This window comes from Aquirufa lenticrescens (assembly GCF_019916085.1).
In the GTDB taxonomy this organism is placed as follows: Bacteria; Bacteroidota; Bacteroidia; order Cytophagales; family Spirosomataceae; genus Aquirufa; species Aquirufa lenticrescens.
On sequence record NZ_CP049834.1, the window covers coordinates 852,501 to 909,479 of the forward strand.

Annotated in this window: 58 protein-coding genes and 1 tRNA gene (2 of these 59 running past the window's edge); 35 read left to right on the plus strand and 24 right to left on the minus strand. The window is 43.2% G+C overall.

Annotated elements, in window-relative coordinates; all coding sequences use genetic code 11:
• A protein-coding gene (locus G9X62_RS03930; RefSeq protein ID WP_223131496.1) for an RluA family pseudouridine synthase crosses the window boundary here: on the plus strand, positions 1 to 292 show its end. The gene continues 434 nt to the left of window position 1, outside the view; the window shows 292 of its 726 coding nt (coding positions 435-726); the start codon falls outside the window, past its left edge; the stop codon is at positions 290 to 292.
• A 10-nt stretch (positions 293 to 302) separates the two neighbouring features.
• Here G9X62_RS03930 and G9X62_RS03935 read toward each other — a convergent pair whose 3' ends face one another.
• From G9X62_RS03935 to G9X62_RS03955, 5 genes are all read right to left on the minus strand, one after another.
• Positions 303 to 710, minus strand: a complete 408-nt coding sequence (locus G9X62_RS03935; RefSeq protein WP_130895317.1) for an RrF2 family transcriptional regulator — start codon at positions 708 to 710, stop codon at positions 303 to 305.
• Between the two features lie 131 nt (positions 711 to 841).
• On the minus strand, positions 842 to 1,309 hold the full coding sequence (gene rpsG, locus G9X62_RS03940; RefSeq protein WP_130895318.1) for a 30S ribosomal protein S7: 468 nt from the start codon (positions 1,307 to 1,309) through the stop codon (positions 842 to 844).
• Between the two features lie 70 nt (positions 1,310 to 1,379).
• Positions 1,380 to 1,784 carry a 30S ribosomal protein S12 gene (gene rpsL / locus G9X62_RS03945; RefSeq protein WP_127805424.1) on the minus strand — a complete coding sequence of 135 codons (405 nt, stop codon included), beginning with the start codon at positions 1,782 to 1,784 and terminating at the stop codon, positions 1,380 to 1,382.
• 140 nt (positions 1,785 to 1,924) lie between these two features.
• The gene (gene uxuA, locus G9X62_RS03950) at positions 1,925 to 3,115 is read right to left on the minus strand and encodes a mannonate dehydratase (RefSeq protein ID WP_223131497.1); all 1,191 of its coding nucleotides are present in this window, start codon (positions 3,113 to 3,115) and stop codon (positions 1,925 to 1,927) included.
• A 184-nt stretch (positions 3,116 to 3,299) separates the two neighbouring features.
• Positions 3,300 to 4,763: a DUF4301 family protein gene (locus G9X62_RS03955; protein ID WP_223131498.1), complete on the minus strand. Its 1,464-nt coding sequence runs from the start codon at positions 4,761 to 4,763 to the stop codon at positions 3,300 to 3,302.
• 99 nt (positions 4,764 to 4,862) lie between these two features.
• On the opposite strand from G9X62_RS03955, the gene G9X62_RS03960 reads away from it, so the two are divergent.
• A complete protein-coding gene (locus tag G9X62_RS03960; protein ID WP_223131499.1) occupies positions 4,863 to 6,785 on the plus strand; it encodes a RecQ family ATP-dependent DNA helicase in 1,923 nt (640 codons plus the stop codon).
• On the opposite strand, the gene lon is transcribed toward G9X62_RS03960, so the two are convergent.
• The 7 genes from lon to G9X62_RS03995 all read right to left on the minus strand — a co-directional run bounded on the left by lon (position 6,746) and on the right by G9X62_RS03995 (position 15,181).
• Positions 6,746 to 9,241: an endopeptidase La gene (gene lon, locus G9X62_RS03965; RefSeq protein ID WP_223131500.1), complete on the minus strand. Its 2,496-nt coding sequence runs from the start codon at positions 9,239 to 9,241 to the stop codon at positions 6,746 to 6,748. The two genes, G9X62_RS03960 and lon, sit on opposite strands and share 40 nt — an antisense overlap.
• 79 nt (positions 9,242 to 9,320) lie before the next feature.
• Complete coding sequence (locus G9X62_RS03970) at positions 9,321 to 9,800, minus strand: DUF6702 family protein (RefSeq protein ID WP_223131501.1); 480 nt, start codon at positions 9,798 to 9,800, stop codon at positions 9,321 to 9,323.
• On the minus strand, positions 9,801 to 11,192 hold the full coding sequence (gene rseP, locus G9X62_RS03975) for an RIP metalloprotease RseP (protein WP_223131502.1): 1,392 nt from the start codon (positions 11,190 to 11,192) through the stop codon (positions 9,801 to 9,803).
• 6 nt (positions 11,193 to 11,198) lie between these two features.
• Positions 11,199 to 12,359, minus strand: a complete 1,161-nt coding sequence (locus G9X62_RS03980; protein WP_223131503.1) for a 1-deoxy-D-xylulose-5-phosphate reductoisomerase — start codon at positions 12,357 to 12,359, stop codon at positions 11,199 to 11,201.
• Entirely contained in the window at positions 12,356 to 12,970 is a 615-nt protein-coding gene (locus G9X62_RS03985; protein WP_223131504.1) for a rhomboid family intramembrane serine protease, read from the minus strand. Before G9X62_RS03985 ends, G9X62_RS03980 begins: the two co-directional genes overlap by 4 nt.
• A gap of 17 nt (positions 12,971 to 12,987) precedes the next feature.
• Complete coding sequence (locus G9X62_RS03990) at positions 12,988 to 13,965, minus strand: polyprenyl synthetase family protein (RefSeq protein WP_223131505.1); 978 nt, start codon at positions 13,963 to 13,965, stop codon at positions 12,988 to 12,990.
• Position 13,966: 1 nt separating this feature from the next.
• Positions 13,967 to 15,181 carry an NADH-quinone oxidoreductase subunit D gene (locus G9X62_RS03995; protein ID WP_223131506.1) on the minus strand — a complete coding sequence of 405 codons (1,215 nt, stop codon included), beginning with the start codon at positions 15,179 to 15,181 and terminating at the stop codon, positions 13,967 to 13,969.
• A 134-nt stretch (positions 15,182 to 15,315) separates the two neighbouring features.
• Here G9X62_RS03995 and rpmG point away from each other — a divergent pair, with 134 nt between their 5' ends.
• From rpmG to ftsY, 3 genes are all read left to right on the plus strand, one after another.
• Positions 15,316 to 15,498 (plus strand): 50S ribosomal protein L33, encoded by a 183-nt coding sequence (gene rpmG / locus G9X62_RS04000; protein WP_223131507.1) that lies wholly within the window; start codon positions 15,316 to 15,318, stop codon positions 15,496 to 15,498.
• Between the two features lie 8 nt (positions 15,499 to 15,506).
• Positions 15,507 to 15,659, plus strand: coding sequence for a DUF4295 domain-containing protein (locus G9X62_RS04005; protein ID WP_109324168.1), 153 nt, complete (start codon positions 15,507 to 15,509; stop codon positions 15,657 to 15,659).
• A 100-nt stretch (positions 15,660 to 15,759) separates the two neighbouring features.
• A complete protein-coding gene (gene ftsY, locus G9X62_RS04010; RefSeq protein WP_223131508.1) occupies positions 15,760 to 16,737 on the plus strand; it encodes a signal recognition particle-docking protein FtsY in 978 nt (325 codons plus the stop codon).
• Here the strand turns inward: ftsY and G9X62_RS04015 are convergent, their stop codons facing one another.
• A complete protein-coding gene (locus tag G9X62_RS04015; RefSeq protein ID WP_223131509.1) occupies positions 16,738 to 18,408 on the minus strand; it encodes a glutamine--tRNA ligase/YqeY domain fusion protein in 1,671 nt (556 codons plus the stop codon).
• A 94-nt stretch (positions 18,409 to 18,502) separates the two neighbouring features.
• Here G9X62_RS04015 and G9X62_RS04020 point away from each other — a divergent pair, with 94 nt between their 5' ends.
• Entirely contained in the window at positions 18,503 to 19,540 is a 1,038-nt protein-coding gene (locus G9X62_RS04020) for a WD40/YVTN/BNR-like repeat-containing protein (protein ID WP_223131510.1), read from the plus strand.
• On the opposite strand, the gene der is transcribed toward G9X62_RS04020, so the two are convergent.
• Positions 19,520 to 20,842: a ribosome biogenesis GTPase Der gene (gene der / locus G9X62_RS04025; protein WP_223131511.1), complete on the minus strand. Its 1,323-nt coding sequence runs from the start codon at positions 20,840 to 20,842 to the stop codon at positions 19,520 to 19,522. The genes G9X62_RS04020 and der overlap by 21 nt on opposite strands.
• An 11-nt stretch (positions 20,843 to 20,853) precedes the next feature.
• A complete protein-coding gene (gene era, locus G9X62_RS04030) occupies positions 20,854 to 21,756 on the minus strand; it encodes a GTPase Era (protein ID WP_223131512.1) in 903 nt (300 codons plus the stop codon).
• 105 nt (positions 21,757 to 21,861) lie between these two features.
• Here era and G9X62_RS04035 point away from each other — a divergent pair.
• Both G9X62_RS04035 and G9X62_RS04040 read left to right on the plus strand, forming a co-directional pair.
• Positions 21,862 to 21,934, plus strand: a tRNA-Met gene (locus G9X62_RS04035).
• Between the two features lie 151 nt (positions 21,935 to 22,085).
• Positions 22,086 to 22,400: a LytR/AlgR family response regulator transcription factor gene (locus G9X62_RS04040; RefSeq protein WP_223131513.1), complete on the plus strand. Its 315-nt coding sequence runs from the start codon at positions 22,086 to 22,088 to the stop codon at positions 22,398 to 22,400.
• A 63-nt stretch (positions 22,401 to 22,463) separates the two neighbouring features.
• Here the strand turns inward: G9X62_RS04040 and G9X62_RS04045 are convergent, their stop codons facing one another.
• From G9X62_RS04045 to atpD, 5 genes are all read right to left on the minus strand, one after another.
• Positions 22,464 to 23,363: an OmpA family protein gene (locus tag G9X62_RS04045; protein WP_223131514.1), complete on the minus strand. Its 900-nt coding sequence runs from the start codon at positions 23,361 to 23,363 to the stop codon at positions 22,464 to 22,466.
• Between the two features lie 75 nt (positions 23,364 to 23,438).
• Positions 23,439 to 23,885 carry a MarR family winged helix-turn-helix transcriptional regulator gene (locus G9X62_RS04050; protein ID WP_223131515.1) on the minus strand — a complete coding sequence of 149 codons (447 nt, stop codon included), beginning with the start codon at positions 23,883 to 23,885 and terminating at the stop codon, positions 23,439 to 23,441.
• 115 nt (positions 23,886 to 24,000) lie between these two features.
• Complete coding sequence (locus tag G9X62_RS04055) at positions 24,001 to 24,573, minus strand: hypothetical protein (RefSeq protein WP_223131516.1); 573 nt, start codon at positions 24,571 to 24,573, stop codon at positions 24,001 to 24,003.
• Positions 24,574 to 24,580: 7 nt separating this feature from the next.
• On the minus strand, positions 24,581 to 24,811 hold the full coding sequence (locus G9X62_RS04060) for a F0F1 ATP synthase subunit epsilon (protein WP_223131517.1): 231 nt from the start codon (positions 24,809 to 24,811) through the stop codon (positions 24,581 to 24,583).
• A gap of 8 nt (positions 24,812 to 24,819) precedes the next feature.
• Positions 24,820 to 26,337, minus strand: coding sequence for a F0F1 ATP synthase subunit beta (gene atpD, locus G9X62_RS04065; RefSeq protein WP_223131518.1), 1,518 nt, complete (start codon positions 26,335 to 26,337; stop codon positions 24,820 to 24,822).
• Positions 26,338 to 26,543: 206 nt separating this feature from the next.
• Here atpD and G9X62_RS04070 point away from each other — a divergent pair, with 206 nt between their 5' ends.
• The 8 genes from G9X62_RS04070 (at position 26,544) to G9X62_RS04105 (ending at position 33,429) form a co-directional block, all read left to right on the plus strand.
• Positions 26,544 to 28,646: a tetratricopeptide repeat protein gene (locus G9X62_RS04070; protein WP_223131519.1), complete on the plus strand. Its 2,103-nt coding sequence runs from the start codon at positions 26,544 to 26,546 to the stop codon at positions 28,644 to 28,646.
• A gap of 105 nt (positions 28,647 to 28,751) precedes the next feature.
• Positions 28,752 to 29,057 carry a 30S ribosomal protein S10 gene (gene rpsJ, locus G9X62_RS04075; protein ID WP_130895342.1) on the plus strand — a complete coding sequence of 102 codons (306 nt, stop codon included), beginning with the start codon at positions 28,752 to 28,754 and terminating at the stop codon, positions 29,055 to 29,057.
• Between the two features lie 107 nt (positions 29,058 to 29,164).
• On the plus strand, positions 29,165 to 29,320 hold the full coding sequence (gene rpmH / locus G9X62_RS04080) for a 50S ribosomal protein L34 (RefSeq protein ID WP_130895343.1): 156 nt from the start codon (positions 29,165 to 29,167) through the stop codon (positions 29,318 to 29,320).
• A 62-nt stretch (positions 29,321 to 29,382) separates the two neighbouring features.
• Complete coding sequence (locus tag G9X62_RS04085) at positions 29,383 to 29,787, plus strand: ribonuclease P protein component (protein WP_223131520.1); 405 nt, start codon at positions 29,383 to 29,385, stop codon at positions 29,785 to 29,787.
• On the plus strand, positions 29,771 to 31,348 hold the full coding sequence (locus tag G9X62_RS04090) for a S41 family peptidase (RefSeq protein ID WP_223131521.1): 1,578 nt from the start codon (positions 29,771 to 29,773) through the stop codon (positions 31,346 to 31,348). The genes G9X62_RS04085 and G9X62_RS04090 overlap by 17 nt, the downstream gene beginning before the upstream one ends.
• Positions 31,345 to 32,019, plus strand: coding sequence for a tRNA (adenosine(37)-N6)-threonylcarbamoyltransferase complex dimerization subunit type 1 TsaB (gene tsaB, locus G9X62_RS04095; protein ID WP_223131522.1), 675 nt, complete (start codon positions 31,345 to 31,347; stop codon positions 32,017 to 32,019). Before G9X62_RS04090 ends, tsaB begins: the two co-directional genes overlap by 4 nt.
• Before the next feature lies 1 nt (position 32,020).
• Entirely contained in the window at positions 32,021 to 32,527 is a 507-nt protein-coding gene (locus G9X62_RS04100) for a DUF2480 family protein (RefSeq protein WP_223131523.1), read from the plus strand.
• Between the two features lie 14 nt (positions 32,528 to 32,541).
• Positions 32,542 to 33,429 (plus strand): fructosamine kinase family protein, encoded by an 888-nt coding sequence (locus G9X62_RS04105; RefSeq protein WP_223131524.1) that lies wholly within the window; start codon positions 32,542 to 32,544, stop codon positions 33,427 to 33,429.
• On the opposite strand, the gene G9X62_RS04110 is transcribed toward G9X62_RS04105, so the two are convergent.
• Complete coding sequence (locus tag G9X62_RS04110; RefSeq protein ID WP_261345548.1) at positions 33,404 to 34,705, minus strand: 4-hydroxy-3-methylbut-2-enyl diphosphate reductase; 1,302 nt, start codon at positions 34,703 to 34,705, stop codon at positions 33,404 to 33,406. The two genes, G9X62_RS04105 and G9X62_RS04110, sit on opposite strands and share 26 nt — an antisense overlap.
• Positions 34,706 to 34,808: 103 nt before the next feature.
• Between G9X62_RS04110 and G9X62_RS04115 the strand changes: the two genes are divergently transcribed.
• From G9X62_RS04115 to G9X62_RS04130, 4 genes are read left to right on the plus strand one after another with little or no spacing between them, the layout of a single operon-like run.
• Positions 34,809 to 35,174 carry a hypothetical protein gene (locus G9X62_RS04115; RefSeq protein ID WP_223131526.1) on the plus strand — a complete coding sequence of 122 codons (366 nt, stop codon included), beginning with the start codon at positions 34,809 to 34,811 and terminating at the stop codon, positions 35,172 to 35,174.
• On the plus strand, positions 35,161 to 35,925 hold the full coding sequence (locus G9X62_RS04120) for an exodeoxyribonuclease III (RefSeq protein WP_223131527.1): 765 nt from the start codon (positions 35,161 to 35,163) through the stop codon (positions 35,923 to 35,925). Before G9X62_RS04115 ends, G9X62_RS04120 begins: the two co-directional genes overlap by 14 nt.
• A 4-nt stretch (positions 35,926 to 35,929) precedes the next feature.
• Positions 35,930 to 36,232, plus strand: coding sequence for a (2Fe-2S) ferredoxin domain-containing protein (locus tag G9X62_RS04125; protein WP_223131528.1), 303 nt, complete (start codon positions 35,930 to 35,932; stop codon positions 36,230 to 36,232).
• 8 nt (positions 36,233 to 36,240) lie between these two features.
• Entirely contained in the window at positions 36,241 to 36,864 is a 624-nt protein-coding gene (locus G9X62_RS04130; RefSeq protein ID WP_130895353.1) for a hypothetical protein, read from the plus strand.
• Here the strand turns inward: G9X62_RS04130 and G9X62_RS04135 are convergent.
• The gene (locus tag G9X62_RS04135; protein ID WP_223131529.1) at positions 36,847 to 37,530 is read right to left on the minus strand and encodes a YjjG family noncanonical pyrimidine nucleotidase; all 684 of its coding nucleotides are present in this window, start codon (positions 37,528 to 37,530) and stop codon (positions 36,847 to 36,849) included. The two genes, G9X62_RS04130 and G9X62_RS04135, sit on opposite strands and share 18 nt — an antisense overlap.
• Before the next feature lie 53 nt (positions 37,531 to 37,583).
• On the opposite strand from G9X62_RS04135, the gene G9X62_RS04140 reads away from it, so the two are divergent.
• The 11 genes from G9X62_RS04140 to G9X62_RS04190 all read left to right on the plus strand — a co-directional run bounded on the left by G9X62_RS04140 (position 37,584) and on the right by G9X62_RS04190 (position 50,705).
• Positions 37,584 to 38,393 (plus strand): 3'-5' exonuclease, encoded by an 810-nt coding sequence (locus tag G9X62_RS04140; protein WP_223131530.1) that lies wholly within the window; start codon positions 37,584 to 37,586, stop codon positions 38,391 to 38,393.
• Positions 38,394 to 38,498: 105 nt separating this feature from the next.
• Positions 38,499 to 38,828 (plus strand): NADH-quinone oxidoreductase subunit NuoK, encoded by a 330-nt coding sequence (gene nuoK, locus G9X62_RS04145; protein ID WP_223131531.1) that lies wholly within the window; start codon positions 38,499 to 38,501, stop codon positions 38,826 to 38,828.
• Positions 38,829 to 38,855: 27 nt separating this feature from the next.
• Positions 38,856 to 40,739 carry an NADH-quinone oxidoreductase subunit L gene (nuoL, locus tag G9X62_RS04150; RefSeq protein ID WP_390654398.1) on the plus strand — a complete coding sequence of 628 codons (1,884 nt, stop codon included), beginning with the start codon at positions 38,856 to 38,858 and terminating at the stop codon, positions 40,737 to 40,739.
• A gap of 18 nt (positions 40,740 to 40,757) precedes the next feature.
• Positions 40,758 to 42,203 carry a complex I subunit 4 family protein gene (locus G9X62_RS04155; RefSeq protein WP_223131532.1) on the plus strand — a complete coding sequence of 482 codons (1,446 nt, stop codon included), beginning with the start codon at positions 40,758 to 40,760 and terminating at the stop codon, positions 42,201 to 42,203.
• Between the two features lie 19 nt (positions 42,204 to 42,222).
• Positions 42,223 to 43,620 carry an NADH-quinone oxidoreductase subunit N gene (locus tag G9X62_RS04160; RefSeq protein WP_223131533.1) on the plus strand — a complete coding sequence of 466 codons (1,398 nt, stop codon included), beginning with the start codon at positions 42,223 to 42,225 and terminating at the stop codon, positions 43,618 to 43,620.
• Between the two features lie 9 nt (positions 43,621 to 43,629).
• Positions 43,630 to 44,124 carry a GtrA family protein gene (locus G9X62_RS04165; protein ID WP_223131534.1) on the plus strand — a complete coding sequence of 165 codons (495 nt, stop codon included), beginning with the start codon at positions 43,630 to 43,632 and terminating at the stop codon, positions 44,122 to 44,124.
• 191 nt (positions 44,125 to 44,315) lie between these two features.
• Positions 44,316 to 44,492: a hypothetical protein gene (locus G9X62_RS04170; RefSeq protein WP_161566409.1), complete on the plus strand. Its 177-nt coding sequence runs from the start codon at positions 44,316 to 44,318 to the stop codon at positions 44,490 to 44,492.
• Between the two features lie 66 nt (positions 44,493 to 44,558).
• The gene (locus G9X62_RS04175) at positions 44,559 to 45,173 is read left to right on the plus strand and encodes a SprT-like domain-containing protein (RefSeq protein WP_223131535.1); all 615 of its coding nucleotides are present in this window, start codon (positions 44,559 to 44,561) and stop codon (positions 45,171 to 45,173) included.
• Entirely contained in the window at positions 45,160 to 48,282 is a 3,123-nt protein-coding gene (gene porU / locus G9X62_RS04180) for a type IX secretion system sortase PorU (RefSeq protein WP_223131536.1), read from the plus strand. The genes G9X62_RS04175 and porU overlap by 14 nt, the downstream gene beginning before the upstream one ends.
• A gap of 3 nt (positions 48,283 to 48,285) precedes the next feature.
• Complete coding sequence (porV, locus tag G9X62_RS04185) at positions 48,286 to 49,437, plus strand: type IX secretion system outer membrane channel protein PorV (RefSeq protein WP_223131537.1); 1,152 nt, start codon at positions 48,286 to 48,288, stop codon at positions 49,435 to 49,437.
• Positions 49,438 to 49,439: 2 nt separating this feature from the next.
• The gene (locus tag G9X62_RS04190) at positions 49,440 to 50,705 is read left to right on the plus strand and encodes a M16 family metallopeptidase (RefSeq protein WP_223131538.1); all 1,266 of its coding nucleotides are present in this window, start codon (positions 49,440 to 49,442) and stop codon (positions 50,703 to 50,705) included.
• Positions 50,706 to 50,708: 3 nt separating this feature from the next.
• Here G9X62_RS04190 and G9X62_RS04195 read toward each other — a convergent pair whose 3' ends face one another.
• Together G9X62_RS04195 and G9X62_RS04200 are read right to left on the minus strand one after the other, a co-directional pair.
• Positions 50,709 to 51,617 (minus strand): PfkB family carbohydrate kinase, encoded by a 909-nt coding sequence (locus G9X62_RS04195; protein ID WP_223131539.1) that lies wholly within the window; start codon positions 51,615 to 51,617, stop codon positions 50,709 to 50,711.
• Between the two features lie 10 nt (positions 51,618 to 51,627).
• A complete protein-coding gene (locus G9X62_RS04200) occupies positions 51,628 to 52,803 on the minus strand; it encodes a hypothetical protein (RefSeq protein ID WP_223131540.1) in 1,176 nt (391 codons plus the stop codon).
• A 128-nt stretch (positions 52,804 to 52,931) separates the two neighbouring features.
• Between G9X62_RS04200 and cysS the strand changes: the two genes are divergently transcribed.
• The 4 genes in view from cysS to dxs are tightly spaced (at most 58 nt apart) and all read left to right on the plus strand, a layout consistent with a single transcriptional unit that may run on beyond the window.
• Positions 52,932 to 54,422 carry a cysteine--tRNA ligase gene (gene cysS, locus G9X62_RS04205; protein ID WP_223131541.1) on the plus strand — a complete coding sequence of 497 codons (1,491 nt, stop codon included), beginning with the start codon at positions 52,932 to 52,934 and terminating at the stop codon, positions 54,420 to 54,422.
• 4 nt (positions 54,423 to 54,426) lie between these two features.
• Positions 54,427 to 55,167, plus strand: a complete 741-nt coding sequence (locus G9X62_RS04210; protein WP_223131542.1) for a rhomboid family intramembrane serine protease — start codon at positions 54,427 to 54,429, stop codon at positions 55,165 to 55,167.
• A 1-nt stretch (position 55,168) separates the two neighbouring features.
• A complete protein-coding gene (locus G9X62_RS04215) occupies positions 55,169 to 56,023 on the plus strand; it encodes a rhomboid family intramembrane serine protease (protein WP_223131543.1) in 855 nt (284 codons plus the stop codon).
• 58 nt (positions 56,024 to 56,081) lie between these two features.
• Positions 56,082 to 56,979: the 5' end (the start) of a 1-deoxy-D-xylulose-5-phosphate synthase gene (gene dxs, locus G9X62_RS04220; protein WP_223131544.1), read on the plus strand. 1,055 nt of this gene lie beyond the right edge of the window; 898 of the gene's 1,953 nt are visible here — the first part of the coding sequence; it begins with the start codon at positions 56,082 to 56,084; the stop codon falls past the right edge of the window.

Sequence of the window (56,979 nt, forward strand, 5' to 3'; positions counted from 1 at the left end):
TCTACATTATTTAGTAGAGGTAGAACCTATCACAGGAAGACCACACCAAATTCGAGTACAATTAGCTTCTTTGAATTGCCCCATTCGTGGCGACATCAAATACGGTTACGATAAACCGAACGTAGATGCAAGCATTAATTTACACGCACGCCGTTTGTATTTCATCCATCCAATTAAGAAAACACCGATTATCTGCAAAGCGTCTGTTCCGGAAAATCCATTCTGGGAAGAGTTTTTGGAATTAGATAACGATGAGTTCAAGATGAAAAACTTGGATCACTTATACGAATAAAAAAAGGAGCTTACATAAGCTCCTCTAGTGTCGTATTTTCTAAAACGGATAAGTTTGCATCCCTCCATTTTGTCAAGACCGTTCTCAGCTGACAGGTTTCCTCGTCAGCGCAGTCATCGCATTTGCCATAGAAGTGAAGTGAAACACACAAAGCTGGTGCGATGGGACCATCCACAATCCGAATGATTTTCGCAAAAGTAACTTCCGCTGGAGGAATGCGCAGGTAGTAACCGCCGCCTTTCCCTTTTTGGGACTGTAAAATTCCGTGATTACGTAACTCTAATAAAATCGCTTCGAGGAATTTCTTAGGTATCTTCTCCGATTCCGCAATATGCGAAATCAATAAGGGGCCTTTCTCATAGGATTGCGCCAATACTTTTAAAGCCTTTAAAGCATATTTTGCCTTCTTCGAAATCATAGTGTTGTTGATTGTGAATCAAAGCTAAACAAAATTCAGGAATACTCCATTAGTCCGCTCGATTAAGTACTGAGTGGCCGCAAAAAAAAAGGCTAACTCGAAAGCTAGCCTTTTTACGTAATTCAAATGAATTAGAAACGGAAGTGAGAGAACGCTTTGTTCGCTTCTGCCATTCTGTGTGTATCATCTTTCTTCTTCACTGCTGCTCCCTCACCTTTCGATGCTGCAATGATTTCGTTCGCTAAGCGATCCATCATTGTTTTGTCACCACGCTTACGCGCGTAACCGATTAACCACTTCATTCCCAATGAAACTTTACGTTCAGCTCGTACTTCTGTTGGTACTTGGAAGTTTGCTCCACCCACGCGACGGCTCTTAACCTCCACTGATGGCATCACATTATTCAATGCTTTTTTCCAAGTTTCTAAACCGTTTTCTTTTGTACGTTCCTCTACTTTGTCTAACGCATCATAAAAGATGGTAAATGCTGTAGATTTCTTTCCATCGTACATTAAGTTGTTTACAAACTTAGTAACTAATACATCCTTAAATTTAGGATCTGGCAATACGTAGCGCTTTTTTGGTTTCGCCTTTCTCATTTTGTTAGTTTTTTAAAATCGACCCAACCTTCTGCTTTAACGAAGCATACTGGATCTTTCTGTTAATAAATTATTTCTTTTTACCTGTTGGAGCTGCTTGACCTGGTTTAGGACGTTTAGCACCATACTTCGAACGAGACTGTAAACGACCAGAAACACCGGCTGTATCTAAAGCTCCACGAATGATGTGATAACGTACACCTGGTAAGTCTTTTACACGACCACCACGGATCAATACGATCGAGTGCTCTTGTAAGTTGTGACCTTCACCTGGAATGTAGGCATTCACCTCTTTTTGGTTTGTTAAGCGAACACGAGCTACTTTACGCATCGCTGAGTTTGGTTTTTTAGGAGTAGTCGTGTATACACGAGTACAAACCCCTCTTCTTTGTGGACAAGAATCCAAAGCTGGTGACTTAGATTTCCAAGTCATTTGCTCACGTCCCTTGCGCACTAATTGCTGAATAGTTGGCATTTTGGAATAATTACCGTTTAAAATTTAAAATTCTTTTAATCCCTTCAAGCGCGTCAAACTCAATAAGATAGAGTTATCCCACACTAATGGGGGTGCAAAGTTAGCAATAAGATATAGAAATCAAAAGGGGAAAATGAAAATTATTTCAAAAACCCGCGGATTCCCATTTCCAAACCACGTAACTCCGCTAAACCGCGCAAACGACCGATGGCCGTGTAGCCAGGATTTGTCTTCTTTCCTTCCTGCAAATCATCTAACATCCGATGGCCGTGATCTGGGCGGAATGGCAAACGGAAATCCCTGCGACCTGATGCAATGCGTTTGTCCTGCTCATTCACTAATCCCTTCATTACTCCGAACATATCCACATCCCCATCTAAATGGTCTGCTTCGTGGAAATTTCCGTATTGATCGCGTCGCGTTGCGCGCAAGTGGATAAAATTAATGCGATGACCCAGGCGCTCAACCATGCCCACTAAATCGTTGTCTTCTCTAACGCCGTAACTTCCCGTGCAGAAACACAATCCATTTACGTTGCTTTCGTAGGCATTTAATAATTGAACCGCATCGCTTTCCGTACTCACCACGCGTGGCAAGCCCAAAATCGGATACGGAGGATCATCCGGGTGAATCGATAAATTGACCCCTGCCTCCTCGGCTGCTGGCGTGATGTCCCGAATGAATTCATATAAATTCTCGCGCAACTCCTTCTCTCCTACTTCGGAATAGGTATCTAACGCTTCTTGGAAAGACTTCAACGTGAAGCTTTCTTCTGAACCCGGTAAACCGGCGATGATATTGCGGATTAATTTCTCTTGTTGCGCGGGAGTGGATGCATCGAACCATTTTTGAGCTCTGGCAATTTGCTCGGCTGTGTAATGTTGTTCTGCTCCTGGACGCTTCAATAAGAACAATTCAAAAGCACAAAATTCTGCCGCATCAAAGCGCAATCCCGTACTTCCGTCTGGAAAACGAAAATCCAAATCCGTTCTTGTCCAGTCCAGAATAGGCATAAAATTATAACATACTAGATCTAAACCCGCCTCGCCTACATTACGTAAAGACGTTTTGTAGTTTTCGATGTACTGCTTGTAGTTCCCTGAACGCGTTTTGATATCCTCGTGCACTGGAATACTTTCGATCACAGACCAGCTCAATCCAGCCGCCTCGATGATGGCCTTGCGTTCCAAAATATCCTGTAACTCCCACACTTTCCCATTTGGAATTTGGTGTAGAGCACTCACAATACCCGTTGCGCCTGCTTGGCGTACGTCAGATAATTTTACCGGATCATTGGGGCCAAACCACCTCCACGTTTGTTCTAAAGCCATAGTTCTTTTGTTTACTACTTAATTAAAGTCCTTTAGCCCATAATTTTACCTATTATATGGCCAAATAAAAAACCTTGCCTGGAAGCCGGGCAAGGTTTTTGTAATCAAGCATTTATATACTTCCTTTAAAATCTCTTTCTTAGGGGCGACAAAAATAGGTAGTTTTTTACAAACAAAAAATAGCCTAGCCGTTTTGGTGTGCGGGCCTAACTAAATCGGTCACCGTTTTCACCGGGTTGAATGTTTCTAATGGCACTTCCACAAAAAGAGTGTTCCAATCTGACATCGCTCCGTTCCAAAGTCCCGGCAACTCCATCGCCTTTAATTCTTTTCCGTCTTTGGTCTTATCTGTGATAAAACCTGTATTCATGTCTCGATAGTTCAATAGATTCAAACCACGGGTAGCGCACACTAAATCTACCGGATTGAAGTGAGAGGCTTGGTGGAATTTCGCTTTTTGGTCTTCGTTCTTCATATCAATTTGAGCAGATTCCACGAGTTGAAGTGTGAAATTCCCATTCGCATCTTGACACCAGAATGGTCCTCCTCCCGGCTCTCCCGTATTTTTTACCACTCCACAAACGCGCGTAGGACGAGCTAAAACTTCCCTGATTTTTACCACTTTTTCCGTTTGCGATAATGCAGCAAAATTTGACGCAGGTACAAAGCCTAAATAGGTGGCCATCTCATCTAATGCCTCTTCGATGGTAGTCTCAGATGGATTTTCTTGCAATTGCTTATCCAGGTGTTCTATACCTTCCAAAATCCACAACAACAACCCTCCTAAGGCCTTCTTGTATTCAATGGTCGGTTGTTTCAAAGCATCTGGAACCACATTATCAATATTTTTAATGAAGATCACATCGGCTTTCAAGTCATTTAAATTCTCTAATAAAGCCCCATGACCAGCTGGTCTAAAGAGCAAGGATCCATCGACCTCACGGAACAGGGTATTGTCCGGATTGACGGCGATTGTATCTGTTGCAGGTTTTTGTTCTGAGAATGTAATCTCGAATTGGATACCGGTTTTCGTTGCCCATTTCGGTACGAGTTTTTTTACTAAATCCTCGAAACCGCTGCGATGTTCTGGGGAGACGGTGAAATGCAAGCGGGCTTTTTGGCCATTCGAAGCATAAGCCTCCGCTTCCACGATGTGTTCCTCTAGCGGAGTTCGTGCACCATCTGTATAAGAGTGGAAAGCGAGAAGACCTTTCGGTTTTTGGCCATAATTCATTCCCGCCGAACCGAGTAATTTATTCAGTATTTCGGCTGAGTCATCATTCGCTTCAATCAACTCTTTCAACTCTGGGTAAAAAGCAAAGTGATCTAGCTCATCGAAAAACTTCGTACATTCCTTGTTTTCCTCCCCTGTCGACAAGCATTCGAACAGTGATTTAAACATCCGCGTCGCCGCACCAGAGGCGGGAACCATCTTCAAAATGGAAAGTGCTGATTTTTGCTGATCAAAGCGTGCAATGAATTCCTGGAGTTGCTCTTCTGAAAACTGAAAAATCCCATTCCCGATCGAGGCAGATTTTTCCAAATTCATCCAAGGGAAGCCAGATTTAAAAAAATCAACTTGTTGATTCATTTCTGCAGGCGTAATTCCGCGTTTCGATAATTGGGCTAAATCCTTCTCTGATAACATATGCGCTTTCTTTTGTGTCTAAAAATTAGCATTTCTTCTCAGGAATTCCTAAAAATCCGGTGGAGGAGTTCATTCTTTTTTGGTAGATTTGTTTAGACGATGGTGGATATTCAGGACATATTACAAAAATACTGGGGGCATTCGGCTTTCAGGCCCCTGCAGGAGGAAATCATTCACTCGGTGCTGGATGGCAAGGATACCCTAGCTTTATTGCCCACCGGTGGTGGAAAGTCCATTTGTTTTCAAGTGCCAGCCCTCGCTTTGCCGGGAATATGTGTCGTCATCACGCCCCTAATTGCCTTGATGCAAGACCAGGTAGCGCAATTAAACCGCCGTGGCATTCCAGCGACCGCCCTATTTTCCGGCCTCCGCAAACGCCAAATCGACATCTTATTAGACAATTGCATTTACGGCAACACGAAATTTCTTTACGTTTCACCTGAGCGTTTAAAAACGGATTTGTTCATTGAACGGGCGAAACAGATGAACATCAGCTTGTTGGTCATCGATGAGGCGCACTGTATTTCGCAATGGGGTCACGATTTCAGACCGCCCTATTTAGAGATTGCTGACTTTCGCGCGTTGATTCCAAGCGTTCCGTGTATCGCTTTGACGGCCTCCGCGAACGAAGAAGTAAAACAAGAAATTCAAGAAAAGCTGCAATTCAAGAACGCAGCCGTATTCCAAAAAAGTTTCAGCCGATCGAACCTCTCCTATTCTGTTCTCTATGAAGCGGATAAGGAGAAGAAACTTTGCTCGATGCTGCAGCGGGTTCCCGGTTCTTCCATTGTCTATGTGCGGAATCGCCGACGAACCCAAGAGATTTCAGATCTGTTATCTAAAGCCGGTTTATCCAGCACTTTTTACCATGCCGGTCTTCCAGGCGAGGTCAGAAGCGCACGCCAAAAAGACTGGATCGAGGGGAAAATCGATTGCATCGTGGCGACCAATGCCTTTGGGATGGGAATCGACAAACCAGATGTTCGGCTGGTGGTGCACCTCGACTTACCCGATACTATCGAGGCTTATTACCAAGAGGCAGGCCGAGCGGGTCGAGACGAGAAAAAGGCCTATGCCGCCATTTTATACGAAGAGAAAGATGTGTTGGATTTAACGGCCCAATGGGAAAAATCATTTCCAACAGCGGAGACAATTAAACGCACCTACCAAGCCGTATCTAATTATCTGCAAGTAGCCGAAGGAAGTGGCGAGCTACAGAGTTACGATTTTGACTGGATGGATTTGTGCAAGCGATTCAATTTACCCAGCTCTCAGACCTATTTTGCCTTAAAGACATTAGAAGCAGAGGGTCTATTATTATTAAACGAGGCCTTTCAAAATCCCTCCAAAATCCGCTTCATCGTCAGCTCCACCGAACTATACGATTTTCAAATCCGAAACGAGAAATTCGAATCCTTCCTAAAAGGGCTGCTACGAATCTATGGGGGCAATTTATATACTCAATTCGTCAGTATCTCCGAAGCGGACTTCGCTCATCAGATAAAGATTCCTCCCGCAGAGGTGGAACGCAATTTAGCCTTGTTGGAGAAGTTCGAATTAATCGAATATGACAAACAAAATGGCCTGCCTAAATTGGTCTTTTTGACGCCTCGGGCGAACATCGAAAACCTACCTATCATCTGGTCTGAATACTTGAAGAAGAAGGAGCGGTCGAAGAAAAAGATAGATGCGATGATTCACTATGTGACACATTCGGAGGCATGTAGAACGCTTTTGATTACCTCGTATTTTGGCGAGTCGTTAAAGACTTCTTGTGGCATCTGCGATCATTGCTTGCAGCGCAAAAAAGAAGCCTCCGGGAAAAATATCCCCGAAGGCCTTGAAGCAGAACGCAAATTGATTCTGACTTATTTGAAAAACGGACCCTTATCCGTTCAAGATCTAGTGGAATGCCTCCGCCCTTTGGCTTCTGCTGAGGCGCTGCGCATCATTCAATTCAGTCTTGAATTAGGCGAAATTCACTATAATGCTGCAGAGGAGCTCGCTATCGGTTCTGCCTGAAAAACAAACTTTACCGGATTCTTCACCTGCTCTTTTAAAAGCGCTAAAGCCAATACTTCTTTCGCGTCGTCTACGTAGTGGAAGCTCAAATCCGAAATATAATGCGCCTCGATTTCTTCCACATCTTTGCGGTTCTTCGAGCACATAATGATTTCTTTTATTCCCGCTCTTTTCGCCGCTAAAATTTTCTCCTTGATTCCACCCACTGGCAAAACTTTGCCACGTAGTGTAATCTCGCCGGTCATCGCTAATTTCGATTTCACCTTGCGCTGCGTTAATGCCGATGCAATCGCCGTTAACATCGTAATACCCGCGGATGGACCATCTTTAGGTACCGCCCCAGCTGGAACGTGAATGTGTAAATTGTATTGATCAAAAATACGGTAATCAATGCCGTATTCATCCGAATGTGCCTTTAAGAAACTCAAAGCGGCCATCGCAGACTCTTTCATCACATCACCTAATTGACCAGAAAGTGTTAAGACGCCTTTCCCGCGGTTCAATAAGGTTTCAATAAATAAGATATCTCCTCCAACGGGTGTCCACGCTAGACCTGTTACGACTCCAGCATATTCATTATTCTCGTAGGTATCCTTATCGAAGTGCTCTTGACCCAATAATTTCACGACATCTGTCGACGTGATTTTGTGTGGATAGTCTTGATCCATCGCAATGGATTTTGTGATCTTGCGCACCACGCGACCGATCTCTTGTTCTAATTTACGAACACCTGATTCGCGGGTATATCCTTCGATGACCTTTTGGATCGCTCCGTCGTTCATCGCAAATTCCGCTTTCTCTAAACCGTGCTCTTTCTTTTGCTTAGGCAATAAGTGTTTTTTCGCGATTTGGACTTTTTCCTCCATCGTGTAACCACTTACCTCGATGATCTCCATACGGTCGCGCAAAGCAGGATGAATCGTATCTAAATTATTTGCGGTAGCGATGAACATCACTCGAGATAGATCGTAATCACATTCGAGGTAATTATCCATGAAGCTGCTGTTTTGTTCCGGGTCTAATACCTCCAACAAAGCAGACGACGGATCCCCACGGTGGTCCGAACCTACTTTATCAATCTCATCTAAAATGAAAACGGGATTAGAAGACCCTGCTTTTTTGATGCTTTGAATCACCTTGCCTGGCATCGCGCCCACATAGGTTTTGCGGTGGCCTCTGATTTCGGCCTCATCACGCAGACCACCTAAGGCCATACGGACGTATTTTCTTCCCAAAGCTTTGGCAATCGAACGCCCCAAAGACGTCTTACCCACACCCGGAGGGCCATAAAGGCACAAGATAGGCGCTTTCATATCACCTTTCATCTTCAATACCGCTAGGTATTCGATGATGCGTTCTTTGACTTTTTCTAATCCGAAATGATCCGCATCCAACACCTTCTTCGCCTTCACCAGATCAAAATTGTCTTTCGTGAATTCTCCCCAAGGTAAATCCGCAATCAATTCCACGTAATTCATCAACATCGGGTATTCGCCAGACATCGAATTCGTGCGTTGAAGTTTGGAGAGTTCTTTTTGGAAGAAATCATTTACTTCTTTCGACCACTTCTTCTTTGCCCCTTTCGCACGCAGACCGTCCAATTCTTGCTCGGGACTTTCCACTCCTAATTCCTCCTGCAAGACTTTAATCTGCTGGCGAATATAATAGTCCCGCTGCTGCTGGTCGATATCACTCGAAGCTTTACTCTGAATCTCGCGCTTCAACTCTAAGTGCTGGATGTCTTTCAACATGTGCTCCAGCAAATGCGTCGCCTGCTCAATCCCATCCAAGGTCTCTAACAAAGCCTGCTTTTCCTTTAATTCCGCATTAATATTCGAAGAAAGGAAATGCACTAAAAACGCAGAGGATTCGATGTTATCCAAGGCGATTTGCGCCTCCCGAGGAATCTCTGGATTCAGGTTTAATATCTTCAAAGCACACTCTTTCAGCGTAGAAACGAGTGCTTTATTTTCCTTATTTAATTTTTTAGGGAACGTGTCCTCGATATAGGAAACACGCGCTAACAGATTCGGCTCCGTTTTGATGTATTCGTTTACTTCAAAACGTTTGCGGCCTTGCACGATGATGGTCGTGTTTCCTCCTGGCAGAACAAACATCTTCACAATGTGCGCAACCGTTCCGATTTTGTACAAATCATCTGGCGTAGGCTCGTCTTTAGAATTATTAGCTTGTACTAAAACACCAATCGTGCGATCGCCTTTGTAGGCTTTCTTCACAAGGCGAACAGATTTTTGGCGAGATACCGTGATTGGAATCACCATACCCGGAAACAAAACGATATTTCGAATGGGAAGGATAGGCAATTGGTCTGACAAAACGCCCATTTTGTCATCATTGTCCATCCCTTCTGACCCGATTGGGATCAATTCTATATTTTCAAAATCAGACATCTCTGAAAGCTGTAAATGCTTAAAAAGGTCATTTGGATTATTCATACCACATTTTTAAATTCTGCTCCACTTGAGCGGACGATATTAATCAATTTTTATGCCAAACGTCAAGATGGCAGTATGATTATCTTGATAATTGTTGTACCTCTTGGCTTTTCCGAAAAAGGTAGGATTTTTTTGCGCCTTGAAAAGACCAGGAAACGAGATTCGTTTGGTCGTCAAATTCGTCTAAAAACAGCGAGTTCTCTAAGTAAGATCCCGCTAAGTCAGCGGTGGTAGGAATTTCTAGATACACCCAAATCGCGTCTTGCTGTTGCTCTGTTCCTAACCACCGATAGGGAGTTGAAAATTGCTTACCAGCACGAAAACCGAAATGCTTACGGACATAGGACTCTAACCCTTTTTCAGATGCCTCATCTCCCGGAATCATTCGAAATTTCTTTCCAGTCGCTGAGCTTAACGTTTGCTCCAAGTCATCTTGAAACAGGCGAATGCTGATTTCCCAGCTTTGGTCTTTCACATTATAACTCATCTCCGTCACCGAACTATGAAATGGGTGCAGATCAGGGAAAAACAGACCAAAAAATAGAACCAGCAGTTTCAACTAGAAAAAGGCTTTGAAAATATCGTTACCAAATGTGTAAGCCATCAAAGCAAGCAAGATGAGCATACCTACCTGCTGCGCTTTTTCCAAGACCTTTTCGGATGCCGGCTTACCCGTAATCATCTCATAAATCAAGAAAATTGCGTGTCCGCCATCTAAAGCTGGAATAGGTAAGATATTCATAAAGGCCAAAGCCATTGATAATAAACCCGTCAGCATCCAGAAACGATTCCAATCCCATACACCACCGAACATTTGGGCGATGCCAATAGGTCCACTCAAGGCTTTCGATGCCGAAACATCACCCGAAGCAATTTTCTTGAACCCTTTGATGTTATCCGAAATCACGGAAAAGGCACGACCCGTTCCGATGCTCGCTGCCTCCGCAAACGAATAATCTTCGTGCGAAACTTGAATCAACATCTCCGGAATAAATCCGATTTGGCCGGAAGCCGTCACCTCCATAGACAAGGTGTCCGCCACGCCTCCGCGTAAAATACCTAAGCGAATAGGCTTACCCGCTTCCTTCGTAATTAATTCTTTTACCTCGTGGTAGAAATGAACCGGACTCGCGTTCACTGAAGTGATTACATCGCCCTTTTTCAATCCCGCCGCATAGGCTGGCAATAATTCCGCTGGCTTCGATGCAGAGAACTTATCAAAGAAACCTGGCTCTTCAGGAGCGGCCACTTCAGCTACTTTAAACGGAGCAATTGGCTCAATGAATCCCGCTTTCTTATCGCTTAATTTTTCGATGAAATTAGAAGGAATTTTGATCTCCAAAGTCTGGTCGCCACGTTGTACTGTATAGGAAGAATTCTCCCCTAATAACACATCAGAAGCGCGCAAATCAGACAATTGCTTGTAATCAGCGCCGTTTACGCGAATGATTTTATCCCCCGTCTTCAGGCCGATTTGTTTGCCTAAATCTAAGGCCACGATTCCATTCTTGTTTAATTCTTCTTTCGAAATAAAGTTGTTTCCGTTCGAATAGGTCAAGCAAACGAAAATCACCACGCCCGTAATGATGTTGACGATTACGCCACCTAACATCACGATCAGACGCTGCCAAGCGGGTTTAGCACGGAATTCCCAAGGTTCAGGGTCTTTCGCTAAAGTCGCTGCATCTTGTGTTTCATCAATCATTCCCGCGATGGAAACGTAGCCACCTAAGGGGAACCAGCCTAAACCATATTCGGTGTCGCCTACTTTCTTTTTAAACAAAGCGAAGTTTAATACCGTAGGAATCGGGAACATAAAGTCGAAGAAAAGGTAGAACTTTTCGACGCGCATCTTGAACCATTTGGCGGTAATAAAGTGCCCAAACTCGTGCAATGTTACTAAAATCGACAATCCTAAAATCAATTGCCCTGCCATCACTAAACCTTCCATAATTCGCTATTTTCTATTTTTATTCACCCATTCCTGAGCCATGATTCTACTTAATTGATCACTTTTAATGTAATCCTCTAATGACGGATTCGCGATAAAAGTTCCCTGATTCATACAATATTCGTTCAAATCAGACATCGCTAAAAATCCAATCTCATCTTCCAAAAAGGCCGCTACCGCCACCTCATTCGCCGCATTCAATAAACACGCCTGATTTCCCCCTTTTTCCAAGGCCTGAAAAGCAAGCCCTAAATTACGGAAAGTCTGTGTATCTGCCTGCTCAAAAGTCAAGGACGGATACTGTCTAAAATCAAAACGAGGGAAACTCGCCTTCATCCGATTCGGGTACCCTAAAGCAAACTGAATAGGCAATTTCATATCCGGCAAACCAAGTTGCGCCTTGATCGATCCATCCTCGAACTGCACTAAAGAGTGAACGATCGACTGTGGATGTACGACCACCTCGATTTCAGAAGGTTTCACGTCAAATAACCAAGCCGCCTCAATCACCTCTAAACCCTTGTTCATCAAACTGGCCGAGTCGATGGTAATCTTCGCGCCCATCGACCAATTCGGGTGTTTCAAAGCTTGAGCCCGCGTTACTTGAGCTAATTGCTCGCGGCTAAAACCTCGAAAAGGTCCACCCGAAGCCGTTAATATCACTTTCTCGATGGGGTTATGTGACTCACCCATCAGGCATTGGAAAATCGCCGAATGCTCTGAATCAACCGGCAAAATGGGCACACCCATTTCCCGCGCTAAAGGCATAATTAAGGCACCAGCCACCACTAAAGTTTCTTTATTCGCTAAGGCGATTGGCTTACCTGCCTTTATCGCTTTCACCGTGGGCAATAAACCAGCGTAACCCACTAAAGCTGTTAACACGATGTCGACAGAATCGAGGGTAACCACTTCTTCTAGGGCTTTTGCCCCTGAATGCACTTGGATTTCAGTTCCGGCTAAAGCTGCTTTCACCTCCGAATATTTCGCTTCATTACCAATGACAACATGAGCCGGTTTCCAGGCTAAAGCTTGGGTGATGAGCAAATCAGCTTGGTTTTGGGCGGTTAAGACCTCAACAGAGAACTCAGAAGGATGCTCCGCAATCACCTCCAAGGCCTGTGTCCCGATGGAACCCGTGCTACCTAAAATCGCTATTCTTTTCATCGAAGCATGGCCGTTATTTGTTCTACAAAACTGATCCATACTTGTGGATACAAAAGCGTCATCGCCACGATACCAAACAAGGCCCCATACAAATGCGCACTGTGATTCACGAAATCACGACTGCGTTTATCCATCTCTACGGAGTACCAGGTAAACAAACCAGCATAAATAAATCCAGGGATTCCAAAGAAGCCAAACAAGTAAATTTTTTCCATAGGGAAGAATAAAATTCCCGCAAAAATCACGGCTGAAACCGCTCCTGATGCCCCTAAAGAGTTATAATTCGGATTATTTTTCTGTTTGAAAAAAGTAGGCAAATCTGCCACCACAATCGCTAACACATAAAAGAGAATGTATAATTCCGATGCGATCGACGGAAATAATTGATTAAAAATCTGTTCTAATTGAACCCCAAAAAAGAAGAAGGAAAACAAATTAAAAAACAGGTGCGTAAAGTCCGCATGGATAAATCCCGAGCTAACAAAACGCCAATATTCGTTTCTGTGTTGAATCCGGTACGGGTTCATGAGCATTTTTCCCATCAAGTCTGGCTTTTGCCAAGCCACCAGGGAAATAATAATCGTCACAGCGATAAGTACAATCGAGACCATATAAGAACAAAACTACGTTAAACTTCGCGATCAACCAACCCGCTCATAAACTTTACCAAGGCTGATTTTTGCTCTTCGGAAATGGCCAGAGATTGAATTTCCATAAAGGCGGCATCGAAATAAGAGGCGATAACCGCTTCGGTTTCAGCCTTCAGATTCAAGGAATCGTAGATCGCCGTGACCGCCTGCACTTTTTCTGTTGCATCGTAGTCGGTGGCAGCCACCCATTTTTCTAGCGAAGCGAGCGTAGAACCCGTTGCTTTTTCAAACGCTTTTATCAGTAAATAGGTTTTTTTATTCGCTAAAATATCTCCGCCGGGCTGCTTCCCAAATTTCTCCGGATCCCCATAAACGTCTAATAAATCATCCTTCAATTGAAATCCCAGACCGATGGTTTCTCCAATGCGATATAAGGAATCAGAAATCTGAGAAGGCGCTGCAGCGAGTAAACCGCCCATTTCCATCGAAAAGCCGATCAAAACCGACGTTTTCAAACGAATCATTTCGACGTATTCTTCCACCGTCACATCGTCACGGCTTTCGAAATTCATATCGAATTGCTGCCCTTCGCACACTTCTGCAGCGATACGGGAAAGGCGCCCCAATAAATGCTGAAAAGCATCAAGGCTTAATCCTTTGACCTTATTCAAGTATTGGTATGCATTCACTAACATCACGTCGCCGGATAATATGGCGATGTTGTCATTCCATTTTTCGTGGACCGTTTGCTTGCCACGGCGTAGAGGCGCTTTATCCATAATGTCGTCGTGCATCAAGGTGAAATTGTGGAAAATTTCGACGGATAAAGCGGCAGGAACTTGTTTTTCCCAGTCGGATTTGAACAAGGAATAGGTCAATAAACAAAGGACAGGGCGAATCCGCTTGCCACCTAAACTCAGGAGGTAATGGATGGGGTCGTAAAGTTCGGTAGGGTTTTGGCCTATATCTAAACGACTGATTTCCTCTTCGAGGGCTGCTAAAAATGCTTTGTTCATCTTATCTATCTACTTCGCCCATCACTAAATCCAAGGATCCGATGATGGCTACTAAATCTGCTAAATACGTTCCTTTCGCCAAATAAGGCAACACGGAGAGGTGGTGGAAAGAGCAAGCGCGCACTTTCAAGCGTTGTGGAATATCCGAGCGACCATCCGTGCGAACATAGAAACCGAGTTCGCCTTTCGGATTTTCGGCCCTCACATAGGCATCCATCGCTTTAGGACGGATTTTTTTAGGGACCAAAGCCTGAGGATCAAACTCCCGCGTCCTTTTCTCATCGCCAAGCAAGGCCACGATACATTGTTCAATAATCCGAAGCGATTCCTCGCATTCGCGAATCCTGACGTGATTTCGATCCCAGCAATCGCCCACCGCACCCATCGCACCCTCTCCTACTGGAATATCAAATTCTAATTCCGGATAGACTGAATAACCATCAATGCGGCGCAGGTCAAAAGGCAAACCAGAACCCCGTAGTACCGGACCGGTACATCCATAATTAATCGCCGCATTCAGGGGTAAAACACCCACATTCGCGGTCCTCTTGATGAATATACTATTATCTTCTACTAATTGTTTTACTTCTTTAATGGTGTTCTTGATGACCGGCACTAATTCCTGCACCTTCTCTTCAAAGCCCAAAGGCAAATCATAGAACAACCCACCAACCCACACATAATTATACAACATCCTAGCACCCGAAAGCCATTCTAACATCCGTTGAATGTCTTCCCGATCCCGCATCAACCATAAAAAAGGGGTATACGCACCAATATCCAAACCATAGGTCCCAATCGCCACAAAGTGCGAGGCAATCCGGTTTAATTCTGCTACGAGGACACGAATGTATTCAATACGTTTGGGCAACTTACCAGTCAAATCCAGCATCTTCTCAACCGCCATTACATAGGCATGCTCTGAGTTCATCGCCGCCATATAGTCCAAGCGATCCACATAAGGGATGATTTGGTTAAAAGGCAAGGCTTCAGCATGCTTCTCAAAACAACGGTGTAAATAACCCAGATGTGGAACGACTTCTTTGATCCATTCGCCGTCCGAAATCACTTCTAAACGAAGGACCCCATGGGTCGAAGGGTGTTGAGGTCCCAACGAAATAATCATTTCTTCTGATTTCAGATCCTCTACCCGAAATTTATTAGGGTCCGAGTTCTCGAAATTTTCTGGAAGAAATTGATACTGGATGGGATTCATTAAGCAAAAATGAGAAATCTAATGGGTAAAAATAAATTTTTCTATCTATTTTTAGCAAAGGCTTTGGGAAAAAAAGAAATTCTTCTACCTTTGCATTCCGTTTCGAGCAGAGGCGGATAAAAGATTTATCTATTATGGCAAAGAAAGGAAATCGCATTCAAGTAATCTTAGAATGCACTGAGCACAAAGAAACTGGTTTACCAGGAATGTCTCGCTACATCACTACGAAAAATCGTAAAAACACAACAGCACGTATTGAGTTGAAAAAATACAACCCTGTTTTGAAAAAAGTTACTTTACATAAAGAAATTAAATAGGTTGACCCATGGCTAAGAAAGTAGTTGCAACTCTGAAGAAAGAAGGCGGCGTTAAGTACGCTAAGATCATTAAGGCGGTTAAGAATCCTACAACAGGAGCTTATACCTTCAAAGAAGAAATCATCCTTCAAGATGAAGTTAACGCTGCATTGAAAAACTAATTTTTCAATACCCGTTTACCTATCTTAAAAAAATTGAAGTCCCTTCTTGAAGGGACTTTTTTTATTTTGCGTACCTTCGCATTGAAATACAACAAACCCCATGGGATTATTCGATTTTTTTAAAAAGAAACCAGAACCACAGCAGCAAGAAGAAATTCAAGCATTAGAGCAAGGTTTAGAGAAAACATCCTCGGGATTATTCTCTAAAATCGGCCGTGCGGTAGTGGGAAAATCGAAAGTAGATGAGGAGGTATTAGACGAATTAGAAGAAATCTTATTGACATCTGATGTGGGTGTAGCCACCACATTGAAGATCATTGAGCGTATTGAGCGTCGTGTAGAACGTGATAAATACGTTTCCACAGAAGAATTAGACAAGGTTTTACGCGAAGAAGTGGCAGCCCTTTTAGAGGAAAACCAATCGTCTTCTTTAGAAAATGCTTTCGCTGAGCCGAAACAAAAACCCTATGTCATCATGGTGGTAGGGGTGAATGGAGTGGGAAAAACTACCACCATCGGTAAATTAGCTTCCCAGTTTCATCAAAATGGATTGAAGGTCGTACTAGGCGCCGCGGATACTTTCCGTGCAGCAGCAGTAGACCAATTGAAGCTATGGGGCGAACGCGTAGGTATTCCCGTGATTGATCACGGAATGAATACGGATCCAGCAGCCGTAGCCTATGATGCCGTAAAACAAGCGGTGGAGATGAATGCGGACATCGTGATTATCGATACCGCAGGACGTTTACATACAAAAGTCAACTTGATGACTGAGCTAGGTAAAATCAAGCGCGTCATCCAAAAATTTATTCCTGAAGCACCGCACGAAGTAATGTTAGTATTGGACGGATCAACAGGACAAAATGCGTTCATCCAAGCCCAAGAGTTCACTAAAGTAACAGAGATTACCTCCTTAGCGATTACAAAGCTAGACGGCACAGCCAAAGGCGGGGTGGTGATCGGTATTTCGGATCAGTTCAAGATTCCGGTCAAATACATTGGAGTGGGAGAAAAAATCTCCGATCTCCAAGTATTCAACAAGACCACGTTCGTGGATTCGCTTTTCGCGAAGAAGTAATTATTTAGCCTTTTCTTTGGCCCAAGTATCTTTCAAGGTAACCGTGCGGTTAAATACGAGCTTATCTGAGGTAGAATCTGCATCTAAGCTATAATAGCCTTTACGGATAAACTGTAACGCTTGACCCTCTTTCGCTTCTTTCAAACCTGGCTCCACATAGACCTTAGGTACAATTTGAAGTGATTCCGGATTGATAAATTTCAAGAAATCGTCGCCTAATTCCGACGCATCTTCTACAATCAGTAAGCGATCGAAGTTACGAACCTCCGCTTCTACTGCGTGAGCGACAGAAACCCAGTGAATCGTTCCTTTCACGGAAATACCACTCGTATCTTGACCTGACTTACTTTCAAGAATGTATTCCGCATGCACTTCCGTCACATTGCCTTCTGCATCTGTTTTGAAATCGGTGCAAGTAACGATGTAAGCTCCTTTCAAACGCACCTGCAATCCTACGCCTAAACGGAAGAATTTCTTAGGCGGATCAATCATAAAATCATCGCGCTCGATGTATAATTCATTGGAGAATGGAACCGAACGCTTCGTGATTACCTCGGCTTCTGGATTATTTTCAATGAGTAAATCTTCTGTTTTATCCGATGGATAATTCGTGATTACTAGTTTAATCGGATCAAGAACTGCCATCACGCGGTCTGCGGACTTGTTTAAATCTTCGCGAATACAGAACTCTAATAAACTCAAGTCAATCAAATTATCACGCTTCGCTACCCCGATACGCTCGCAGAAGTTGCGAATCGAAGCCGGCGTAAAGCCACGTCTGCGTAAACCTGAAATCGTAGGCATGCGGGGATCATCCCAGCCACTGACTACTTTTTCATTCACTAATTGCAATAATTTACGCTTACTCATCACCGTATGGGACAAGTTCAAACGAGCGAATTCATATTGATGAGAAGGGAAAATCCCTAATTTATCTAAGAACCAATCGTATAATGGACGGTGAACGTCGAATTCTAAGGTACAAATAGAGTGGGTGATTTCTTCGATGGAATCACTTTGGCCGTGTGCAAAATCGTACATCGGATAGATGCACCATTTGTCTCCTGAACGGTGGTGTTTCACGTGGCGAATACGGTACATTAACGGATCACGCATGTGCATGTTCGGATGCGCCATGTCGATTTTAGCGCGTAATACTTTTTCGCCATCGGCATATTTTCCCGCTCGCATATCACGGAATAGGGTCAAATTCTCCTCTACACTTCGGTTTCTGAAAGGACTGTGCGTCCCAGGTGTGGTAGGCGTTCCTTTTTGAGCTGCGATCTCTGCTGCCGTAGAATCGTCTACGTAAGCGAAAGAAAGTGTGATTAACTTCTCCGCGAATTGGTATAAATCTTCGAAATAGTCTGACGTATACAATTCGTTCGCCCAGGTAAATCCTAACCAGGAAACGTCCTTCTTAATCGACTCCACATATTCTGTCTCCTCTGTCACTGGGTTCGTATCATCAAAACGCAAATTCGTCCCTCCGCCAAAACGCTGAGCTAACCCAAAATTCAAGCAAATACTCTTCGCGTGACCGATGTGCAAGTAGCCATTCGGCTCAGGTGGAAAACGAGTCAAAATACCTTGTGGATATTTTCCTGACGCGATGCCTTCCTGAACGATTTCTTCTAAGAAATTAAGGGATTTGGGTTTTAATTCTTCCATGTATACTTTTTCGTGTCGACGAATAAATTTGAGCTGTAAGGTTCAAAAATAAACATTATTTGCCAAAATCCGTAATTTGCAGACCGATATACCTATGAGAAAACACATCCTACTCTTCGTCCTTCTATTTTTAGGTGCTTTCCAAAGCTTCAGCCAATGGAATTCCCTCACCCTTGACACCAAAGCCTCGTTTAGAGCCATTCGATCCTTCGGTTCGCACATTTGGATAGGCGGAACACGCGGCACCGTCCTTCACTCGAGCGATGGAGGCGAACACTTCAGCGTTTCACAGATTCCGGGGGCTGATTCCTTGGACTTCCGAGATCTGGCGATACTTGACGAAAATACGATCTTATTGATGAGCGCAGGCCCAGCAGAGAATGGGGCTGCGAAGGTTTTTCGCACAGAGAATGGAGGTAAAAGCTGGGGATTAGCCTTCCAAATCAAGGAGAAGGGCTATTTCTTTGATGCCATTCTTTGGGAGGGCAAACAAGGATTGATTTTATCCGACCCAGCAGGTCCATTCTATGGTTTGATTCGCATCAGCGATAAAGGACGAAACTACGAATTATTGACCCCCACGAACCATCCCGCTTTACAAAAAGGAGAAGCCGCTTTCGCAGCGAGTGGATCTAGCTTACAGAAGACAAAAAAGGGCTATTACATTGTCACCGGAGGAGGTGAAAAGGCGCGGGTCTTATTTAGCGCAGATGTATTGAATTGGGAAAGCAGGTACGCCGAAATTCCAGGCGGCGAGGGAACCGGATTTTTCAGTCTAGGTGTTCGAGACGCGAAGAATTTATGGGTCGCCGGAGGAAATTATTCCCGCATCAAAGAGGGGCCCGTACCTGTTTTAGAAAGCAAGGATGGGGGCACGACATGGTCGCCAGTGGCTGGTGCACCTGGGTATTATGTGGAAAAAATTCTGTGGGCAGCGCCGTATTGGATTTTATCAGGGCCGGCGGAGAGCTCGGCATTTGACCCTAAAACGAAGCGTTGGATTAGCTTAGGCAAAAGTCCTTACCATAACATTTGTCAGGTGGGAGATCGCGTATATGGTGTAGGTGGAAGAGGCCAAATCGGTTACATTAGCCTCTCCCAAATACAGCAACTATTTCTTTCTAAAGAATAAAGAAATAGGCGTTCCTTCTAAATCGAATGCTTTACGCATTTGATTCTCTAAGTAACGCTCGTAACTTTCCTTGATGTACTGCGGTAAATTGCAGAAGAAAATGAAGGTCGGATACGGAGTCGAAACCTGTGTACAATATTTAATCTTGATGTATTTTCCTTTCCAAGCGGGTGGCGGATAACTCGCGATCACATCTAACATCACATCATTTAATTTCGATGTTGAAATCTTCTGTGTACGGTTTTCGTATACTTTAAGCATTAATTCTAACGCTTGGAAGATACGCTTCTTCTCCATGACCGAAGTAAAGATCACTGGCATGTAATTCAACGGCGCCATACGTTCTTTAATCGCTTTCTCTAATTGAATAGCAGTATTCGTGTCTTTCGCCACTAAATCCCACTTATTTATCATCAAGACAATTCCTTTCTTCGCCTTGTCCGCCATGCTGACAATGTTCATATCCTGCGCCTCTAATCCCGTTAATGGATCGATTGTCGTCGCATCAATGATAATAATCGCCACATCGCATTCCTCCAAAGCTTTCATCGAACGCAAAACCGAGTAATACTCGATGTTATCGTCGATACGCGCTTTTCGGCGAATACCGGCTGTATCTGTGATGATAAAATCCTTCCCAAACATGGTATAGTGATTTTGAATTGCATCCCGTGTGGTTCCCGCTTCATCTGTCACAATAGAGCGATCTTTCCCTAGGATTGAATTCAAGAAAGAAGATTTTCCTACGTTAGGACGACCTAAGATCGCCACGCGAGGAATCCCTAATTCTGGATTTTCGATTCCTTCATCCTTGAAATGAGAAACCATCGCATCGAGCATATCACCCGTACCGCTTCCACTTTCAGCCGCAATCGCAAAGGGATCACCTAAACCTAATTCATAAAATTCAGCCGCAGCATAAGCCTTCTCGTGTGTATCGGCTTTATTAGCAATCAAAATAACCGGCTTCTTTGAACGACGTAAAACGTTCGCAAAATCCTTATCTAAATCCGTTAAACCTGTAGAACAATCGACCACAAACAATAAAACTGCCGCTTCTTCAATCGCTAGTTCTACTTGTTCTCTGATGGCTCCCTCAAATTTATCTTCAGATCCATGTACGTATCCTCCCGTATCAATCACGGTGAAGAAACGTCCAATCCATTGACCGTAACCATAATGGCGGTCGCGCGTCACCCCGGACACATTGTCCATGATAGCCTTCTTTTGTTCAATCAAGCGATTGAACAAAGTAGATTTCCCTACATTGGGACGCCCCACAATTGCAATAATATTTGACATTCTATGTTAAATTAATCGAGCGAATACCCGAATGAACGCAGTTTGTCCGTCTTCGCACGCCAATCAGGCTCCACTTTGACAAACTGCTCTAAAAATACTTTTTTACCAAAAAACTTCTCTAAATCCTCTCTCGCTTGGATACCCACTTTCTTGATATTTTCCCCTTTATGCCCAAGGATAATCGCACGCTGCGATACCCTTTCGACATATATCTCCGTAGCGATACGTAAAATGGTAGGTTCCTCTTTAAAGGAAGTCACCACTACCTCGCACGAATAAGGAATCTCTTTTTTATAATTCAAGAAAATCTTCTCTCTAACAATCTCGGAGGCAAAAAACTTTTCCGGCTTATCTGTCAGTTCCTCCTTATCAAAAAAGGGTGGATGAACTGGCAAATGCTCCATGAGGTGGCTAAAGATTTGGTCCAAATGAACCGATTCTAAAGCCGAAATAGGGATAATCGGCTTGCCAGGAAAAATCCCCTGCCAATACGCGACCTTCTCCTCTAACTTTTCCATGGTCACTAAATCGATCTTGTTTAACAAAACAAGAATAGGCGTCTCTGTGAAATCTTTCCAATTGGTCAAAAAGTCCAAATCTTCAAATTCATCAAACACATCCGTCACATACAACACTACATCCGCATCCTCAAGAGAGCTTTTCACGAACTGCATCATGGATTTATGCAATTCATATTTAGGTAACAGAACCCCAGGTGTATCTGAGTAAACAATCTGGTATTCAGTACCCTTATGCTCTCCATTTAACATCCCCAAAATCCGGTGACGCGTCGTCTGCGCCTTCGAACTCACAATCGAAAGTCGCTCCCCTACCAACGCATTCATCAGCGTACTCTTACCCACATTGGGTTTTCCAATAATGCTGATAAAGCCTGCTTTGTGTTCCGGGGTCATAAAATGTAAGTAAATTCTGCCTCAAAAAGGATAGGCAAGAATAATTTCTACAAAGATACTTGTTTTTTCTGAAAGAAACGTGCATCTTTGCACTCCCAATTATATCGCGGGGTGGAGCAGTTGGTAGCTCGTTGGGCTCATAACCCAAAGGTCGTCAGTTCGAGTCTGGCCCCCGCTACATCGAAAAGAGGTCTTGCAAAAGACCTCTTTTTTTATGCCCTGCACCCAAGTGCTTGATGACCGCTAAATAAATACACTAACCGCTAAATAATTCTTTCTCATAGCTTTAATTCAAATACACTAGGTTTACAGGAAGTAAATACGTGCTAATGAGAAAAACTTTGAAAATTCCCGGAATTGATCAGTGTCCAGTAGATGACATTGTCAGCATTGAAGGCAAGGGAAACTACACAACGATTTTTTTAAAGAACGGCCAAAGTATCTTAATGGCCAAGACACTAAAAAAGTTTGAATCGCAATTGCGCTTAGGCACCTTTCTTCGCATCCACAAGTCGTATCTTGTTAACAAGGTGAATGTAACTGGCCACGATTTACTTGAGACTAAGACGGTCAAAACAATCCTGAACCAATCACTCCCTGTTTCTCGCAGAAAATTAGATTTAGTCAGAGGGCAATTAGCCTAAAGTATCCCATAAAAAAAGGGCCTCGATTTTCATCGAGGCCCTTTTCATTTGTCTTCTACTTTTTTATTTCGCTTGTGGCGCCATTAAGCTAAAGAACTGATCTAATTTAGGCGTTACAATGATCTCCGTACGGCGATTTTGCTTACGTCCCTTAGATGTTTTGTTTGCTGATGCTGGCTCATACTCTCCACGGCCACCGGCTGTTAAGCGCTCTGGATCCACATCAAATTTAGTTTGCAATACACGAACCACAGAAGTAGCACGCTTAGCAGATAAATCCCAGTTATCTTGAATACAATCAGTAGAGATAGGCACAGTATCTGTGTGACCTTCTACTAATACATCAAGTTCTTTGTGATCGTTTAACACTTTCGCAACTTTCGCTAATACAGCTACTGCTTTCGCGTTTACAACTGCACTACCTGAAGCAAACATCAAGTTATCAGAGATCGAGATATAAACAACCCCTTTCTTCACTTCTACCGTTACATCTTCATCATTCACATCTGCTAATGAACGCTTCAAGTTCATTACTAATGATAAATTCATTGAATCCTTACGTTGGATAGATGAATTCAAGTCTTTGATGTATTTTCCTTGTTCGTTCAACGCATCTAATGACTTGCGGATACTTTCCGCACCTGATTTGTTGATTACTGAAAGATCAGATAAACGATCTAATAAGTTTGTATTTGTCTTTTTGAAGTAATCTAATTGCTCTTGTAAAGCTTTCAATTGACCATTCTTTGCTTCTAAATCTGTATCTCTCTTTTTCAATTCACCTTGAAGGCTAGCTGTTAAAGATTGGCAATCTGATAAATCTGCTTTTGATTTAGATAAAGCTGAGCTACTAGATGCTTGTAATTGAGTTAATTGTGATTCCAAATCCGCTAATTTCTTCTTTCCTACACAAGAGGTAAATAAGAAGGGCATCATTGCGAATACCAAGAGTAGTTTTTTCATAACGCAGTTTTTGTTTAATTATCGAGCAAAAATAAGGATCTCCTTTAATAAACGTATCCCGAAATACGTTTTTTTCTAGATTGTTTTTAAAATTTCTCCGGCATCTTCCTCCATCACTTGATTTACGGTGGACATCACCTCAAAAAATACGGCTAATTTTTCAGGCTCTACGCGATCGTAGATTAACTTATTGAAGGCAATTACTCCCTTCCGGGCTTGGTCGCGTTTCTTTTTGCCTATTTCTGTTAAAAAGATTTTCACCACCCGCTTATCTTCATAATTCGCAGAACGCTCAATCCACTTCTTTTCTTCCAAGGTTTTTAACATACGGGTTAACGATCTTGCCTCTAATCCGAGTGCCGGGGCAATCTTCGTGGCAGGGGTTCCATCTTTATCAATATGCAAAAGCACATATCCGATGGCCATCGTCATATCAAACTGAGCAGAATAGGTGTTGTACATTCGGCTGATGGCGTACCAACCGGTCTTTATGTGAAAATCAATCGTTTCTTCTGCTTTCATAGGAATCCCGCATTTGTATACTAATAAGGTATGCTACCCTACCTTTGGACAAAAATGAACTAAAAAAAAATAGGATGCAAGCATCCTATTTTCAAATTCCGATAAAACCAACCGATTATTGAACTCGATTACCCTTCATTCTTTTCGAATTAACCTTTAAGCCATTCAAAGAAGATTTCATAATCATCAAACGAACTCTTGGCGTTTTCGTCACCGACTTCGTCAAACCCTCATACTTTTCATTATAAACTAGGTATTTGCTACCTTCAAAGTTCAAACGAGAGATAGATGAGTTTCCTGTTTCATCAACCAACTGATAGAAATACTCTCCGCGTTCCCCTAAAACAGGCGCAAAGATCAAGCTATTCGACTCTTTCGCTGGATTGTCAAAAGAAACATACAATTTGTCTCCTTCTTCCTTTAATAAAGCACCCGGAGTTTGTTTCTCTAAACTAACACGATTAATTGACTTACCGTTTTTGAAAACCAACGCCCCCGCTTTCACGTTAGCATCCGTCGAACTCATTTCTCTTTCTAAAATCAAGCCATTGTCATTGTAGAACTGAATCTTCTGCAACGGAATATTACTTTCCTTCACGGTTGCTAAAATAGATCCTGTTAAAAAGGCCTTCTCCGAGCAGGAGCTAAATAAGACCGTTGCAAACAATAAAATGGCCAGTTTTTTCATGAGAATGTTAGTTAACGCCTTCGGCTAAAACAAGTACTCGATTATTCAAAACTTCAACAACTCCTCCTTCGATTTGGAAGACCTCTTTATCAGCCGTTAATTCTCCTTTAGCTAAAGTAGAAACGATGGCTGCGTGGTCATTTAAAATTTGGAAGGAACCATTAACGCCAGGCAAAGTCACTACAGATGCTTCTGCAGAGAAAACTTTACTATCCGGTGTAATAATTTCTACAAACATAATTTTCTTTATTTAGCAGCCTCAGCTAATAATTTCTCTCCTTTTACCACTGCATCCTCAATAGTACCTACTAAGTTGAAAGCAGCTTCAGGAAGGTGATCGTATTCTCCATCGATGATCGCGTTAAAACCTTTGATCGTATCGTTGATGTCTACTAGAACGCCTTTTAAGCCTGTAAATTGTTCTGCCACGAAGAAAGGTTGTGACAAGAAACGTTGTACACGGCGAGCGCGAGAAACGACTAATTTATCTTCTTCCGATAATTCATCTAAACCTAAGATCGCGATGATATCTTGTAATTCTTTGTAACGTTGTAAGATTTCCTTCACACGTTGCGCTGTATCGTAGTGAGAATCACCTAATACTTCAGCAGATAAGATACGTGAAGAAGAATCCAATGGATCCACCGCTGGGTAGATACCTAATTCAGCTATCTTACGAGATAATACCGTAGTGGCATCTAAGTGGGCAAACGTTGTTGCCGGAGCTGGATCCGTTAAGTCATCGGCAGGTACGTAAACCGCTTGTACCGATGTAATCGAACCACGCTTCGTAGAAGTAATTCGCTCTTGCATCGCACCCATTTCTGTTGCTAAGGTCGGTTGGTAACCTACCGCAGATGGCATACGACCTAATAGGGCAGATACCTCAGAACCCGCTTGTGTAAAACGGAAGATGTTATCAATAAAGAATAGGATATCACGACCTTGACCTTCGCCATCGCCATCACGGAAGTGTTCCGCAACTGTTAATCCTGATAAAGCTACACGAGCACGGGCTCCAGGAGGCTCGTTCATTTGACCGAACACTAACGTTGCTTGAGATTTCGCTAGTTCTGTGTTATCTACTTTAGATAGATCCCACTCACCTGCTTCCATCGCGTGCTTAAATTCCTCACCATACTTAATAACGCCTGATTCGATCATCTCACGTAATAAGTCGTTACCCTCACGAGTACGCTCACCTACACCTGCGAATACCGAAAGGCCTTCGTATGCTTTGGCAATATTATTAATCAACTCCATGATCAATACGGTTTTACCTACACCGGCACCACCGAATAAACCAATTTTACCACCCTTTACATAAGGGGCTAATAAGTCGATTACTTTAATTCCTGTGAATAAAACCTCAGTTGTTGTCGCTAATTCATCAAATTTAGGCGCAGAACGGTGAATCGGCAATCCTTTGTCAGACTTAGGTTGAGCGATACCATCGATGGCATCCCCTACTACGTTGAACAAACGACCTTTAATTCCCTCACCTGTTGGCATCGTCATAGGCGTACCTTTATCGATTACCTCTTGTCCACGTTGAAGACCTTCCGTTCCTTCCATCGCAATCGTTCTTACGCGATCTTCTCCTAAGTGCTGCTGCACCTCAAGAACAAGCGTTTGACCATTTGATTTCGTTACTGAAAGAGCATTCAAGATCGCTGGTAAATGTGATCCTTCTCCTTCGAAGCTCACATCGACAACGGGTCCAATTACTTGCGCAACTTTTCCTTTGTTAACTGCGTTTGCCATTTGAATTTTAATTTGTTAGCTAAAAAACTACGATTTTGTATTAGTTCACGAATGCTAATACATTCGGACTGCAAAATTAGCCTCTTAATTCGAATTTACCAAAACAGAAATTAGTATTTTTCAACTATTTTTTGCCAAAATCAGGCAATTTCTTTGAATGAATCGTAGTTTGTGTGAAATTTAGGAATTCATTTTTGAACCAAAATATGCGCTTGTCTATCCCCGCGTTTTCGAAAGGCCTTTTTTACATGACTGCTGTGGTGCTCGTGGTTATTTGCGGGCTGTGGACATCAGGGGGTATGGCGGCTTTCACGTGGGTCGAAGTTTCGGAAATGATCCCCTATAACAAGGTGGTCGACACACAAGCCGGCCAGGATTTACACACGAACGTCTATTTCATTCGTCAAAACTTTCAAATTCAAGCGGCAGCTCTCAGCGCAACTCCCGAAATTATTGGATTCGTCCTGGCTTTGCTTGGTTTAGGGGTGGCACTGTTTTCATTTTTACCGGTTTGGCAGGCCGTATTGGGTGCCACGCTGTGGCTTGGAATCGTCGCTTTCACTTTGACTGACCCTTCTTTTTCTGCGTTATCGCAGATCATCAGTGGACAGATTTTCAGCTTGAGCCTTTTAGCTCTTGCAGGCCTATCCGTTTTGAGCGCAGCATCGATTCCTTCCTTTCTATTAGGTTTGTCGCATAGTTCTACTACTGCCAGCTCGAAAAAGAATCGCACTATTTTAGGTTTAGTTTGGGGGATCAATTTGCTGTTGACGTTCAGCAATCAGCGCTTTGACGTGGGCTTTCGCACGGCGATTCCGGCTTTTATCTGGGTGATTTTAGCTTTGGGTTTATATGTATACCAAAACAAAGACAACAAACCCCTGCTTGGGATTAGCCTATTAGGCTTTTCATCCCTGATTCCACTCTTGTGGCACGCAAACACGCCGGGAATTCAGGCGATTGAAAGCTGGAATTTGATTAACCAGGTACTGATGGGACTGCTTTTTCCGCTATTTATTTACCGGAATTTTGGCCCTCTTCTAGTACAAAATCTTCCCATACATAAAGTCATACACAAGGCCGTAACGCTTCCGCTACACTTAATTCAGATCGGAGTACTCCTTTTGAGTGTGGGCACCGTCTTTGCATTTAATGCTGGCGCCTATCATCTAGGAATGGCGGCGAAAGAGAATTATGCGGGTGATGTATCTTCTTTAGTGGGGGACAAACAGATGGCAGAAATCCATTACAAGAACGCCACGTTGCACAGTCGCTTAAATACTAAAAGCAACTTGAGTCTTGCTGCCCTCGCGCAGCAAGCGGGAGACACGGAAACCTTTGCTTATTACGTGGCTGCGAGCCAAAGTGTCCATCGTGATCCCGCTCTTTCCGTAGCGCTTGCGAATGTATTCGCCACTGAAAACCGTCCTTTTGATGCGTTATTCACCTTACAAAAAAGTGATCTAACAGATCCACGCATCGCTACACAACTGGCTTTGCAATACGAAAGACTGGCTGTTCCTGATTCAGCGGTGTATTTTTACGATCGCGCTCTTTCTTTAGATTCAGAAAATCCAATTTACATCGCCAATAAGTTATACGCAGAATCCACCTATTTAAAACGAAAACCTGAATTCAACCCGTCAGAAGATTTAGCCATCCAAGCGAATTTAGTAGCTGCAGGAATTCCTACGGCACCGATGAATCCTGCTTTTGTTCCGAGTGCGGATTTGCGCGATTTGGTATACCTATATAATGGGTTGCTGTTTTGGAAAGGGAAAGCACCCCTGTATGACCTGACTGGCTGGCAAAAATCTCTAGGTGAAATGTTCCCTGAATTAGAACTTTTGAAGTCTTGGCAGTCCTTTTATCACGCCAAACCTTTAGTCGCTTTAAACCAATTGAATGTAGCCATCGCGGCGGATACAACGCAGAGATCGGGAATGACAGGGATTTTAGCTTTTTGGAAATATGGGACGGCTTTCCCGGTCAAAACACCTCCAGTTTCACGAGCGAATGCGCTGGGGATGTTAGAAAAATATCCTTTTCAAATTCCGGTTTTGCAACAGGCCCTTCCGCTCGTACCCGCGAAAAAGGGATACGAGGCCGCGCTGGCCGCATTGCAGTGGAACGAACAAAATCCAGCCTACTACCCAATTTATGCTTTGCAAGCACTCAAAATGGGTGAAATAAACTATGCGGATGAGGCGATGGAAAAATTAAGAACACTGAATTCTGCCCTTTACCAAGCTTCGCATGCGAGCTATTTAGCTGAAAAACAACGCGCTCTACAAAAAACTAAATTTTAGGGCTTGTATAATTAAGTGACATTCTGTACTTTTGCAGTCCTAATTAATTTAAGTAGCGGAGTAAATGGTTCTTTCGCTGCTTAATCATTTAAAGAACCATCTTATATGAATCAAAAAATTCGCATTAAGCTGAAGTCATTTGACCACTCATTGGTAGACAAATCAGCAGAGAAAATCGTTAAAGCGGTAAAAGCTACAGGAGCAGTTGTTTCTGGCCCTATCCCTCTTCCAACAAAAATTGAGAAATTCACTGTTTTACGTTCACCACACGTAAACAAGAAAGCACGTGAGCAATTCCAATTATGTACTTACAAGCGCCTAATCGACATCTTCTCTTCTTCTGCTAAAACAGTAGATGCTTTGATGAAATTAGAATTGCCTTCAGGAGTAGACGTAGAAATCAAGGTTTAAGGACCTGTCAGGTGAAGGCCTAAAAGCTGAATCCTTGATGAATAAATATTTTGTTTTACCTTTGCAAGTCCTAATCGATATGATGGGCTGCTTTAACAAATAAAGAAATGAAAAGAACTTTTCAACCCTCTGTACGTAAGAGAAAAAACAAACACGGATTCCGTGAGCGTATGTCTACGGCAAACGGTCGTCGCGTATTGACAAACCGTCGTGCTAAAGGACGTCATAAGTTGACTGTTTCAGACGAAAAAAGAGGCAAATAAGCCATAGATCTTAGAAAAGAAGATTTCTGGTTTGCTATTGTTGTACACTTAGTATTCCTGCTTTGAAATTTACATTTTCTAAATCGGAGCGTCTAACGCACATAAAGATTATTGATTCCTTATTCGAGAAGGATAGCCGAGTCGTTGAAGAACGATTTGTCTATCCTTTTCGTGTTTTATACATCCGCCAGAATCCCTATGAAGCGGATCAGGCGAATCCACAGATTTTAATTTCGGTGCCAAAGCGCAAATTTTCAAAAGCCGTGGACCGAAATACCCTCAAGCGTCGCATCCGCGAGGCCTACCGCCTGAACAAACCTCATTTTCAAGTAGAAGGAAAAGCAAAACTTCCAGATGTATTGGCTTTTGTCTATATTGGTTCTACGATTGAACCCTCAGATAAAATCCATAAGAAAATGGCTGCCATTTTAGACAAATTCACCCAAGCGAATGAAGAAGCTAATTAAAATAAGCCTTTTCGTGTTTTTGGGTATGGGCTTATGGGCTTTTAGTCGAGCGGACCAATTATTTGACCTTGCTAAAAACCTGGATATTTACGCCAGCGTCATCAAAGAACTCAATCAATTCTACGTGGATCCGATCGACCCCAACAAGGTCGTTCAAAACTCCATCGACGGAATGCTGGATCAATTAGACCCTTACACGGTGTATTATCCGGAAGAAGATTTGGACGAATTCACCACCCTCACCACCGGAAAATACGAAGGAATCGGCATTCGAGCCTCTTGGGTGGACAAAGGCTATTACATTACGTATGTAGACGAATCGAGTCTTGCCTTGCAAGCTGGATTGCAAATAGGCGACCAACTGCTTTCCATCAACGGAAATAAGATTACAGAAGATTCAGACCCGGGTTTATTAATCAAAGGACCTAAAGACAGTAAATTAGTCGCTGAAATTAAACGTGGGGATTCGCAGCTGACATTGAGTGTCAACCGGTCCACCGTTCAAATCAAGAATGTAGGCTATGCGGGCATCATCCGTCCGGGCATCGGCTACATCGAATTAGAAGAATTCAATCAATCGGCTACCAAAGAAATGAAGGCGGCCCTCGTTCAATTGAAGAAAGAGGGGATGAAGAAATTGATTTTGGATTTACGCAATAACCCAGGGGGCTTACTTACGCAGGCGGTAGATATTTGCAATCTATTTTTAAATAAAGAAACGCCCATCGTGAGTACGAAAGGCAAATTACAAGAGTGGAACGCGACCTATAAGGCCTTGAATCCGAGCTGGGATACGTCGATGCCTATCATTGTTTTGATCAATCAAAACTCCGCTTCCGCAGCCGAAATTGTGGCGGGAGTTTTACAAGATTATGATCGGGCGACGATTGTGGGGCAACGGAGTTTTGGGAAAGGTCTCGTTCAGGTGACACGTGATTTACCTTACCGCGCGAAAATCAAGATTACCACGGCGAAATATTATATCCCAAGTGGTCGATGCATTCAAGCCATCGAATATTCTGGAAACAAAGACACCACCAAACAGGAATTTAAAACACGCAACGGCAGAAAAGTCAATGCGGGGGGAGGAATTGAACCGGATGTGTTAGTGGGACGTCCACAGGCGAACAGTTTGACGCAGCAATTATTGAAAGAGAAAATCTTCTTCCAATATGCACGCCTATTTAAATTAAAGCACGCTTCGATCGCGACAGCAGCTAACTTCCATTTAACGGAAGCTGAATTCGAGGAATTCGTGCAATGGGTAAAAGCGAGCAAATTCAAATACGAGAGTCCGTTAGAGAAACAGATGCGCGATGTATTAAAGGAAACGCAAAAAGATCCTTTGTATGCGAACTTGACGGCGACGTTGGAGAAGATCAAGCCGGAATGGGATTCTTCGGTCGCGAAGGAAATAACAGCGAACAAAAAAGTGATTTCGGCGTTATTAGAACAAGAAATAGTACACCATTATTACCTGAAAAAAGGGATTAATGAATGGTCTTTTGAACACGATCCTAGCCTTTTGAAAGGTGTGGAATTAATTACCAATTTGAAATGAGTCTGATCCTAAGTCTAGATACTTCGACCCAAAACTGTTCCGTTGCCCTCCACGAAAATGGCCAATTGGTTACGCAGGAATTAGTGGATGAGGAGGGTTCTCATTCCAAATCGCTGACCCTTTTGATTGAAAAAGTACTGAAGACGGCTGGTCGCGCGTTAGCTGAATTATCCGCCGTGGCTGTTTCAAACGGACCCGGATCTTATACTGGCTTACGTATCGGTTTAGCGACGGCGAAAGGAATTTGCTTCGCTTTGGACAAGCCATTGATCTGTTTACCGACCTTGCAGGTGTTAGCCTCCGCAGTCGACGCACCTGAGGGATCGTTGCTTTTACCCATGTTAGACGCGCGTAGAATGGAAGTTTATGCGGCCGTTTTCACATCATCACTTCAGGAAGTGTCTCCACAAGAGGCACACATTCTAAACCAGGAGTCATTTCAAAGTTTTACTCCTGTAGTGGCCTTTGGGAATGGATCTGCGAAATGGCAAGAAAGCTGCACGCATCCATCTATCACATTCCTCGATGGGCCTTTATTACCTGAGGCTCAATTTATGGGGAAATTAGCCCACGAGGCATTTTTGAAACAAACATTCGAGAACCTCGTTACCAAAGAGCCCGACTATTTAAAGGAATATATGGGCACCAAACCGAAACTTAAATCCTTGTAAGATGGCAGAGGAAATCATCAACCGTGTAAACCAAAGTGGACTGACGCAAATCGATTTAGAAGATTTACGCGTTCCGGGTGAGCGTGTTTTCATCGATATCAAAGATCAATTATTCCAAAGCATCGCCTTGCGTGAGAAGGATTTCAGAGAATTTATCGGTGGCCACGATTGGTCGAGCTATGCAGGAAAACACGTGGCGGTGGGTTGTAGTGAGGATGCGATTATTCCTACCTGGGCTTATATGTTATTGGGCGTACAGTTGACTCCATATGCGAAAACACTCGTATTTGGGAATCTAGCAGATCTAGAGAAGACTTTGTTTGAACAGGCTTTAACGAAAATAAAGCCGGAAGATTTTCAGGATGCCAAAATCGTTATCAAAGGTTGCTCGAAAGAATCCGTTCCTACGGAGGCCTATTTGAAAATCACGCAATTATTGCAACCGGTGGCGAAGAGCCTATTTTTTGGAGAACCTTGCAGTACGGTTCCGCTTTTTAAAAGAAAATAAGGTAATTTTGTCCTATGTCCACGGAAACGCAAGCACAATACCAGTTTATTGATAAAATTATCCAGCATCATTTAGGGGAGAACACCGAGGTGAAGGACCTAGAATTTTTCTACGGGGGAAATTTTAACTTGGCAGTGCGTGTGCAATTGAAAAATGCGGACGAATACTTCATCAAATGGAACCAAGGAGATCACCAAGGCCTGTTTGACGCTGAAGCAAAAAACTTAGATTTAATCGGAAATACCTCCTCTATTTCGGTGCCTCGCGTCATCGGCACGGGAACGATGGAAGAGAAAGAATACTTGATGATGGAATGTATTCCATCGGGAGAAAAAGCAGCAAATTACTGGGTGGATTTTGGGGAGAAGCTGGCTCGATTGCACAAAAATACGTCGGATAAGGGTCACGGACTCGATTATACGAATTACATTGGAGCTGCTCCGCAAATCAATACTTGGAATCAAAATGGCATCGCCTTTTTCATCGAACATCGCTTGCGCAACCAATTAGCCAGAGCGATCTATGATCGTAAAATCGATGCTGACTTAGAGGCCAAATTTGAAAACTTGTTTGAAAAATTACCCTCTCTCCTACCGAATGAAAAATCGGCTTTAATCCACGGGGATCTATGGTCTGGAAATGCCATGACGAATCCGCAAGGTTTGATTACGCTAGTGGACCCGGCTTGTTATTTTGGATTCAGAGAGGCAGAACTTGCCTTTACGACGATGTTTGGTGGATTTGATGAGGCCTTTTACGAAGCTTATCATGCTAATTTCCCCATTGAAAAAGGATTCCATGAACGCATTCCTTTGTACAATCTGTATCCACTCTTAGTGCACGTGAATTTATTCGGTGAGGGTTACTTGCCTGCCGTTAAGAAGATTGTAGATTCGTATTAACCACTTCCTCCACGTCTTTCGCTCCCGGGAAAAAGGAAACTAGCTTGCGCAAGATTTCTTCCATCACCGCGTCTGGGCAAGAAGCTCCGCAGGTTAACAAAACCCGAACCTTTTCTTTTGTGGGGATAAACGCCTGTTTAAGCTTTTCTTCTTTGGCCACGTTATCAAAATGCAAGACCTGATCTTCCGAAATTAGCTTTTCAGCATTCTTAATGAAATAAGTCGGCAATTTCTCGACACATAAATCCACTAAGTGGGCTGTATTAGAGGAATTATAACCTCCAGCAACGATGGCGAAATCGGCCTCCTCGGCTAATAAACCATAGGTAGCGCTTTGGTTATCATTCGTGGCGTAACACAGCGTATCGCGCGTATCTGCGAAATAATCTTTGATATTTTCAGGGGATAATTGGAAGTGCAGGCGAATGATTTGACGTAAATAATCCACAATTTCTTGAGTATCCGTCGCTAACATCGTTGTCTGATTGACAACACCAATGCGTTTTAAATCTTTCGCCGGATTAAATCCAGCTGAATATTGTCCTTCAAATTCTACAAAGAATTCTTCCGGTGTTTTTTCTTCTTTAATATAAGCCGCTAAAGCAATCGCTTGCTTGATATCTTTGATAATCAACGTGGGTGTCACGGATTGAGAATGCGAAAACGTCGCTTTCGTCTCCTCATGACTTGGTTTCCCGTGCACAATCACGGTATAATCTTTTTTACCAATGGCGTCTGCACGATTCCACACCTTTTCCACAAAAGGACAGGTCGTATCGTACGCGTAGGGATCAATTCCGCGCGATTGCAAGATGGCCTGCGTCTCTAAAGTCGTCCCAAAAGCTGGCACTATCACCACATCATTCGAGCTCAACTCCGACCAGTCCACTATTTGATTTCCGTGCGTATCTTGAATAAAACGCACCCCACGATCTAATAAATCCGCATTAACCGCTGGATTATGAATCATTTCAGATAACAAGAAAATGCGTTTATCTGGATTTTCATCGATAATCTGATAGGCTGTTTCTACGGCATTTTCAACTCCATAGCAGAATCCAAAATGACGGGACAGCAACACCTCCACTGGGCCAAAATCCAGGTGTGTAGGCGTGAAATCTTTCTTTAATTTATCTTGAACTCGACGAGCCTCTTTAATCCGACCGATCAAATTACTCTTAAATAAAGAGGGGATGGAAAAGGATTTCATTTTTTTAAAGGTTCGTTTAAGGGGAGGTTGAGTAATGAATGTACGCTTATGTACAATTGAATGCATTTTATAAACTAATTTTTTGGTTATTGGTTTTCAAAATTACGACATCTACGGCAATTAATCATTTTTTGTGGCTAATTTGCATCTCATTAAATTCAACCCCTTTATGGAATTCGAGCCGATAGTAGTGAAAGAAGAATGGGAGATGATTCTCGATTTTTTCGAAAACTCGTTTGGTAAGCGTCCCACAGAAATGGAACCGATCTTGTTGATGATTGGGGTACAAGAATTAGGACAAGGACACGCGCATTTTACCAAAGAACAAAAGCAAGATCTCCTACACATCGCCACTTGTAAAGTGTTGAGCTATAGCGATTTTTACCGTTTGGATGGCTTGGATGAAGAAGGTTGGCCACATTGGGAGAATGTACAAGGAATTCCATCGCTTCCTTTAAAAGAGCAAGAAATCCTCTTAAAAGCACACATCATTCATTATTTCAAAACCGAGGTATTCCCGAATGAAGATCATTAGTTATAACGTGAACGGCATTCGTGCCGCGATGACAAAAGGTTTCGTTTCTTGGCTTCAAGAAGAAAATCCAGATATCGTCTGCATTCAAGAATTGAAGGCGGAAGTGGAACAAGTGGATTTAAGCGAAATTTTCGCTTTAGGCTACGAGGTATATTGGCATTCCGCACAGAAAAAAGGCTATTCTGGTGTAGCTATTTTCAGTAAAATTAGGCCAAATAACGTATCAGTGGGTTGCGGTATCGATAAATACGATGCTGAAGGTCGCGTGTTACGTGCTGATTATGACGGATTTTCCGTGATGAGTGTGTATATGCCATCCGGCTCTAGCGGTGATGAAAGACAAGCTTTCAAAATGGATTGGTTAAGCGATTTCCAAAACTACATCAATGCCCTGAAGATTGAATTCCCGAATTTAGTCATCGCAGGCGATTACAATATTTGCCATAAAGCGATTGACATTCATAACCCGAAAGGCAACGCGAATAGTTCTGGTTTCCTACCGGAAGAACGCGAATGGATGGACGGATTTGTGAGCCGCGGATTTGTAGATTCATTTAGAGCCATTAATTCCGAACCACACCACTACAGTTGGTGGTCCTACCGCGCGGGAGCTCGAGGGAAGAATTTGGGCTGGCGAATAGATTACCAGATGGTGTCTGAGGCTTTGGCAGAAAAAATCCAACACGCCTCTATCCTTCCGGATGTCAAACATTCCGATCATTGCCCTATTGTACTACTTTTAAATAGCTAAATCTATGCACTTCGAAAAACACGTATTTATCTGCGCTAACGACAAAGATGCCCCTAAAAAATGTTGCGGTTCTGGTCACGGAACGGAATTAGTCGACGCTTTCCGCGCGAGCTATGCCGCTCAAGGCGGAACAGCAAAAATACGCGTCCAAAAATCAGGCTGCCTTGATTTCTGCGGAAAAGGCCCCACCATGGTCGTTTATCCAGAGGGCGTTTTCTACGGTAATGTACAAGTGGAAGATGTAGCAGAGATCACTAAATTGCATTTAATCGAAGACGAAATTGTGACTCGCCTCCAAATTCAATAAATTGCGTTATGATTTACCGCTTATATCCTACGCTTTTAAATTCCTTTAACCTTTATGTGAGCCAATCCCGTGATGGAAATGGCAAAATCATCGTGGATGAAATCGAGCTAATCGATCGCATCAACCGCGTGCGTAAACCTACGACGAATGCGCAACAAAAAGGGATTGATTTTGAACGAGCGGTAACTTTGGGTGAAAACGAAGAAGCATTTGCGGAGGGAATCATCGATCAAGCGCGTGAATTATTACCCGCCAAATACAAGACCCAGTTTTATGTAGAATCGCGCTACAAGAACGCGCAGATCTACGGCTACATTGATGGCGTAGGTGATTCGGTGGCTTTTGACCTAAAAAGTACGGCCTATTACGAGCCAAATCGCTTTTTGACTAACCACCAAAACCTGTATTTATTAGGTCTACAGAAATACGGTATTGAGCGCCTAGACTACGTTATTACGGACTTCAAACAGGTGTATGTGGAATCTTACGATGTGAAAAATATCGATTTCAGCTTTCAATACGACCAGATCGAAAAGTTCATTTTGTTCTTAGAGGAGAACAAGAAATTCATTCGAGACAAAAAGATTTTTGACCGTAAATCGAGCGATAATCAATTATCGATTTTCGAGTAAGCTCCTCAATTGATCCAAATGCTGGATTTCGTGTGGCAAATCCGTTGCTACAGAAAAGGGATTGTAATGAATCGCTGGAATTCCCACGTTCATCGCTCCCCTGACATCAGCCTCTACGTGATCCCCGATCATCAAAGCGTCCTCCGCTTGAATCCCAGCACGAGATAAGGCATATTCAAAAAACAAAGGACTCGGCTTCTTCGTCCCCACTTGCTGGGACGTAATAATCTCTTTGAAAAAGGAGCGCATCCCAGCGCCTTCAATCTTCACATATTGGATATCGTCGAAGCCATTCGTCAAAATGTACAAAGGAAAATGGGCCGCTAAATCTTGAATGATTTCAAATGCGCCCGGCATCAAATTCGTCTTCCGGGGTGCACGCTCGAGGTATTTATCGCCAAATTCTTCGGCAGGACCTTCGACGCCCAATTCTTGAAAAAAGCGCACAAAGCGCGTTTCCCTTAATTCCGCCTGCGAGATTTCGCCTGCCGCATATTGGTCCCACAAACCATTATTGATTTTTTCAAAGGTCGCCCAGTAGCTTAAGGGTTCAATGGTTAGTGCGTATTCGGCGGCTAAATCCAGTAAAACTTCTTTGGCATTTAGGTCGTGATCCCACAGCGTGTGATCCCAGTCAAAAAAAAGTGCTTTCGGGCTAAAATTCATGTAACAAAGGTAATAATAACTTACCTTTGCTTTAGCCCATTTTAAAATATCCTATGGAACATCAATTACAGCTAAAGAGACCTCTCGCATTTTTCGATTTAGAGACGACGGGTATACAGATTAACCGCGATCGCATAGTCGAGATTTCGATTGCCAAAGCCAATCTAGACGGAACCGTGGAGGTAAAAACGCGTCGCGTGAATCCAGGCATTCCCATTCCTTTGGAGGCTTCTTTAGTGCACGGCATCTACGATGATGATGTGAAAGAGGAACCTACTTTTCGAATGGTGGCTCGCTCACTTTCCACCTTTTTAGATGGTTGCGATCTTGCGGGATTTAATTCCAATCGTTTCGATGTGCCTATGCTGGTAGAGGAAATGCTACGCGCTGAGGTAGATTTCGATATGAAAAACAGAAAATTAGTGGATGCGCAACGCATTTTCCATTTAATGGAGCCGCGTAATTTAACCGCTGCCTACCAATTTTACTGTGGCAAAGAATTAATCGGAGCACACGGAGCTGAGGCGGATGTGTTAGCGACTTTAGAAGTACTGAACGCGCAGGTGAAACACTATGCGAACAAGTCGATCAAGGATGCAGAAGGAAAAGAAGTATTCCCGATCCAAAACGACATGGACAAGCTACACGAACTAAGTGCCTCGAATTCAATTGACTACGCTAATCGTATGGCCTATAATAAAGACCGAGTGGCTTGCTTTAATTTTGGCAAACACATAGGTAGACCTGTGCTCGAAGTATTGAAGTCTGACCCATCCTATTACGACTGGATGATGAAGGGTGATTTCCCGATGGATACCAAGCGCAAACTGACCGAAATAAAATTGCAAGGTTTTCAGCGTTAAGGCATTTTTGATGTCGAGGCTATCAGATATTTTCGTATTTTTGCCTCGCATAAATGCATTTTTTGGACGGGCTTTTGCCTGAAGCCTTTGTTATTATTTAAGACTATGCAATCAATACCAGAAATTATCCGTACGATTCCATTGACCCATTACATTATGCTGAGCTCAGCTTTGTTTTGCATTGGTATTATGGGCGTATTAACACGTAGAAATGCGATCATCGTTTTTATGGCGATCGAATTAATGCTAAATGCTGTTAACTTATTGTTAGCCGCCTTTTCTTCCTACTATTCTGACCCAGCAGGTCAAATTTTCGTATTCTTCATTATGGCCGTGGCCGCAGCAGAAGTCGCTGTAGGTTTAGCCATTATTGTGATGATTTACCGAAATATTCAAAGCATCGATATCGGTGTTCTTAACAAATTGAAAAACTAATTAAGCGCCCTATTCCGCCCAATTAATATGTCTTTACTATTCCTCATTCCACTATTACCCTTATTAGGCTTTGCTATTAATGGTTTAGCGCACCCGAAATTACCGAAGCAAATCGCGGGCATCATTGGAACTATTCCTCCCTTGGTTGCCTTCGCTTTATCACTTCAGTTATTCTTGAATTTTGACGGTCAGGCACAGATCCTTCCCATAGCGGATTGGATCAAAGTAAGTTCTTTAGAGATCCCATTTGCCTTCCAAATCGATCAATTATCGATTTTAATGCTCTTAGTAATCACGGGAGTGGGCACCTTGATTCACGTGTATTCGATCGGGTATATGTCCCACGATGCGGGTTTTGGCAAGTTTTTTGCCTTTTTGAACCTGTTCGTCTTCTTTATGTTGATCCTCGTTTTAGGGGCTAACTTCACAGTCTTGTTCATCGGTTGGGAAGGCGTAGGTTTGTGCTCTTATCTATTGATCGGATTCTGGAACCAAAAGAATTCTTACGGAGATGCAGCGCGCAAGGCCTTCATTATGAACCGTATTGGTGACTTAGGTTTCTTAGTGGGGATCTTTTTATTGATCCAGGATTTTGGCACAACCGATTACCAAACGATTTTCACTGCCATCCAAAGTGGCGATTATACGACTGATTTAAGCATCATCGCTTTCTGTTTATTCATCGGTGCGATGGGTAAATCAGCACAAATTCCTTTGTTTACTTGGCTTCCAGATGCGATGGCGGGTCCTACACCGGTTTCGGCTTTGATTCACGCGGCGACGATGGTGACAGCGGGTATTTACATGGTGATTCGTGCGAATGCCTTGTTTGAATTAAGCCCTGAAGTATTGCATTTTGTAGGTTGGATTGGTCTAGCAACGGCCTTGTTAGGCGCAGCGATTGGTCTTTTCCAGAACGATATCAAGAAAGTCCTTGCCTATTCAACGGTATCTCAATTAGGATACATGTTTATGGGCTTAGGCGCCTCAGCTTACACGGCCTCATTCTTCCATGTGATGACACACGCGTTCTTCAAGGCCCTTCTTTTCTTAGGAGCGGGTTCTGTGATTCACGCCATGTCAGACGAACAAGATATTCGCCGCATGGGTGGATTGAAATCGAAGATGCCTATCACGTTCATCACGTTTATGTTAGGAACCATCGCGATTGCGGGTATTCCTCCATTTGCCGGTTTCTTCTCGAAAGATGAGATCCTAGCGAGCCTTTACCACCACGATCCTATCATGTGGAGTTTAGCGATTTTGGGTTCTGCTTTGACATCCTTCTATATGTTCCGTGTATTCATTTTGACATTCTACGGAGAGTTCAGAGGAACGGAAAAACAAGCGCATCATTTACATGAATCGCCTATCACGATGACCTTACCGTTGATTATTTTAGCGGTATTCTCTGTGGGTGGCGGTTTAATCAACTTACCTCACTTCGCGGGAGGAAATGAATTCTTAGCGCATTGGTTAGCGCCCTTATTGCCAGAAGCTGGAGAAGCGGGAGAAGTCAACTTCTTGAGTTTAGAAGGTGGCGCACCACTTTTAGCAGCATTCTTGCCAGCCTTCTTAGCCATCTACGTTTTTGGCATGCAGAAATCAGTACCATCTGAAGACTCGGAGATTTCCGGTATTCAAAAGATCATCTACCACAAATTCTATATCGATGAATTGTACGACATGCTTTTTGTGAAGCCTATCGCTTTCTTATCGAACTTCTTCTTCCAAGTGATCGACTTCTTAGTGATCGACTTGTTCGTAGAAGGTTTAGGACGTTTTGTGAAATATGCTTCGAGCGAGTTCCGTAGAGTCCAAACAGGAAACGTAGGCATCTACCTATTCTGTATGGTCGCGGCCATCGTTGTCATCTTATTTGTTAGTTTAAAAAGTACGATCCTTCAATAATCCGATCGCAACATAGCTATGTATCTACTATTTATACTTTTATTTCCGCTTTTGATTGGGTCAGCATTGTTGATCTTCAAGCCAAAGAACGCGTTCGCTATTTCCCTAGCGGCATCCATTATTGAATTAGCGGCCACCGCCTTTGTATTAAAAGAAGCTAGCCTTAACCCTGTTTCCTTTTCTGCTCCTTGGGTAGCGGAAGCGGGTTTATCCTTCTCATTGTATGTGGATGGAATCAGCGGGGTTTTAATCGGACTTTGTGCCTTGTTAGTTCCTTTCATCGTAGCAACAACAGCTAATACGGATCGTGCAAACAACTCCCAATTCCAGGGTTTAATGTTAGCGATGCAAACAGCTTTAATGGGAGCGTTTTTAGCAAAAGATGCGTTCTTGTTCTATTTCTTCTTCGAAGCATCCTTATTACCGATCTATTTCTTAGCAGCAATTTATGGTGGCGAAAACAAGAATGCGATTACGTTTAAGTTCTTTGTATACACCTTGTTTGGCTCTTTATTCTTCTTAATCGCCTTAGTTTATGTGTATTTACAAACACCGGGCGAGTTTCACACAGCAGATATCGAGGTTTTATACCAAACAGCGAAAGGCTTAAGCGCTGATCAACAAGGGTATTTATTTGCTGCTTTCTTCTTGGCATTCGCCATTAAGATGCCTGTATTCCCATTCCACACGTGGCAACCAGATACTTATACCGTGGCTCCTGCGCAAGGAACGATGTTATTATCGGGTATTATGTTGAAAATGGGTACGTACGGAGTAATTCGTTTGGTCTTACCTATGTTCCCTTTAGGCGTAGCGACTTGGGGTTTAACGGCATCGATCTTATCGGTGATTGGTGTGATTTACGGTTCGATTATCGCTATTCAGCAAAAAGACGCGAAACGCTTATTAGCTTATTCGTCTTTTGCGCACGTGGGCTTGATGTCTGCCGGTATTTTATCTGGAAGCATCGAAGGTATTCAAGGCGCCTTGTACCAAATGTTATCGCACGGTATAAACATCATCGGTTTATTCTTCGTGATTGAAATCATCGAACGCAGAACAAAATCGAGAGAGATCGCACAATTAGGCGGTATCACCCAATTCTCGTATCCTTTGACGGTCACTTTCGTGATCTTGAGTTTAGGATCAGTGGCGTTACCATTAACGAATGGTTTCATCGGGGAGTTCTTGTTATTGAAAAGTGTATTCGACCAAAATCTAGTTCTAGGCATCATCGCCGGGATCACCATCATCTTAGGTGCTGTGTATACGTTGCGTTTGATTCAGAAATCGATGTTCGGAAATGTATCACGTATTACGGCTGATTTTGCAGACCTAACGTTTGCAGAGAAAGCGGTGTTAATTCCCTTGAGCGCCTTGGTTATCGTAGGCGGAATTTTCCCTTCAACAGTTTTAGGTTTTAGTGAGCCAGCGGTTCAGCAATTAATCCAATGGTTCAAATAAAATAGTATTAAAAAGCATTATGACGGCTATCATTGCATTATCACTTCTAGGTATTTTAAATTTATTCTTAGGCTTTTGGCTTTCGAGAAAAACTATCCAAGCGGCGACCCTATTGTTCTTAGCGGGCAGTATGGCTTTGACGGCTATGGATTGGAACCACGAAATGTTATGGTATGGACACATGTTCCACACCACGAATACCTCCATCAGCTTCAGCTTAATCATTCAATTAGCGGCCTTTATGGTGGTTAGTTTTTCCAAAGGCTTTGGCATCGACGAAGAGCATACGCATCCCGCAGAATACTATGCGATTCTATTGTTCTCGGTTGTAGGGGCTATTTTAATGGTTTCATTCGATCACTTGATCATGTTCTTTGTGGGCTTAGAAATCCTTTCCGTAGCGATGTATGTGTTAACGGGTTCAGATAAACGTAATTTGCGTTCGAACGAGGCGGCCTTGAAGTACTTCTTAATGGGTTCCTTCGCGACAGGTATTTTACTGTTCGGAATCACTTTAGTTTACGGCGCAACACGTTCTTTCTATCTTGCGAACATTGCGGTAGCCATCGCCAATACACCACCAGAATCAACTCCGGTATTTTTATCAATCGGGGTATTATTGATTTTAGTCGGTTTCTTATTCAAGATTTCAGCAGCACCTTTCCACTTCTGGACTCCAGATGTATACGAAGGAGCGCCTACGATCTTCACGATGTTTATGTCGACGGTGGTGAAGGCCGCTAGTTTTGCTGCCTTGTTCCAATTGCTTTCGGGTCCTTTCGGTACGATGTACGGAACATGGGTATATCCTATCTATTATGTTAGTATGTTGACGCTTTTAGTCGGAAATGTCACGGCAGCTTATCAACAATCGGCGAAACGTATGTTAGCTTATTCGAGTATTTCGCACGCGGGTTATATGTTGTTAACGGTGAGTGCAAATCAAGCGAGCACTCAATCGACTATCTTATATTATTCATTATCCTATACTTTAGCGACGATTGTGGCTTTTGGAGTAGTGATGTTAGTAGCGGAGTACCAAACAGGGCGCACCGAGAAACCAGAGAACTTCAGTTCTTTCGAAGGTTTAGCGAAGCAAAATCCGGGTTTAGCTTTCTGCTTTACCATCGCCTTATTGTCTTTAGCGGGGATTCCGTTAACGGCTGGGTTTTGGGGTAAATTCTTCGTCTTCTCTGACATCTTTAATCGCCACGTTTACTACCCAGTGATCTTAGCAATTGTCATGTCTGCGGTAGGTGTATATTATTACTTCAAAGGAATCATCGCGATCTACTTCAAAGAAGGAGATATCGAACGCATCGAATTACCGGGATTAGTGAAGTTCGCGATGTGGGCTTGTACCCTAGGTACCTTGTTATTAGGCGTGTATCCAAGCATCGTAAAAAACCTCTTTTAAGCTAGGCCTTTGAGCGACAAGAAAGCCCCCCTCTTTAATCAGAAAGACTTATTCGCCTACTTCGTGGTGGCTGGATTAGGGGCTTGTGTTCAACTGCTCGCTGGCGGATTAATCAAGGATTGGTTCCGCGTCTCATATGAGGATTCCATTCTCCCTGCTTATTTCATTGCCTTAGTGGTGGGTTTTTTCCTAACCAAACTGTTTGCTTTTAACGCACGCCAAAGTCAGCAAACCAGACGCGAGATGTTCAAGTATGTCCTAGTGGCCAGCTTTTCAGGCATCATTACCTGGCTTTTCAGTACGATTCCTTACGAATTCATTCACTCGCATCATCCTGATCTCTTTTTTGCCATTCCCTATTCGGTCAAAAAACTAAATATCACACAGATAGCGACAACCCTTCATGGGATGGGTTATAGTTTTGTCTCGAATTACATCTTGCACAAGACCTTTACCTTCAAATCAAGCGGCTTTTACGATCGCTTCAAAGACCTAATAAAATAGGACTTATCTAATTTAGACCTTTTCTAAGGTCGCAATTCTTAAGAATTCCTAAGCCGATTAGAGCATCTAGAAGCTGTTTTTCAAAAAAAATAAACCATTCCTTAAAAAAATCTTAAAAATTTATTTGCATTTATTTGTACTTATAAAATAATGCCGTAGATTTGTAGCTCAAACCTTAAACAAAATAAGAAATGAAAAAAGTATTCGCTCTAGCTTTCGTTGCTGCAATGGTAACTTTAGCATCTTGTGGTGAGAAGAAAGCAGAAGCTTCTGCTGACACTGTTGCTGTTGATTCTGCTGCTGCTGCTGCTCCAGCTGATTCTGCTGCTGCTGACACTGCTGCTGCTGACACTGCTGCTGCTAAATAATTTTAGCACAACGATCAGAAAAAAGTCCTTCGCATGCGAAGGACTTTTTTTATGTCTAAAATCCGGATGAAGAATAAAAAGATTGATTCCTTTTTTGATCACTTCCCACCCAAAGTTGCGGAGTACTGCTTTCAACTTTGGCATGATTATTCTTTTGACTTTATTGTCAGCAAATCGCGCGATTCTAAATTAGGCGATTACCGTTTCAGCCCAACGAAAGGCCACCAAGTCACGGTTAATCACAACCTGAACCCATACGCCTTCCTGGTCACCTACATCCACGAAGTCGCCCATTTAACCACTTACCTAGCTCACAAGAACAAGGTCCTTCCGCATGGACAGGAGTGGAAGACGGAATTCTACAACCTCTTCGAGCCCATCTTGGATGAAGACTTGCTACCCGCTGATTTAGTTAAGGTGCTCAGAGCCTATTTAAAAAATCCGGCAGCCTCCTCGAACGGCTACCAGCCTTTAGTTGACATCCTCAAAAGCTTCGACTCAGAACCGCCCGCAGGAACTCCGTTAATCGAATTAGCAGAAGGCGCACACTTTGCCTTAAAAAACCTACGCTTCATCAAAGGGAAACTTCGCCGAACCCGTTACATTTGCAAAGAATTAAATTCAGGCAGAAACTACCTGGTGGCAAAGAATGCGTACGTGTTACCGATTGAGATTTCTTAGCATTTCCCTTTTCCTGCTTTTGGCGGCATTTGCAGGACGTGCCCAAAACTCTGTCCTAGCCAGTGGCCAATGGCTGAAAGTGGGGATCACACAATCCGGCATTTACCAAATCACACCTACTTGGCTTTCCTCATTAGGCTTAAAAGCAAGTTCAATCGGTGTCTATGGACACGAATTAGGCGAATTACCCCAGGCAAACTCCGCTGCTAGGCCCATCGATTTACAAGCGATTCCCTTCCTGAAACAAGGAGATAAAATCTTGTTTTATGGAGAGAAATTTATTCACCACTACAGCGATACTACTTTCTATTTCATCCGCTTAGATGATCCGGCGCCTAAAGGTATTACGGATTTTCCGTCGGTCACGGCTAGCACAACAGCTTTAGATTATGGCTATAGTCGTTTTCACTACGAGCCAGAAACGTACAATCTCTTGCAATCAGGCCGAGAATGGCTGGGAGATGGCTTTTTTGGCAATGTGAACCGAACGATTCAATATCCTTTAGCAGACTACAAAACGGGGATTCCGAGCTTGCTCTCAGGCAGATTAGCCTCCTCCTCTGTCGCACCGGGCACGTTTACGTTCAGTATTCCAGGGAACACCATTGCACCCATTCGTTTTCCTGCCACAACAGGCGGTCGTTATGACCAAAAAGCTTTTTTACAAACCTTTTCCGCTTCCGTAAATCCAGAGATTAAGGACCAAAGCTGGACCTGGAATTTAGCTTATAGCAATACCACAGGTTCCGGCTATATCGATTATATCGACCTTCACTACCCTCGAAAATTCAATGCCACGATCGAGAATCCGCATTATTTTTTACCTAATAAAACCGATTCTACTTTCAGCATCAGTATTCAAAATCGCCAAGCAAACCACTTAGTATGGATCAAGCTCGCCGGCAAAAGCTGGCAAAATGTAAGCTCTCTCGCTTTTAACAAAGTAGCCCCTGGCGCTGAATTGTTGATTTTTGATCCGGCAAAAGCGGCAGACCCGAAAACGGGCGAAAACCTAGCGAATCAAAACATTCGGGCTGACGCCTCCGCGGATTTATTAATCCTTTCTAGCCCTTCCATCCTTCCAGCTGCAAAACTGCTAGCATCCTATAAAAACTCCAAAGGCATTGCTACCAAGGCCTATTCTACAAAAGAAATCTACAACGAATTCTCTGCGGGTAAAACAGACGTGACGGCAATTCGCGATTTCATTCGGGTTAAAAAACCTCGATATGTCCTATTATTAGGCGATGCTACGGTGGATTATAAAGGAATCAACAAAGTCGCCACCGCCATTGAAAGACAGAATTATGTACCGAGCTATGAAAGTCGCGAGTCCTTGCAACCATTGCAGACCTATGTTTCGGATGATTATTTCGGCTTGATTGCTGACAACCAAGGCGAGTGGCTCGAAGGCAATGAGGCGATGAACGAACCAATAGCAGTAGGAATTGGCCGTATACCGGCTAGGTCATTTGAAGAGGCGAATACAGTAGTCAATAAATTAATCAGTTACGAGACGCGCGCTCAGCTGCAACCCTATCGCTTTGCTTGGCTAGCCGATGACGGCGACGCTAACATTCACGTGCAAGATGCGGAAGACTTTGCGCGCTTGATCCCTGAAGCCTATCAAGTCCAAAAAACTTACCTCGATCAGTTTCCTCAGGAAGTGAATAACGGATTTTATACCTCAGCAGCTGGCAAAAAAGCCAGCTTAGCACTATTTAACCGCGATGCCGACTTTATCCATTTCTTAGGCCACGGATCAGAGTCCGCCTGGACAGACGAGAAAATCATCACGAATAACGAGATTCAAACGCTCAAAAACAGCCGACATCTTCCCCTTTTGTTAACAGCGACTTGCCAGTTTGGCCGTTTTGACGACCCTAACCAATTGTCTGGAGCAGAATTGAGCCTCTTATCAAATCAGGGTGGGGCAATCGGACTTATTTCTACAACACGACCTGTCTTTCAGAGCAGCAATTACCTATTCGGCCAAGCCTTTTATAGACAATTAGCTAACCATCTAACAGATAAAAACTACCGACTCGGAGATTTATTCAAGGATGCGAAAAACGATAGTCAATCAGGTGTGATTAATCGCAATATCACGCTATTGGGCGACCCTACGTATGCACTTCCGTGGAATCAGCAGGCACTTACAATCCGACTAGACACCTTGGCTTCAGGAATCATTCAAGGTCAAACGACACCCAGCATTGATGGGGAGATTCGCTTGTTTTATTTTGGAGAAGATACGCCTATGCAGACGTTGGGAACCAAAACGGATAAATTCAGCTATCTCATTTCAGGGGATTTAGTGGCCATCAACAGTGCAAAGGTCGAAAAAGGTAAATTTAGCCTGGGGAATGTGCCAGCAGCTAGATTAAAATGGACCGCACGAACAACGGCGGAAACGTATGGCGGAGGAATGAAAAGTGTTTTAAAAACGACTTCAGAGGCAAAAGAAGTAAACGCGCCGGTACTGACAGCCAGCCTTCTGAATGAATCTGATCCACTGGCATGCTCTCCTAATCCGTTATTGCAAATCAAGATTAGCGATGCGAGTTCCCTACGACTCGTAGGCCCTAAAGGCGAAAAAGCGCTGATCTCCATCAACGATACCTTGGAAATTCCCTTCTCTGATATATTTACCCCCGAGCCAGGAAATAGCAAACAAGGCACCGTTACCTTCCCATTTGAATCACTAGCTCCCGGGTTGTATAAAATCAAGGCAAATGTGTTCGACGTACATACGAATCAAGGATTTTGTTCGTTTGAATTCCGGGTTTCGGCAGATGCAAAAGAGCAAGGTTCGCTCCGAATTTACCCGAATCCGATAACAGAGCGGACGAGCTTTTCATTTTTACAAGAGAAACGCTGGACAAGCTATCGTTACAAGCTAAAAATTTATAGTAACTTAGGGAAGCAAATGCTCGAAAAGTCGGGAACGGTCCTAGGAAGTGATTCCTTAAACCAAACTTTCACGATCGATTGGAGTACGGCAGAAAAGAGCCAATTAGATTTTATTAACTATTACCAAATAGAGATTACGTACGACGATGGAACTCCATTTAGAAGCTTCAGCGGTCGTATTGGAAATATAAAATAACCCATGAAAAGAGTCCTAACCCTTTTATTTATTACTGTTGGATTCACGTCCTACGCTCAAACAACCTTAGTTTCTGGCCAAATCAATGCCGGCCGCATACCCACTCCTACCCTCTTATTCTTAAACGTAGCTCCTGATGCTCGTTCGGCGGCAATGGGTGATGCTGGGGTCGCTTTATCAGTGGATGCAAATGCGATTCACTGGAATACCGCAAAGTTAGCTACCACTGAGAAAAAAATGGGTTTTTCCTTGTCTTACACGCCATGGTTGCGAAACCTGGTAAACGATATGGCGCTTTACAATGTGGCGGGATATACAGTGACGAAAAAGAACTTGGTGTTTGGGTTCTCTGTTGATTATTTCGATCAAGGGATGTTCCAAGCCACGTTAGATAATGGTACAAGTGCAGGTAATTTTAATTCCAAAGAATTCGCCTTAGGCATCTCTCACGCTAGAAAATTATCCCCAGCCCTTTCATTAGGGATGAATTTAAAATACATTAACTCGAACTTATTAGGTAATTACCAAGGGAGCGGTGGATTGAACAATGCCTTAAAACCTGCTGAAACGGTGGCGGCCGACATTTCAGTGTTTTATTCGAAACCGACCACGGCTCCATGGAAATACAGCTACGGCTTGACCCTTTCAAACATCTCGGGTAAGGTAACGTATGGCGGAACAGAGAAAAACTTCATTCCTACGAATTTACGTATCGGAATGGCGGCGACGCATGAAATCGATGACCTGAACAAATTGACCTTTACGGTTGATTTAAACAAATTAATGGTCCCTACGCCTCCTGCTTACGTGAATGGAAAAATGGTCGGAACTGATCCGGCGACGGTTTCGGCGATTGGTGGTATTTTTGGTTCCCTAGGGGATGCACCTGATGGCATCAGCGAAGAGATGAAAGAGGTGACTACGTCTGTGGGCGCGGAATATTTGTTCAATAATGCCTTTGCGTTAAGAACGGGTTATTTTCACGAGAGTGAAATGAAGGGAAATCGCAAGTACTTTACCTTTGGTTTAGGCTTTAAGATGGACCAAAAATACGGCTTGGACTTCGCCTACCTCGTTCCAAGTGGACAAGGAAGTCCCTTAGCGAACACCTTACGTTTAACGCTCATTGCGGGCATTAATCAGCCAGTAAAATAAGTATGTTAGATCGCAGCGTCGCACCAGCCGCCTTTCCGGTGGAGAAAGTTTTATTTCCCAAACCCCTGCAGTATACCTTAGCCAACGGCATTGAAGTGTGGGTGGTTTCTGCAGGAGAGCAAGAAGTTTTTAAATTTGAATTAAGTACGAAAGCGGGGGCGATTCATAGTTCTTTGGCGGGATTAGCTGGAATGACAGCGTCTTTAATGAAGCGCGGAACTAGTACTCGCACAGCGCAGGAAATTCACCAGGATTTTGATTTTTTCGGAGCCTTCTGGGATATACAAGCGAATCTTGATCACGGTACGTTTACCGTATATGGATTATCGAAGCACTTTAATTCCCTTATTCCGCTCGTTTCTGAAATACTTCAGGATGCGACTTTCCCAGCGGAAGAAGTCGAAAAAGAGATTGAGATCGAACGTCAAAAAACGAAACTGAACTGGGAGAAAACCTCCTATTCTGCTAGCCAGAAATTTCGTGCTCAAGTTTTCCCAAACGACCCCTATGGCCGTTTTACGGTGGCAGAGGATTTTGACAAATTAGACCGTGCAGCACTTATCCAGCAGTATGCAACAACGTGGGCATCTCAAAAACCGGTCATTTTCCTTTCTGGTAAGATCTCCGAAGAGCAAATCGCTTATTTAGATCAGACGCTTGGAAAAATTAAGTATGCAAGCTCAGAACTAACAATTCCAGCACTTTCAATCGCTTTGAATCCCATCAAAATTCGGGAAGAAAAAGAGGGATCCGTGCAAAGCTCTATTCGATTTGGTTTGCCTGCGATTTCCAGAACGCATCCTGATTATTTTAAGTTTAGCTTAATGAATACGGTCTTGGGCGGATATTTCGGTTCGAGATTACAGAAAAATATTCGAGAAGATAAAGGTTTCACCTACGGCATTTCGTCTAGCCTTGCACCTTATCCACGCGGTGGGTATTGGGTGGTTGGTACGGATGTGAATGGGGAGAATGTGGATGCGACTTTGGCAGAAATTAAAAAGGAAATCACCATTCTTCAAACTGAATTGATACCGCAGGAAGAACTTGAAATCGTCCAAAATTACCTGATGGGCAGCTTCACAGGAGAACTGACGCAGGCTTTTGACATCGCTGAAAAAGTGCGCGTGATTCAATTAAACGGGTTAGCGCCTGATTTTTATGATCAATTTCAGGACCAGGTACTAAAAATCCAGGCCCAGGATATTAGAGACATGGCTACTAAATACCTGAACCTGGATTTGATGCACGAGGTGATCGTGGGGTAAGAATTAGAACGTAGCTAACTCTCTGAATTCATTCACACGGCTCGCTAAATCAGCTTCCGTGATTTCGAATAAACGCTCTGTACCGAATTTCTCCACACAGAAAGAAGCCATCGCAGATCCGTGAACGATCGCGCGGCGCATGTTTTCAAACGAAATATCGTCCGTCTTTGCTAGGTAACCAATGAATCCTCCTACGAACGTATCGCCCGCGCCAGTCGGATCGAAAACATCCTCTAATGGAAGTGCAGGGCAATAGAACATGCGATCTCCTTGGAACAATAAGGCACCGTGCTCCCCTTTCTTAATAATCAAGGTCTTAGGTCCCATCGCCATAATCATCTTAGCAGCAGTGCGAAGAGAGTATTGCTCAGATAATTGACGAGCTTCCTCATCATTAATGCAAAGCACATCCACCATCGTCAACACACGCTTCAAATCGTCCATCGCCACATCCATCCAGAAGTTCATGGTGTCCATTACGACTAATTTGGGGCGTTTGTTTAGCCCTTGAATCGCCTCGATTTGCACTTGTGGCGTCAGGTTTCCTAACATTAAATAATCACAATCTTGGTAAGACGCAGGTATTTCTGGTTTGAAATCAGCTAACACGTTCAATTCCGTCACTAAAGTGTCACGTGAATTCATGTTGTTGTGGTATTTACCTGCCCAAAAGAACGATTTCTCCCCTTTCTTGATTTGTAAACCGTCCAAATTGATGCCGCGAGACGTCAAAGTGTCCATGTATTCTTGTGGAAAATCATCTCCCACTACGGCTACTACATTCACCTTTGGCAAAAAGAAAGCCGCAGATAAAGCGATGTACGTACAAGATCCACCGATGATTTTATCGGTCTTTCCGTAAGGGGTTTCTAAGGCGTCGAACGCAACGGTTCCAATAGATAATAAGCTCATAATTAATTATTTAACCTACTTTAGGACAACGACTAAAGGGTTGATTTGGATTGAAAAATTTACGGTATGTAATAAAAGTTTTATCATTTGTGGCTCCTAATTGGGAGACAAAGCGAAGCATTTTAGGATTAAAGTCACCCACCCAGTTCATGTCCATGGTGGTATACGGATAGAATGGATTCGTACGAGCAACTTCGCGGAAACGTAGCGCAATAGCGGATTCGACCCCTTTACCCTGGTGATCTGGAGTTACCCCAAAAATCACCCCACACGTACGGGTCAAGGTTCCTTTTAATTTCAATAAAAGGAATTTAATCATGCCCCACCAATTCAATTTGCCATTTAGGTGTTTCACGATTTGGTTTAAATCGGGAATCACAATGAAGAATGCCACCGGCGTTCCGTCTGTTGTATAGGCAAACCAGAGTAATTGCTCATCGATGATAGGCTTCATGGTTTTCACGAGTTTTTGAGCCGATTCCGAACTCATCTCCTTGACTCCTGGGAATTTCGCCCAAGCGGCATTGAAAATGAAACGAAAATCTTCCGCATATTTAGACAGATTACTCTTCTCAATGTGCTGAAAAACGTAGTCTGGATTCTCAAAAATACGCTGGGCTTTCTCCTCGATTCCCTGCGTCACATTAGCGCCAGCGATGGGCGAAACAAACACATATTGCTGGAAATAGTCTTGAAAACCATAGTTTTCGAAGAACGGAATGTAATAAGGCTTCGTCCAAGGCATTTTATAAGTGGGCTCAAACTCCCAACCTTTGACCATCAAACCCCAGAAACTATCGCGCTCCCCAAAATTAATCGGGCCATCCATCCCCTCCATTCCTCGCTCCGCTAGCCAATTTTGACATGCCTCAAATAGCATAAACGCTGCTTTCTCGTCTTCGATACACTCAAAGAAACCCATTCCACCCACGGGAACTTCGCCCTCTTTCGTGTTTCGCTCATAAAAGGCCGCCACACGACCGATGGCCTCTCCCGATTCCGAAAACAAAATCCAACGGATCGCCTCCCCTTGCTTGAAATGAGGATTCTTACGCGGATCGAATACCGATGAAATATCGTTATCTAAGGGACGAATCCAATTAGGATCGCTGGCATAGAGCTGAACCGGGAATTCCAAAAAGGTCTTTTTTAGTCGAGCGTCGTCTCCTACTTCTCTCAAAAACATGCGAATAACGTTAGAATGCGAAAAAACATACAAAGGTAATGAATTGCGTTTGGGTTTGGTGAATTAAAAGAATCCAATTAATTTTAATTCCTTATTATCCCCTTTCGATCAGAAACGATCCGCTTACCATGCAGCCCTTAAAGATATACAATACCTTGAGTCGTGAAAAAGAACTTTTCACCCCGATACACGAAAATCACGTCGGACTTTATGTCTGCGGACCCACGGTATACAATTATGCCCACTTGGGCAATGTGCGCACGTTTACGTCTTTTGACATCTTAAATCGCTATTTATTGCATATCGGATATAAGGTGCGTTATGTACGTAACATTACGGACGTAGGTCACTTAGTGGGTGACGGCGATGAGGGCGAGGATAAGATTGGGAAGATGGCCAAATTGGAAAAATTAGAGCCGATGGAAATCGTTCATCGCTTTACCCAAGACTTCCACCAAGTATTAGAAAAGTTCAATCTGCTCCCTCCTAACATAGAGCCTACGGCAACAGGACATATCGTGGAGCAAATCGAGACCACAAAATCCTTAATTGAAAAAGGTTTAGCTTACGAATCGAATGGTTCGGTGTATTTTGACATTGAAACCTATAATAATAATGGCGGCAATTATGGACATCTGTCTGGCCGCGTGATTGAAGACTTATTAACTGAAACGCGTGACTTAGATGGTGTGGGGGAAAAGCGCAGTCCATTGGATTTTGCGCTATGGAAAAAAGCCGCTCCGGAACATATCATGCGCTGGCCATCTCCTTGGGGAGAGGGTTTCCCAGGCTGGCACTTAGAATGTACTTGCATGAGCCACAAATACTTAGGCGACACATTTGACATTCATGGCGGTGGAATGGATTTAAAATTCCCGCACCACGAATGTGAAATTGCACAAGCAAAAGGGGCCTATGACCGCGCTCCGGTACGTTACTGGATGCACACAAATATGTTAACCGTTAATGGCCAAAAAATGAGTAAATCCCTGGGGAACTCGTTTTTACCGGCTGAGTTAATTGCCGGAAATCACCCGCTATTAGATCAAGCTTACAGCCCCATGACGGTACGTTTCTTTATGTTGCAGTCACAATACCGCAGCACTTTGGACTTCTCAAACGATGCCTTAAAAGCAGCCCAAAAAGGATACAAGAAGATTGCAAACGGTTTGCGCATCATTAAAAAGTTAGCTTATCCTGCAGATATTACCGCGAACCCGGATGCTGCCCAAGAAAAGGAAATTAAAGACGCCATTCAAGGTTGTTACGACGGAATGAATGATGACTTGAACACGGCAGTAGCGATTGCGCACTTGTTTACCTTGTTGAAGAAAATCAATTCGCTTTACACGGGAGCATTGGCCTTCGAATCTATTTCTGCTGAAACATTTTCGAATTTACAGCGTTCTTATATCAGCATTTTAGAAGACGTCCTTGGGATTATTGAAGAGGTCCCTGCTGAGATGAATGGTTTGACAGAGGAACTTCTTCAGCTCTACAAGGGTTTCAAGGAAAGTAGACAATACGACAAAGTAGACGAAATCCGCGGCGCCTTCAAATCTGCTGGATTATTGATTAAAGACATGAAAAACTCCATCGACTGGGGTTACGAAGAATAAGAATATGCTAAGAAATTTAACACCCACCGTGCGAAATTTGATTTTCGTGAATGTTGCTATCTTCTTAGGATCAGCCTTCATTCCGGATGACTTATTTGCCTTGTATTTTTTCCAATCAAGTAAATTCCATTATTTCCAAATCATCAGCTATATGTTCGTTCATGCGAACTTTATGCACTTATTGATGAATATGTTTGGACTCTATATGTTTGGATCTATTCTAGAGCGCATTTGGGGAGGACCACGCTTCTTGTTCTTCTTCCTTTTCTGCGGCGTCGGAGCAGGCTTATTACACGAAGCCATTCAGTATTTCCACGATTACGCGAGCATTCGTAAAGCGTTGGAATTAGCCTTATCGAACCCAAATTCGGACTTCTTAATGGACTATTTTAACCGTTTTGACGGAAGTACATCGATTAACGAGGGCAGATTAAACGCCTTAGGGGCGATTGATCATTACAAAGATTACACCACTCAAAACCCAGTGGTAGGAGCTTCAGGAGGCGTTTTCGGTATTTTGATGGCTTACGGTTATTTATTCCCAAACTCGGAGATGTTTGTCTTCCCTATTCCGATTCCAGTCAAAGCGAAATACCTGGTGATGGGCTTTGCCTTTTATGAATTATGGGCGGGGAAAGCAGCTGCAGAAGGAGATAACGTAGCCCATTTTGCCCACTTAGGAGGAATGCTTTTTGCGGTGATTTTATTGTTGATTTGGAGACAAAAACGCGATAGCTTCTATTAAGATGCGCAGCATTCTAACCGATATAAAAAACATTATTCAACAGCCTGGGCAGGGCTTACTGAAGATCATTATAGCTAATGGAGCCCTATTTGTGGCTTTAATGATCGCACGGGTAGGTCTTCTGATTGCAGGAAAATCGGAATTATTTGATGCCTTTTTTACGCAGGTTTCCCTTCCTTCCGCACTCGATTTATTGATCCAAAGACCCTGGAGCCTGATTACCTATTTTTTCTTGCACATCGAGGTATTCCACCTCATCTTCAATATGATGTTCCTTTATTGGTTCGGGATCATAATCCAAGATTTCATTGGGAATAGACGACTGGTTCAGCTCTATTTCTATGGAGGTTTAGCAGGCGCTTTGGCCTTTCTTTTAGCGATGAATACGGTAAGTTTTTTCATTGCCAAAGGCCCTACATTCCTTAATGGTGCATCTGCAGGCGTATTTGCGGTAGTGGTGGCGGCAGCGACCATTCGACCTAATTACCAAGTGCATTTGTTATTATTGGGTCCGGTTCGCATAAAATACATTTCGGCTTTTTATATCCTATGGTCTTTTATTGAAACGACTGGGGCAAACGCAGGAGGCAATATTGCGCACTTAGGTGGAGCGGTATTGGGATTTATTTTTGCCAAAAACTTCTTAGCCGCCTCCCGCCCCCAAGCCATTTTTGAAATAAAAATTAAAGAGTTTGCGCAGGCTGTACATCAAAAAGTGCAACCTAGAAAAGAACTCGAAACCGTACCGGAGGAAGAGTTGAATGCCATTTTGGACAAAATATCACAGTCCGGATATGACAGTCTAACGGACTTCGAACAAAAAAGATTATTTAAAGCGAGTCAAAAAAATGACTAAGGCTTAAAAACATTTTTACCTTTGTAAGGTTAATCTTTCACCATCATCACAAGCGTCTATGCAATTTGAAGCCGGTCCTTTACTTAGCCAGATCACCACTCCGGAGGATTTGCGCAAGTTGCCGAAATCAGACTTACCTCAAGTCTGTTCTGAATTGCGTCAATTTATCATTGACAACGTATCGGTGAATGGAGGCCATTTTGGCGCCTCTTTAGGTGTAACCGAACTAACCGTAGCCTTACATTATGTTTTTAATACACCCGATGACCAATTGGTTTGGGATGTAGGGCACCAGGCTTATGGCCACAAAATCTTAACTGGACGCCGAGAAAATTTCCATACGAATCGCTTAATGGGCGGCATTTCTGGCTTTCCGAAACGTTCCGAAAGTCCCTTCGACACGTTTGGTGTAGGACACTCCTCTACTTCCATCTCAGCAGCGTTGGGTATGGCTGTGGCTTCCGGTTACAAAAAAGAAACGCACAGACAACACATCGCGGTGATTGGCGATGGATCGATGACAGCAGGGATGGCTTTCGAAGCCATGAACCATGCTGGCGATATTCCAAACAACATGCTGATTATCTTGAACGATAACTGCATGGCGATCGACCCGAATGTGGGTGCCCTAAAAGAATATTTAACAGATATCACCACTTCACACACCTATAACAAGGTAAAAGACGATGTGTGGAATCTGTTAGGCAAAATGTCCAAGTTTGGAAAAACGGCACAAGAGATCGTTTCTAAAATCGAGAATGGACTGAAAGCCACCTTATTAAAGCAAAGTAACCTGTTCGAATCCTTGAATTTGCGGTATTTTGGCCCGATCGACGGACACGATATTGATAATTTAACGACGGTTCTAAACGACTTAAAAGATATTCCTGGCCCTAAAATCTTGCATTGCATCACAACGAAAGGCAAAGGATACTCACTGGCGGAAAAGGATCAAA

What these genes read in the sequence shown, in the direction of transcription:
- G9X62_RS03935 (WP_130895317.1), bottom strand. Translation starts at nt 710, where the DNA reads ATGATTTCGAAGAAGGCAAAATATGCTTTAAAGGCTTTAAAAGTATTG.
- rpsG (WP_130895318.1), bottom strand. Translation starts at nt 1,309, where the DNA reads ATGAGAAAGGCGAAACCAAAAAAGCGCTACGTATTGCCAGATCCTAAA.
- rpsL (WP_127805424.1), bottom strand. Translation starts at nt 1,784, where the DNA reads ATGCCAACTATTCAGCAATTAGTGCGCAAGGGACGTGAGCAAATGACT.
- uxuA (WP_223131497.1), bottom strand. Translation starts at nt 3,115, where the DNA reads ATGGCTTTAGAACAAACGTGGAGGTGGTTTGGCCCCAATGATCCGGTA.
- G9X62_RS03955 (WP_223131498.1), bottom strand. Translation starts at nt 4,763, where the DNA reads ATGTTATCAGAGAAGGATTTAGCCCAATTATCGAAACGCGGAATTACG.
- G9X62_RS03960 (WP_223131499.1), top strand. Translation starts at nt 4,863, where the DNA reads ATGGTGGATATTCAGGACATATTACAAAAATACTGGGGGCATTCGGCT.
- lon (WP_223131500.1), bottom strand. Translation starts at nt 9,241, where the DNA reads ATGAATAATCCAAATGACCTTTTTAAGCATTTACAGCTTTCAGAGATG.
- rseP (WP_223131502.1), bottom strand. Translation starts at nt 11,192, where the DNA reads ATGGAAGGTTTAGTGATGGCAGGGCAATTGATTTTAGGATTGTCGATT.
- G9X62_RS03980 (WP_223131503.1), bottom strand. Translation starts at nt 12,359, where the DNA reads ATGAAAAGAATAGCGATTTTAGGTAGCACGGGTTCCATCGGGACACAG.
- G9X62_RS03985 (WP_223131504.1), bottom strand. Translation starts at nt 12,970, where the DNA reads ATGGTCTCGATTGTACTTATCGCTGTGACGATTATTATTTCCCTGGTG.
- G9X62_RS03990 (WP_223131505.1), bottom strand. Translation starts at nt 13,965, where the DNA reads ATGAACAAAGCATTTTTAGCAGCCCTCGAAGAGGAAATCAGTCGTTTA.
- G9X62_RS03995 (WP_223131506.1), bottom strand. Translation starts at nt 15,181, where the DNA reads ATGAATCCCATCCAGTATCAATTTCTTCCAGAAAATTTCGAGAACTCG.
- rpmG (WP_223131507.1), top strand. Translation starts at nt 15,316, where the DNA reads ATGGCAAAGAAAGGAAATCGCATTCAAGTAATCTTAGAATGCACTGAG.
- G9X62_RS04005 (WP_109324168.1), top strand. Translation starts at nt 15,507, where the DNA reads ATGGCTAAGAAAGTAGTTGCAACTCTGAAGAAAGAAGGCGGCGTTAAG.
- ftsY (WP_223131508.1), top strand. Translation starts at nt 15,760, where the DNA reads ATGGGATTATTCGATTTTTTTAAAAAGAAACCAGAACCACAGCAGCAA.
- G9X62_RS04015 (WP_223131509.1), bottom strand. Translation starts at nt 18,408, where the DNA reads ATGGAAGAATTAAAACCCAAATCCCTTAATTTCTTAGAAGAAATCGTT.
- G9X62_RS04020 (WP_223131510.1), top strand. Translation starts at nt 18,503, where the DNA reads ATGAGAAAACACATCCTACTCTTCGTCCTTCTATTTTTAGGTGCTTTC.
- der (WP_223131511.1), bottom strand. Translation starts at nt 20,842, where the DNA reads ATGTCAAATATTATTGCAATTGTGGGGCGTCCCAATGTAGGGAAATCT.
- era (WP_223131512.1), bottom strand. Translation starts at nt 21,756, where the DNA reads ATGACCCCGGAACACAAAGCAGGCTTTATCAGCATTATTGGAAAACCC.
- G9X62_RS04040 (WP_223131513.1), top strand. Translation starts at nt 22,086, where the DNA reads ATGAGAAAAACTTTGAAAATTCCCGGAATTGATCAGTGTCCAGTAGAT.
- G9X62_RS04045 (WP_223131514.1), bottom strand. Translation starts at nt 23,363, where the DNA reads ATGAAAAAACTACTCTTGGTATTCGCAATGATGCCCTTCTTATTTACC.
- G9X62_RS04050 (WP_223131515.1), bottom strand. Translation starts at nt 23,885, where the DNA reads ATGAAAGCAGAAGAAACGATTGATTTTCACATAAAGACCGGTTGGTAC.
- G9X62_RS04055 (WP_223131516.1), bottom strand. Translation starts at nt 24,573, where the DNA reads ATGAAAAAACTGGCCATTTTATTGTTTGCAACGGTCTTATTTAGCTCC.
- G9X62_RS04060 (WP_223131517.1), bottom strand. Translation starts at nt 24,811, where the DNA reads ATGTTTGTAGAAATTATTACACCGGATAGTAAAGTTTTCTCTGCAGAA.
- atpD (WP_223131518.1), bottom strand. Translation starts at nt 26,337, where the DNA reads ATGGCAAACGCAGTTAACAAAGGAAAAGTTGCGCAAGTAATTGGACCC.
- G9X62_RS04070 (WP_223131519.1), top strand. Translation starts at nt 26,544, where the DNA reads ATGCGCTTGTCTATCCCCGCGTTTTCGAAAGGCCTTTTTTACATGACT.
- rpsJ (WP_130895342.1), top strand. Translation starts at nt 28,752, where the DNA reads ATGAATCAAAAAATTCGCATTAAGCTGAAGTCATTTGACCACTCATTG.
- rpmH (WP_130895343.1), top strand. Translation starts at nt 29,165, where the DNA reads ATGAAAAGAACTTTTCAACCCTCTGTACGTAAGAGAAAAAACAAACAC.
- G9X62_RS04090 (WP_223131521.1), top strand. Translation starts at nt 29,771, where the DNA reads ATGAAGAAGCTAATTAAAATAAGCCTTTTCGTGTTTTTGGGTATGGGC.
- tsaB (WP_223131522.1), top strand. Translation starts at nt 31,345, where the DNA reads ATGAGTCTGATCCTAAGTCTAGATACTTCGACCCAAAACTGTTCCGTT.
- G9X62_RS04100 (WP_223131523.1), top strand. Translation starts at nt 32,021, where the DNA reads ATGGCAGAGGAAATCATCAACCGTGTAAACCAAAGTGGACTGACGCAA.
- G9X62_RS04105 (WP_223131524.1), top strand. Translation starts at nt 32,542, where the DNA reads ATGTCCACGGAAACGCAAGCACAATACCAGTTTATTGATAAAATTATC.
- G9X62_RS04110 (WP_261345548.1), bottom strand. Translation starts at nt 34,705, where the DNA reads ATGCATTCAATTGTACATAAGCGTACATTCATTACTCAACCTCCCCTT.
- G9X62_RS04115 (WP_223131526.1), top strand. Translation starts at nt 34,809, where the DNA reads ATGGAATTCGAGCCGATAGTAGTGAAAGAAGAATGGGAGATGATTCTC.
- G9X62_RS04120 (WP_223131527.1), top strand. Translation starts at nt 35,161, where the DNA reads ATGAAGATCATTAGTTATAACGTGAACGGCATTCGTGCCGCGATGACA.
- G9X62_RS04125 (WP_223131528.1), top strand. Translation starts at nt 35,930, where the DNA reads ATGCACTTCGAAAAACACGTATTTATCTGCGCTAACGACAAAGATGCC.
- G9X62_RS04130 (WP_130895353.1), top strand. Translation starts at nt 36,241, where the DNA reads ATGATTTACCGCTTATATCCTACGCTTTTAAATTCCTTTAACCTTTAT.
- G9X62_RS04135 (WP_223131529.1), bottom strand. Translation starts at nt 37,530, where the DNA reads ATGAATTTTAGCCCGAAAGCACTTTTTTTTGACTGGGATCACACGCTG.
- G9X62_RS04140 (WP_223131530.1), top strand. Translation starts at nt 37,584, where the DNA reads ATGGAACATCAATTACAGCTAAAGAGACCTCTCGCATTTTTCGATTTA.
- nuoK (WP_223131531.1), top strand. Translation starts at nt 38,499, where the DNA reads ATGCAATCAATACCAGAAATTATCCGTACGATTCCATTGACCCATTAC.
- nuoL (WP_390654398.1), top strand. Translation starts at nt 38,856, where the DNA reads ATGTCTTTACTATTCCTCATTCCACTATTACCCTTATTAGGCTTTGCT.
- G9X62_RS04155 (WP_223131532.1), top strand. Translation starts at nt 40,758, where the DNA reads ATGTATCTACTATTTATACTTTTATTTCCGCTTTTGATTGGGTCAGCA.
- G9X62_RS04160 (WP_223131533.1), top strand. Translation starts at nt 42,223, where the DNA reads ATGACGGCTATCATTGCATTATCACTTCTAGGTATTTTAAATTTATTC.
- G9X62_RS04170 (WP_161566409.1), top strand. Translation starts at nt 44,316, where the DNA reads ATGAAAAAAGTATTCGCTCTAGCTTTCGTTGCTGCAATGGTAACTTTA.
- G9X62_RS04175 (WP_223131535.1), top strand. Translation starts at nt 44,559, where the DNA reads ATGAAGAATAAAAAGATTGATTCCTTTTTTGATCACTTCCCACCCAAA.
- porV (WP_223131537.1), top strand. Translation starts at nt 48,286, where the DNA reads ATGAAAAGAGTCCTAACCCTTTTATTTATTACTGTTGGATTCACGTCC.
- G9X62_RS04190 (WP_223131538.1), top strand. Translation starts at nt 49,440, where the DNA reads ATGTTAGATCGCAGCGTCGCACCAGCCGCCTTTCCGGTGGAGAAAGTT.
- G9X62_RS04195 (WP_223131539.1), bottom strand. Translation starts at nt 51,617, where the DNA reads ATGAGCTTATTATCTATTGGAACCGTTGCGTTCGACGCCTTAGAAACC.
- G9X62_RS04200 (WP_223131540.1), bottom strand. Translation starts at nt 52,803, where the DNA reads ATGTTTTTGAGAGAAGTAGGAGACGACGCTCGACTAAAAAAGACCTTT.
- cysS (WP_223131541.1), top strand. Translation starts at nt 52,932, where the DNA reads ATGCAGCCCTTAAAGATATACAATACCTTGAGTCGTGAAAAAGAACTT.
- G9X62_RS04210 (WP_223131542.1), top strand. Translation starts at nt 54,427, where the DNA reads ATGCTAAGAAATTTAACACCCACCGTGCGAAATTTGATTTTCGTGAAT.
- G9X62_RS04215 (WP_223131543.1), top strand. Translation starts at nt 55,169, where the DNA reads ATGCGCAGCATTCTAACCGATATAAAAAACATTATTCAACAGCCTGGG.